At 72.5% G+C, this 53,978-nt stretch carries 57 protein-coding genes (2 of these 57 running past the window's edge); 27 read left to right on the top strand and 30 right to left on the bottom strand.

Annotation, left to right across the window (positions count from 1 at the left end; genetic code table 11):
* Window positions 1-306 carry the beginning of a response regulator gene (gene afsQ1, locus ABTZ54_RS19100; protein ID WP_205628185.1) on the bottom strand. Its footprint begins 372 nt before the window's first position, so only the first 306 of its 678 coding nucleotides appear in the window; it begins with the start codon at window positions 304-306; its stop codon lies off the left edge, out of view.
* A 170-nt stretch (window positions 307-476) separates the two neighbouring features.
* Between afsQ1 and ABTZ54_RS19095 the strand changes: the two genes are divergently transcribed.
* On the top strand, window positions 477-1,238 hold the full coding sequence (locus tag ABTZ54_RS19095; RefSeq protein WP_351664566.1) for a SigE family RNA polymerase sigma factor: 762 nt from the start codon (window positions 477-479) through the stop codon (window positions 1,236-1,238).
* Between the two features lie 145 nt (window positions 1,239-1,383).
* Here the strand turns inward: ABTZ54_RS19095 and ABTZ54_RS19090 are convergent, their stop codons facing one another.
* Window positions 1,384-2,079 carry a uridine kinase family protein gene (locus ABTZ54_RS19090; protein WP_351664564.1) on the bottom strand — a complete coding sequence of 232 codons (696 nt, stop codon included), beginning with the start codon at window positions 2,077-2,079 and terminating at the stop codon, window positions 1,384-1,386.
* 52 nt (window positions 2,080-2,131) lie between these two features.
* Between ABTZ54_RS19090 and ABTZ54_RS19085 the strand changes: the two genes are divergently transcribed.
* On the top strand, window positions 2,132-2,524 hold the full coding sequence (locus tag ABTZ54_RS19085) for a hypothetical protein (RefSeq protein WP_351664562.1): 393 nt from the start codon (window positions 2,132-2,134) through the stop codon (window positions 2,522-2,524).
* 58 nt (window positions 2,525-2,582) lie between these two features.
* Here ABTZ54_RS19085 and ABTZ54_RS19080 read toward each other — a convergent pair whose 3' ends face one another.
* The 3 genes from ABTZ54_RS19080 to deoC are packed head-to-tail and all read right to left on the bottom strand — an operon-like array spanning window position 2,583 to window position 5,867.
* Window positions 2,583-3,473, bottom strand: coding sequence for an aldehyde dehydrogenase family protein (locus tag ABTZ54_RS19080; protein WP_351664560.1), 891 nt, complete (start codon window positions 3,471-3,473; stop codon window positions 2,583-2,585).
* On the bottom strand, window positions 3,466-4,902 hold the full coding sequence (locus tag ABTZ54_RS19075; RefSeq protein ID WP_351664558.1) for an aldehyde dehydrogenase family protein: 1,437 nt from the start codon (window positions 4,900-4,902) through the stop codon (window positions 3,466-3,468). Before ABTZ54_RS19075 ends, ABTZ54_RS19080 begins: the two co-directional genes overlap by 8 nt.
* Window positions 4,903-4,907: 5 nt before the next feature.
* Complete coding sequence (gene deoC, locus ABTZ54_RS19070) at window positions 4,908-5,867, bottom strand: deoxyribose-phosphate aldolase (RefSeq protein WP_351664556.1); 960 nt, start codon at window positions 5,865-5,867, stop codon at window positions 4,908-4,910.
* Window positions 5,868-6,095: 228 nt separating this feature from the next.
* Here deoC and ABTZ54_RS19065 point away from each other — a divergent pair, with 228 nt between their 5' ends.
* The 3 genes from ABTZ54_RS19065 (at window position 6,096) to ABTZ54_RS19055 (ending at window position 7,781) form a co-directional block, all read left to right on the top strand.
* The gene (locus ABTZ54_RS19065) at window positions 6,096-6,359 is read left to right on the top strand and encodes a hypothetical protein (RefSeq protein ID WP_351664554.1); all 264 of its coding nucleotides are present in this window, start codon (window positions 6,096-6,098) and stop codon (window positions 6,357-6,359) included.
* A 98-nt stretch (window positions 6,360-6,457) separates the two neighbouring features.
* Complete coding sequence (locus tag ABTZ54_RS19060) at window positions 6,458-7,099, top strand: class F sortase (RefSeq protein WP_351664552.1); 642 nt, start codon at window positions 6,458-6,460, stop codon at window positions 7,097-7,099.
* 34 nt (window positions 7,100-7,133) lie between these two features.
* Entirely contained in the window at window positions 7,134-7,781 is a 648-nt protein-coding gene (locus tag ABTZ54_RS19055; protein WP_351664550.1) for a PH domain-containing protein, read from the top strand.
* Between the two features lie 216 nt (window positions 7,782-7,997).
* On the opposite strand, the gene ABTZ54_RS19050 is transcribed toward ABTZ54_RS19055, so the two are convergent.
* From ABTZ54_RS19050 to ABTZ54_RS19035, 4 genes are all read right to left on the bottom strand, one after another.
* Window positions 7,998-9,170, bottom strand: a complete 1,173-nt coding sequence (locus ABTZ54_RS19050) for a putative hexosyltransferase (protein ID WP_351664690.1) — start codon at window positions 9,168-9,170, stop codon at window positions 7,998-8,000.
* A 253-nt stretch (window positions 9,171-9,423) separates the two neighbouring features.
* Complete coding sequence (locus ABTZ54_RS19045; RefSeq protein ID WP_351664548.1) at window positions 9,424-11,079, bottom strand: phospho-sugar mutase; 1,656 nt, start codon at window positions 11,077-11,079, stop codon at window positions 9,424-9,426.
* A gap of 258 nt (window positions 11,080-11,337) precedes the next feature.
* Entirely contained in the window at window positions 11,338-12,141 is an 804-nt protein-coding gene (locus tag ABTZ54_RS19040; RefSeq protein WP_351664546.1) for a purine-nucleoside phosphorylase, read from the bottom strand.
* Between the two features lie 155 nt (window positions 12,142-12,296).
* A complete protein-coding gene (locus ABTZ54_RS19035) occupies window positions 12,297-12,734 on the bottom strand; it encodes a gamma-glutamylcyclotransferase family protein (protein ID WP_046908459.1) in 438 nt (145 codons plus the stop codon).
* A gap of 263 nt (window positions 12,735-12,997) precedes the next feature.
* On the opposite strand from ABTZ54_RS19035, the gene ABTZ54_RS19030 reads away from it, so the two are divergent.
* Both ABTZ54_RS19030 and ABTZ54_RS19025 read left to right on the top strand, forming a co-directional pair.
* Complete coding sequence (locus ABTZ54_RS19030) at window positions 12,998-14,437, top strand: NAD(P)H-quinone dehydrogenase (protein WP_351664544.1); 1,440 nt, start codon at window positions 12,998-13,000, stop codon at window positions 14,435-14,437.
* A gap of 213 nt (window positions 14,438-14,650) precedes the next feature.
* On the top strand, window positions 14,651-15,595 hold the full coding sequence (locus ABTZ54_RS19025; protein WP_502997277.1) for a DeoR/GlpR family DNA-binding transcription regulator: 945 nt from the start codon (window positions 14,651-14,653) through the stop codon (window positions 15,593-15,595).
* A gap of 24 nt (window positions 15,596-15,619) precedes the next feature.
* Here ABTZ54_RS19025 and ABTZ54_RS19020 read toward each other — a convergent pair whose 3' ends face one another.
* Together ABTZ54_RS19020 and ABTZ54_RS19015 are read right to left on the bottom strand one after the other, a co-directional pair.
* Window positions 15,620-16,165, bottom strand: a complete 546-nt coding sequence (locus ABTZ54_RS19020; RefSeq protein WP_351664540.1) for a TetR/AcrR family transcriptional regulator — start codon at window positions 16,163-16,165, stop codon at window positions 15,620-15,622.
* A gap of 89 nt (window positions 16,166-16,254) precedes the next feature.
* Window positions 16,255-18,009, bottom strand: coding sequence for an acetyl/propionyl/methylcrotonyl-CoA carboxylase subunit alpha (locus tag ABTZ54_RS19015; RefSeq protein WP_351664538.1), 1,755 nt, complete (start codon window positions 18,007-18,009; stop codon window positions 16,255-16,257).
* 373 nt (window positions 18,010-18,382) lie between these two features.
* Here ABTZ54_RS19015 and ABTZ54_RS19010 point away from each other — a divergent pair, with 373 nt between their 5' ends.
* On the top strand, window positions 18,383-18,808 hold the full coding sequence (locus ABTZ54_RS19010) for a hypothetical protein (RefSeq protein WP_351664536.1): 426 nt from the start codon (window positions 18,383-18,385) through the stop codon (window positions 18,806-18,808).
* Window positions 18,809-18,841: 33 nt separating this feature from the next.
* Here ABTZ54_RS19010 and ABTZ54_RS19005 read toward each other — a convergent pair whose 3' ends face one another.
* The 3 genes from ABTZ54_RS19005 to ABTZ54_RS18995 form a co-directional block, all read right to left on the bottom strand.
* The gene (locus tag ABTZ54_RS19005) at window positions 18,842-19,447 is read right to left on the bottom strand and encodes a Maf family protein (protein WP_351664534.1); all 606 of its coding nucleotides are present in this window, start codon (window positions 19,445-19,447) and stop codon (window positions 18,842-18,844) included.
* A 54-nt stretch (window positions 19,448-19,501) separates the two neighbouring features.
* Window positions 19,502-19,630, bottom strand: coding sequence for a morphogenic membrane protein MmpB (gene mmpB / locus ABTZ54_RS19000; RefSeq protein ID WP_502997276.1), 129 nt, complete (start codon window positions 19,628-19,630; stop codon window positions 19,502-19,504).
* Between the two features lie 70 nt (window positions 19,631-19,700).
* Window positions 19,701-20,372 carry a TetR/AcrR family transcriptional regulator gene (locus ABTZ54_RS18995; RefSeq protein WP_502997273.1) on the bottom strand — a complete coding sequence of 224 codons (672 nt, stop codon included), beginning with the start codon at window positions 20,370-20,372 and terminating at the stop codon, window positions 19,701-19,703.
* A 36-nt stretch (window positions 20,373-20,408) separates the two neighbouring features.
* Between ABTZ54_RS18995 and ABTZ54_RS18990 the strand changes: the two genes are divergently transcribed.
* Complete coding sequence (locus ABTZ54_RS18990; protein WP_351664530.1) at window positions 20,409-21,827, top strand: MFS transporter; 1,419 nt, start codon at window positions 20,409-20,411, stop codon at window positions 21,825-21,827.
* A gap of 108 nt (window positions 21,828-21,935) precedes the next feature.
* Here the strand turns inward: ABTZ54_RS18990 and ABTZ54_RS18985 are convergent, their stop codons facing one another.
* Together ABTZ54_RS18985 and ABTZ54_RS18980 are read right to left on the bottom strand one after the other, a co-directional pair.
* The gene (locus ABTZ54_RS18985) at window positions 21,936-22,148 is read right to left on the bottom strand and encodes an acyl-CoA carboxylase epsilon subunit (RefSeq protein ID WP_351664528.1); all 213 of its coding nucleotides are present in this window, start codon (window positions 22,146-22,148) and stop codon (window positions 21,936-21,938) included.
* A gap of 20 nt (window positions 22,149-22,168) precedes the next feature.
* On the bottom strand, window positions 22,169-23,764 hold the full coding sequence (locus ABTZ54_RS18980) for an acyl-CoA carboxylase subunit beta (RefSeq protein WP_351664526.1): 1,596 nt from the start codon (window positions 23,762-23,764) through the stop codon (window positions 22,169-22,171).
* Window positions 23,765-23,898: 134 nt separating this feature from the next.
* Between ABTZ54_RS18980 and ABTZ54_RS18975 the strand changes: the two genes are divergently transcribed.
* From ABTZ54_RS18975 to ABTZ54_RS18960, 4 genes are all read left to right on the top strand, one after another.
* Window positions 23,899-24,750: a biotin--[acetyl-CoA-carboxylase] ligase gene (locus ABTZ54_RS18975; RefSeq protein WP_351664524.1), complete on the top strand. Its 852-nt coding sequence runs from the start codon at window positions 23,899-23,901 to the stop codon at window positions 24,748-24,750.
* A 181-nt stretch (window positions 24,751-24,931) separates the two neighbouring features.
* On the top strand, window positions 24,932-26,170 hold the full coding sequence (locus ABTZ54_RS18970) for an adenylate/guanylate cyclase domain-containing protein (RefSeq protein ID WP_351664522.1): 1,239 nt from the start codon (window positions 24,932-24,934) through the stop codon (window positions 26,168-26,170).
* A 40-nt stretch (window positions 26,171-26,210) separates the two neighbouring features.
* A complete protein-coding gene (locus ABTZ54_RS18965) occupies window positions 26,211-27,023 on the top strand; it encodes an enoyl-CoA hydratase/isomerase family protein (protein ID WP_351664520.1) in 813 nt (270 codons plus the stop codon).
* 99 nt (window positions 27,024-27,122) lie between these two features.
* Window positions 27,123-28,238 (top strand): GGDEF domain-containing protein, encoded by a 1,116-nt coding sequence (locus tag ABTZ54_RS18960; protein ID WP_351664518.1) that lies wholly within the window; start codon window positions 27,123-27,125, stop codon window positions 28,236-28,238.
* Window positions 28,239-28,255: 17 nt separating this feature from the next.
* Here ABTZ54_RS18960 and ABTZ54_RS18955 read toward each other — a convergent pair whose 3' ends face one another.
* Window positions 28,256-28,807 (bottom strand): YciI family protein, encoded by a 552-nt coding sequence (locus ABTZ54_RS18955; protein WP_351664516.1) that lies wholly within the window; start codon window positions 28,805-28,807, stop codon window positions 28,256-28,258.
* A 137-nt stretch (window positions 28,808-28,944) separates the two neighbouring features.
* Between ABTZ54_RS18955 and ABTZ54_RS18950 the strand changes: the two genes are divergently transcribed.
* The 3 genes from ABTZ54_RS18950 (at window position 28,945) to ABTZ54_RS18940 (ending at window position 30,225) form a co-directional block, all read left to right on the top strand.
* The gene (locus ABTZ54_RS18950; RefSeq protein ID WP_351664514.1) at window positions 28,945-29,190 is read left to right on the top strand and encodes a hypothetical protein; all 246 of its coding nucleotides are present in this window, start codon (window positions 28,945-28,947) and stop codon (window positions 29,188-29,190) included.
* A 79-nt stretch (window positions 29,191-29,269) separates the two neighbouring features.
* Complete coding sequence (locus ABTZ54_RS18945; protein WP_351664512.1) at window positions 29,270-29,914, top strand: RNA polymerase sigma factor; 645 nt, start codon at window positions 29,270-29,272, stop codon at window positions 29,912-29,914.
* Entirely contained in the window at window positions 29,911-30,225 is a 315-nt protein-coding gene (locus tag ABTZ54_RS18940; RefSeq protein WP_351664510.1) for a hypothetical protein, read from the top strand. The genes ABTZ54_RS18945 and ABTZ54_RS18940 overlap by 4 nt, the downstream gene beginning before the upstream one ends.
* Here the strand turns inward: ABTZ54_RS18940 and ABTZ54_RS18935 are convergent.
* From ABTZ54_RS18935 to ABTZ54_RS18925, 3 genes are all read right to left on the bottom strand, one after another.
* The gene (locus tag ABTZ54_RS18935) at window positions 30,205-30,804 is read right to left on the bottom strand and encodes a hypothetical protein (protein ID WP_351664508.1); all 600 of its coding nucleotides are present in this window, start codon (window positions 30,802-30,804) and stop codon (window positions 30,205-30,207) included. The two genes, ABTZ54_RS18940 and ABTZ54_RS18935, sit on opposite strands and share 21 nt — an antisense overlap.
* Window positions 30,805-31,266: 462 nt before the next feature.
* Window positions 31,267-32,133 carry a glycosyltransferase family 2 protein gene (locus ABTZ54_RS18930; protein WP_351664506.1) on the bottom strand — a complete coding sequence of 289 codons (867 nt, stop codon included), beginning with the start codon at window positions 32,131-32,133 and terminating at the stop codon, window positions 31,267-31,269.
* Window positions 32,069-33,514, bottom strand: coding sequence for an NsdA family TPR-like regulatory protein (locus ABTZ54_RS18925; RefSeq protein WP_351664504.1), 1,446 nt, complete (start codon window positions 33,512-33,514; stop codon window positions 32,069-32,071). Before ABTZ54_RS18925 ends, ABTZ54_RS18930 begins: the two co-directional genes overlap by 65 nt.
* A gap of 364 nt (window positions 33,515-33,878) precedes the next feature.
* On the opposite strand from ABTZ54_RS18925, the gene ABTZ54_RS18920 reads away from it, so the two are divergent.
* Window positions 33,879-34,079, top strand: coding sequence for a hypothetical protein (locus tag ABTZ54_RS18920; RefSeq protein ID WP_351664502.1), 201 nt, complete (start codon window positions 33,879-33,881; stop codon window positions 34,077-34,079).
* A 358-nt stretch (window positions 34,080-34,437) separates the two neighbouring features.
* Window positions 34,438-35,979 (top strand): histidine ammonia-lyase, encoded by a 1,542-nt coding sequence (gene hutH / locus ABTZ54_RS18915; RefSeq protein ID WP_351664688.1) that lies wholly within the window; start codon window positions 34,438-34,440, stop codon window positions 35,977-35,979.
* A 73-nt stretch (window positions 35,980-36,052) separates the two neighbouring features.
* Here hutH and ABTZ54_RS18910 read toward each other — a convergent pair whose 3' ends face one another.
* Window positions 36,053-36,322: a hypothetical protein gene (locus ABTZ54_RS18910; RefSeq protein WP_351664500.1), complete on the bottom strand. Its 270-nt coding sequence runs from the start codon at window positions 36,320-36,322 to the stop codon at window positions 36,053-36,055.
* Window positions 36,323-36,431: 109 nt separating this feature from the next.
* On the opposite strand from ABTZ54_RS18910, the gene ABTZ54_RS18905 reads away from it, so the two are divergent.
* Window positions 36,432-36,809, top strand: a complete 378-nt coding sequence (locus ABTZ54_RS18905) for a hypothetical protein (protein WP_351664498.1) — start codon at window positions 36,432-36,434, stop codon at window positions 36,807-36,809.
* A gap of 189 nt (window positions 36,810-36,998) precedes the next feature.
* A complete protein-coding gene (locus ABTZ54_RS18900) occupies window positions 36,999-38,264 on the top strand; it encodes a L,D-transpeptidase (protein ID WP_351664496.1) in 1,266 nt (421 codons plus the stop codon).
* A gap of 65 nt (window positions 38,265-38,329) precedes the next feature.
* On the opposite strand, the gene ABTZ54_RS18895 is transcribed toward ABTZ54_RS18900, so the two are convergent.
* Complete coding sequence (locus tag ABTZ54_RS18895; RefSeq protein ID WP_351664494.1) at window positions 38,330-39,199, bottom strand: helix-turn-helix domain-containing protein; 870 nt, start codon at window positions 39,197-39,199, stop codon at window positions 38,330-38,332.
* A 129-nt stretch (window positions 39,200-39,328) separates the two neighbouring features.
* Between ABTZ54_RS18895 and ABTZ54_RS18890 the strand changes: the two genes are divergently transcribed.
* From ABTZ54_RS18890 to ABTZ54_RS18880, 3 genes are all read left to right on the top strand, one after another.
* Window positions 39,329-40,372 carry an NAD(P)-dependent alcohol dehydrogenase gene (locus ABTZ54_RS18890; protein WP_351664492.1) on the top strand — a complete coding sequence of 348 codons (1,044 nt, stop codon included), beginning with the start codon at window positions 39,329-39,331 and terminating at the stop codon, window positions 40,370-40,372.
* An 80-nt stretch (window positions 40,373-40,452) separates the two neighbouring features.
* Window positions 40,453-40,800 carry a DUF1330 domain-containing protein gene (locus tag ABTZ54_RS18885; RefSeq protein WP_351664490.1) on the top strand — a complete coding sequence of 116 codons (348 nt, stop codon included), beginning with the start codon at window positions 40,453-40,455 and terminating at the stop codon, window positions 40,798-40,800.
* A gap of 180 nt (window positions 40,801-40,980) precedes the next feature.
* Window positions 40,981-41,556 carry a hypothetical protein gene (locus ABTZ54_RS18880; protein ID WP_351664488.1) on the top strand — a complete coding sequence of 192 codons (576 nt, stop codon included), beginning with the start codon at window positions 40,981-40,983 and terminating at the stop codon, window positions 41,554-41,556.
* Here ABTZ54_RS18880 and msrA read toward each other — a convergent pair.
* The 3 genes from msrA to ABTZ54_RS18865 form a co-directional block, all read right to left on the bottom strand.
* A complete protein-coding gene (gene msrA / locus ABTZ54_RS18875; protein ID WP_351664486.1) occupies window positions 41,543-42,202 on the bottom strand; it encodes a peptide-methionine (S)-S-oxide reductase MsrA in 660 nt (219 codons plus the stop codon). The genes ABTZ54_RS18880 and msrA overlap by 14 nt on opposite strands.
* Before the next feature lie 116 nt (window positions 42,203-42,318).
* On the bottom strand, window positions 42,319-42,921 hold the full coding sequence (locus ABTZ54_RS18870; protein ID WP_351664484.1) for a hypothetical protein: 603 nt from the start codon (window positions 42,919-42,921) through the stop codon (window positions 42,319-42,321).
* 94 nt (window positions 42,922-43,015) lie between these two features.
* Window positions 43,016-44,122 (bottom strand): hypothetical protein, encoded by a 1,107-nt coding sequence (locus ABTZ54_RS18865; RefSeq protein WP_351664482.1) that lies wholly within the window; start codon window positions 44,120-44,122, stop codon window positions 43,016-43,018.
* A 73-nt stretch (window positions 44,123-44,195) separates the two neighbouring features.
* Between ABTZ54_RS18865 and ABTZ54_RS18860 the strand changes: the two genes are divergently transcribed.
* Window positions 44,196-45,350, top strand: a complete 1,155-nt coding sequence (locus ABTZ54_RS18860; RefSeq protein WP_351664480.1) for a cystathionine gamma-synthase — start codon at window positions 44,196-44,198, stop codon at window positions 45,348-45,350.
* 89 nt (window positions 45,351-45,439) lie between these two features.
* Here ABTZ54_RS18860 and ABTZ54_RS18855 read toward each other — a convergent pair whose 3' ends face one another.
* The 3 genes from ABTZ54_RS18855 to ABTZ54_RS18845 are packed head-to-tail and all read right to left on the bottom strand — an operon-like array spanning window position 45,440 to window position 46,753.
* Entirely contained in the window at window positions 45,440-45,691 is a 252-nt protein-coding gene (locus ABTZ54_RS18855; protein WP_351664478.1) for a hypothetical protein, read from the bottom strand.
* On the bottom strand, window positions 45,688-46,143 hold the full coding sequence (locus ABTZ54_RS18850; protein ID WP_351664474.1) for a sigma factor-like helix-turn-helix DNA-binding protein: 456 nt from the start codon (window positions 46,141-46,143) through the stop codon (window positions 45,688-45,690). The genes ABTZ54_RS18855 and ABTZ54_RS18850 overlap by 4 nt, the downstream gene beginning before the upstream one ends.
* A gap of 31 nt (window positions 46,144-46,174) precedes the next feature.
* The gene (locus ABTZ54_RS18845) at window positions 46,175-46,753 is read right to left on the bottom strand and encodes a MarR family winged helix-turn-helix transcriptional regulator (protein ID WP_351664472.1); all 579 of its coding nucleotides are present in this window, start codon (window positions 46,751-46,753) and stop codon (window positions 46,175-46,177) included.
* Between the two features lie 169 nt (window positions 46,754-46,922).
* On the opposite strand from ABTZ54_RS18845, the gene ilvA reads away from it, so the two are divergent.
* From ilvA to ABTZ54_RS18830, 3 genes are all read left to right on the top strand, one after another.
* A complete protein-coding gene (gene ilvA, locus ABTZ54_RS18840) occupies window positions 46,923-48,155 on the top strand; it encodes a threonine ammonia-lyase (RefSeq protein ID WP_351664470.1) in 1,233 nt (410 codons plus the stop codon).
* A 206-nt stretch (window positions 48,156-48,361) separates the two neighbouring features.
* Window positions 48,362-49,441, top strand: coding sequence for an ATP-binding cassette domain-containing protein (locus tag ABTZ54_RS18835; protein WP_351664468.1), 1,080 nt, complete (start codon window positions 48,362-48,364; stop codon window positions 49,439-49,441).
* A complete protein-coding gene (locus ABTZ54_RS18830) occupies window positions 49,438-50,295 on the top strand; it encodes an ABC transporter permease (RefSeq protein ID WP_502997272.1) in 858 nt (285 codons plus the stop codon). The genes ABTZ54_RS18835 and ABTZ54_RS18830 overlap by 4 nt, the downstream gene beginning before the upstream one ends.
* Window positions 50,296-50,302: 7 nt before the next feature.
* Here the strand turns inward: ABTZ54_RS18830 and ABTZ54_RS18825 are convergent, their stop codons facing one another.
* Complete coding sequence (locus ABTZ54_RS18825; protein ID WP_351664466.1) at window positions 50,303-52,627, bottom strand: serine/threonine-protein kinase; 2,325 nt, start codon at window positions 52,625-52,627, stop codon at window positions 50,303-50,305.
* A gap of 24 nt (window positions 52,628-52,651) precedes the next feature.
* On the bottom strand, window positions 52,652-53,978 hold the 3' portion of the coding sequence (locus tag ABTZ54_RS18820) for a protein kinase domain-containing protein (protein ID WP_351664464.1). The gene runs 1,121 nt beyond the window's last position; 1,327 of the gene's 2,448 nt are visible here — the last part of the coding sequence; its start codon lies off the right edge, out of view; its stop codon occupies window positions 52,652-52,654.

Here is a 53,978-nt window from a genome sequence, read left to right as displayed (position 1 = left end):
GGGCTTGACCACGTAGTCGTCGGCACCGGACTCCAGGCCCACGACCACGTCGATGTCGTCGCTGCGGGCCGTGAGCAGGATGATCGGCAGCTGGTCCGTACGCCGGATCCGGCGGCACACCTCGAAGCCGTCGATGCCGGGCAGCATCACGTCCAGCACGACCAGGTCGGGCCGCTGTTCCTTGAGCAGCTTCAGGCCGTCCTCTCCCGTCGCCGCGGTGGCCACACGGTGGCCCTGGCGTGACAGGGAGAGTTCGAGGGCCGTGCGGATGGCGTCGTCGTCCTCGATCAGCAACAGGAAAGGCACGGGCTCATTCTGTCCCATCAGGCCGTCGGAGTTCGACCGTCCGGTGGGGCCGGGGTGCGACGCCCCGCCTGTGACACGCCTGTGACAGTCGGCGGACACCCCGATGATGTCGACCGGGCAGGCTTCTCGACATCAAGGACCTACGGACTCCGAACGACGGGGGGCGCGGAATGAACGCACTGCACAGCACCACCTCAAGCGCAGTTGTCACGCGCCTCCACGACGTCAGCCGGAGCTCGGAGAAGTCCGGCGCGGTTGGGGGCACCTCCCTGCTCGAGCGAAGCCGAGAGCTCGGGGGAGGACGGGGGTGCGTTCGCAGCGTCGGGCGTCAGCACAAGGCGCCGTACATGGTCGCCGTGGCTGACGGGGCAGCGGTGTACGGGGAGGTCACGGGGGAGCGCTCCTCATGTTCGGAGGCCGAGTTCACGGCCTACGTCCAGGAGCGCCGGGCCTCCCTGTACGCCACCGCCTACCACCTGACCGGTGACCGTTTCGAGGCCGAGGACCTGCTGCAGAGCGCGCTGTTCTCGACGTACCGGGCGTGGGACCGGATCAGCGACAAGGCCGCGGTCGGCGGTTATCTGCGGCGCACCATGACCAATCTGCACATCAGCGCCTGGCGCCGGCGCAAGCTCAACGAGTACCCGACCGAGGAGCTCCCGGAGACGGTGGGCGAGACGGACGCGATGCGGGGCACCGAGCTGCGCGCGGTCCTGTGGCAGGCCCTGGCCCGGCTGCCCGAGCCCCAGCGCACGATGCTGGTGCTGCGCTACTACGAGGGCCGTACGGATCCGGAGATCGCGGAGATCCTGGACATCAGTGTCGGCACGGTGAAGTCGAGCATCTGGCGCTCGCTGCGAAGGCTGCGCGAGGACGAGGTGCTGAGCTTCGGCCGTGACGAGGAGGAGTCCTTCGGCGAGCTTGTCGCCTGAGGGCGGTACGGGGGAACGTACGGGGGACGTACGGGGGAACGTACGGGGGTACGGGGAAAACGGCGAGGGCCGGACAGGATCGGGGGATCCTGTCCGGCCCTCGGCGCGTGTGGGCGGCGATTCCGCGTGTCAGCGCGTCAGCGTGTCAGCGGGTCGCCGGCGTGCGGCGGCGGCCGGCCGCGGCGGCGGCCAGGCGGCCGAGGGCCTCGTCCTTGCCGCAGGGGTGGGCGCCCAGGGCGGTCTGGCGGGCGACGATCGTGCGCTCGGCGCGCATCAGGCGCCAGCCCCGGCGCAGCAGGAAGGGGACCGACTTGCGGCCCTCCTTCAGGTCGCGCAGCAGCCGGCGCCGGAACGTGGTCGACGGGCGGCCGCGCAGGCAGAGCGCGTCGGCGAGGACGCCGAGCTCACGGCAGCGCTCGACGATGTCGGCGGCGAAGATGCCCTCCGCGACGAACAGCGGGGTCCGCTCGATGTCGAGCGTCTCCTGGTCCACGCGCGAGCTGGTGGAGATGTCGTACACGGGCACGGCCGTCCGGCCGGTGCGGCAGAGCTCGACGATCGCGGCGACCGCCCCGTCCCCGTCCCAGGAGCGTGGGGAGTCCCAGTCGATGTCCGCGCTGCCCTCGACCAGCGGCAGCGTGGGGTCGTCGGCCTCCTTGTAGAAGTCGTCGAGGCGCAGCACCGGCAGTCCGGTGACGGCGGCGAGGGACGACTTGCCGGAGCCTGAGGGGCCCGCGAGCAGGACGACCCGGGTCGGGATCGGTTGGGAACTCACGGGACACCAGTGTGAACCATTACCCCGTAAAGGGGACCACCGAGGCGGCCCGTTGGTATCGAGCATCACACCTCCACTACTGTCCGTACCCGCCCGCTCACTCCTCGGAAGGATCTCCATGGCCCGTCACGCAGAATCCAGGACCCCCCGTCGCAGCGCCCTGCTGAAGGCCGGTCTCACCGTCACAGCGGCCGGCGCGGCCGTGTTCGGCGTGAGCGGCGCGGCGCAGGCCGCCGAGGGGGTGGCCCTGCCGCTGCCGGCCGACTCGCTGACGCAGGTGGACGGTGCCGCGGCCCTGACGGGCGTCGGCCACGGTGTCGCGCCGCTGACCCGGCTCCAGCTCGACCCGCTGGCGAAGACGGGCGTCGACCCGCTCGACAACGGCCTCGGCACCCAGATCGCCGACTTCAAGCCGGTCGGCACCAACCTGCTCACCGACCACGTCACCAAGGGCGGCGCGCTGGCCGACCTGCCGGTCGTGGGGCCGCTGACGCAGGGGCTGCTTCCGTAACCGCGTACGCGTACGCCGACGGCCCCCGGGAGATCCCGGGGGCCGTCGGTCGCACCGCCTAGTACGAGGAGCCGGACGCGCCCAGCGAACCCGTGGGGTGCCAGACCGTCTTCGTCTCCAGGAACGCGGTCATGCGGTCCGTGCCCGGGGACGCGGTGAAGTCCTCGGTACGCGGGCGCAGGACGCGCTTCAGGTTGTCCGCCGCCGCGATCTCCAGCTCGCGCGCCAGCTCGGCGCCCGCTCCGGTCAGGTCGATCGCGTTGACGTCCTGGTGGGCCGCCAGGTGCGGGCCCATCTCGGACGCCTTGCCGGAGAGCAGGTTGACCACGCCGCCCGGCAGGTCGGAGGTGGCCAGCACCTCGCCCAGGGAGAGCGCGGGGAGCGGGGCCTTCTCGCTGGTGACGACGACCGCCGTGTTGCCGGTCGCGATGACCGGGGCGATCACCGAGACCAGGCCGAGGAAGGACGACTCCTGCGGGGCGATCACGGTGACGACACCGGTCGGCTCCGGGGTCGACAGGTTGAAGTACGGGCCCGCGACCGGGTTGGCGCCGCCCACGACCTGGGCGATCTTGTCGGTCCAGCCCGCGTACCAGACCCAGCGGTCGATCGCCGCGTCGACGACGGCCGCCGCCTTCGACTTCGACAGGCCCTCGGCCTCGGCGACCTCGCGGACGAACTGGTCCCGGCGGCCCTCCAGCATCTCGGCGACGCGGTAGAGGATCTGGCCCCGGTTGTAGGCCGTCGCGCCCGCCCAGCCGCCGAAGGCCTTGCGGGCGGCGACGACCGCGTCACGGGCGTCCTTGCGGGAGGAGAGCGGCGCGTTGGCCACCCAGTTGCCCTTGGAGTCCGTCACCTCGTACACCCGGCCGCTCTCGGAGCGGGGGAACTTGCCCCCGACGTACAGCTTGTAGGTCTTGAAGACGCCAAGACGGGTCGCGTCAGACATCGAGGTAGGCCTCCAGACCATGACGGCCGCCCTCGCGGCCGAAGCCCGACTCCTTGTAGCCGCCGAAGGGCGAGGTCGGGTCGAACTTGTTGAACGTGTTGGCCCAGACGACCCCGGCGCGCAGCTTGTTGGCGACCGCGAGGATCCGCGAGCCCTTCTCCGTCCAGATGCCCGCCGACAGGCCGTACTGGCTGTTGTTGGCCTTGGCGACGGCCTCGTCGGGGGTACGGAAGGTCAGCACCGACAGGACCGGGCCGAAGATCTCGTCGCGGGCCACGGTGTGCGCCTGCGTGACGCCCGTGAAGAGCGTCGGGGCGAACCAGTAGCCGGCCGAGGGCAGTTCGCAGGGGGCCGTCCAGCGGTCGGCGCCCTCCGCGTCGCCGCGCTCCACGAGCGAGGTGATGCGGGCCAGCTGCTCGGCCGAGTTGATCGCGCCGATGTCGGTGTTCTTGTCGAGCGGGTCGCCCAGGCGCAGGGTGCTCAGACGGCGCTTGAGGGAGTCCAGCAGCTCGTCCTGGATCGACTCCTGGACCAGCAGACGGGAGCCCGCGCAGCAGACCTGGCCCTGGTTGAAGAAGATGCCGTTGACGATGCCTTCGACGGCCTGGTCGATCGGGGCGTCGTCGAAGACGATGTTCGCGCCCTTGCCGCCCAGTTCGAGCGTGACCTTCTTGTCGGTGCCCGCGATCGAACGCGCGATGGCCTTGCCGACCGCGGTCGAACCGGTGAAGGCGACCTTGTTCACGTCCGGGTGCTCGACCAGGGCCGCGCCCGTGTCCCCGTACCCGGGAAGGATGTTGACGACACCCTTGGGAAGGCCCGCCTGGCGGCAGATGTCCGCGAAGAACAGGGCGGAGAGCGGAGTGGTCTCGGCCGGCTTCAGGACGACCGTGTTGCCGGTCGCCAGGGCCGGGGCGATCTTCCACGCCAGCATGAGCAGCGGGAAGTTCCACGGGATGACCTGGCCGGCCACGCCCAGCGGGCGGGGGCTCGCGCCGTAGCCCGCGTGGTCCAGCTTGTCGGCCCAGCCCGCGTAGTAGAAGAAGTGCGCGGCGACCAGCGGGAGGTCCGCGTCGCGGGTCTCCTTGATCGGCTTGCCGTTGTCCAGGGTCTCCAGGACGGCCAGCTCGCGGCTGCGCTCCTGGATGATCCGGGCGATCCGGAAGAGGTACTTGGCGCGCTCGGAGCCGGGCAGCGCCGACCACTTCTCGAAGGCCTTCCGCGCCGCCTTCACCGCGCGGTCCACGTCCTCGGCGCCCGCCTGGGCGACCTCGGACAGGACCTCCTCGGTGGAGGGGGAGACGGTCTTGAAGACCTTGCCGTCGGCCGCGTCGACGAACTCGCCGTCGATGAACAGGCCGTAGGAGGGCGCGATGTCGACGACGGACCGGGACTCGGGCGCCGGCGCGTACTCGAATGCAGATGCCATGTTGATCAGTCCACCGTCACGTAATCGGGGCCGGAGTAGCGGCCGGTCGCCAGCTTCTGACGCTGCATCAGCAGGTCGTTGAGCAGGCTGGAGGCACCGAAGCGGAACCAGTGGTTGTCCAGCCAGTCCTCGCCGACGGTCTCGTTGACCAGGACCAGGAACTTGATGGCTTCCTTGGTGTTGCGGATGCCGCCCGCGGGCTTCACGCCGATCTGGACGCCGGTCTGGGCGCGGAAGTCGCGCACGGCCTCCAGCATCAGGAGCGTGTTGGCGGGGGTGGCGTTGACCGCGACCTTGCCGGTCGAGGTCTTGATGAAGTCCGCGCCCGCCATCATGCCGAGCCAGGAGGCGCGACGGATGTTGTCGTACGTGGAGAGCTCGCCCGTCTCGAAGATCACCTTCAGGCGCGCGCGGTCGCCGCACTCCGCCTTGATCGCGGCGATCTGCTCGTAGACCTTCAGGTAGTGGCCGGCGAGGAAGGCGCCACGGTCGATGACCATGTCGATCTCGTCGGCGCCCGCGGCGATGGCGTCGGCGGTGTCGGCCAGCTTCACCGGCAGCGCGGCGCGCCCGGCCGGGAAGGCGGTGGCGACCGAGGCGACCTTGACGCCGGAGCCCGCGACGGCGGCCTTGGCGGTGGCCACCATGTCGGGGTAGACGCAGACGGCGGCGGTCGTCGGGGTCGCGCGGTCGGTCGGATCGGGGTGGACGGCCTTGGCGGCGAGCGCCCGGACCTTGCCCGGGGTGTCCGCGCCTTCGAGCGTCGTCAGGTCGATCATCGAGATGGCCAGGTCGATGGCGTAGGCCTTGGCCGTGGTCTTGATCGAGCGGGTACCGAGGGACGCGGCGCGCGCCTCCAGGCCGACGGCGTCGACGCCGGGCAGCCCGTGGAGGAAACGGCGCAGCGTGCTGTCGGACGCGGTCACGTCGGCGAAAGCGTGTGCTGCGGTTGCAGTGGTGGGCATGGTCACCAGTCGAGCATATCTACGCGCGTAGCGGCCTGTACAGGGGGCCGCTCGGACGAGCGTGCGAAAGCGCAGGTGGGTGCGGGGGAGGGGTGGGGCGGGTGAGCTCTGTCACATGCCTGTGACATGGAGTGGACAGCTCCAGAACGGCGGGTCCATAGCGTTGCTCCCGCAGCCCGCGGGAACGACGCTCCCGCCCCCACCACCTGACCGCCCTCGGGAGCCGTCATGCGCACCGCCCTCCGCACCGCCCTCGCCACCGCCCTCCTGGCGGGCCTCGCGATCCTCCCGGTCGCCGCCTCCGGAACCGCCTTCGCGGCGGACGGCCGGACCGCCGTGGCGACCGAGGGCGGGGGCGCCGCCGGTGCCGAGCTCGGCAGCGTCGAGCGGGGCAACGACACCGCACTGCTCGCCTCCGGCGCCGGAGCCGCCGTGGTCGTCGCGGGTCTCGGCCTCACCGCGCCTCGGCGCCGGGCCGGGGCCCGGGGCTGACACCGGTCCGTACCTCCCGTACCCGTCACATCCCGCACCCGTCGGCGGGCCGCCCCTCCTCCTCGGCGGCACCCCGCACCCCTCGCCGGAGCCCGCCCATGAACCGCCGCCGTCCCCGTCCCCGTCCCCGCCCCCTCCCGCTCGCCGTGGCGAGCTGCGCCGTCGTCGCGGTCGCGGGCTGTGCCGCGCCCCAGGTGTCCCAGGGGTCGGCCGGCCCGGCGCCCCGGGTGTCCGCGACCGCCGCGCCCGCGCCCGCCGGGCAGCTCGCCGCCGAGCCCCTGCCGCGCTCGAAGCCGGTGCGGGTGCGGGTGCCCGCCGCCGGGGTCGACGCGGGGCCGCTGCTGAGCCTCGGGGTCGACGCGGACGGCACGGTCCAGGTGCCCCCGGTCGCCCAGGCCGACCGGATCGGCTGGTACGACAAGGGCGTCACGCCCGGCGAGACCGGCCCCGCCGTGCTGATCGGCCACTTCGACACCGCCGAGGGGCCCGCCGTCCTCAAGGACGTGGCGCGGATCCGCGTCGGCGACCGCGTCACCGTCACCCGCGCCGACGGCACCGACGCCGTCTTCCGGGTGCGCGAGCTGGAGCAGGTCGACAAGAAGGCCTTCCCGACCCGCAAGGTGTACGGGGACACCCGGCGGCCCGAGCTGCGGCTGATCACCTGCGGCGGCGAGCTGGTCGACGGACACCGCCCCGACAACATCGTCGTGTACGCCGATCTGCTCACCCGAGCCGCGTGAGCCGAATGGGGAGCGCTGAGGCACAATCGGCCCCATGACGACCCCCGAGCCGCCCTCCCAGCAGCCCTCCGAGCCCGCCTACGCCGATCGCGTCTTCCGGTCCGGCGCGGGCATCGCGGGCGGGGTCACCCTGCTCGTCCTCGCCGCGCTCCTCGGCGGCGACTCGCTGCTCCGGGGCGAGGGCCGGGTCCCGTGGATGTCGCTCGCCGGTCTTGTCCTCGTGATCCCGCTGATCGTCGCCTTCACGATCCGGCCCGCCGTCTTCGCCAACGAGGAGCGGCTGCGGATCCGCAACCCGTTCCGCACGATCGTGCTGCCCTGGGGCGCGGTCGCCGACATCCGGGCCGGCTACTCCAGCGAGGTCTTCGGGCAGGACGGCACCAAGTACCAGCTGTGGGCCATCCCGGTCTCCCTGCGCCAGCGCAAGCGCGCCGCCCGCAAGGCCGCCCGCGCCTCCCAGGACGACCCGCACGGCCGCTCGTCGACCACCGCCGACGTCACCGACTCCAAGGCCAGGACCGCCCCCGCCGACCAGACCGTCGCCGACCTGCGCGACATGGCCGAGCGCTGCGGCGGGCGCCCCGAGGCGCAGGGCGAGCCGCAGATCCGCTGGGCGTACGAGATCCTCGCCCCCGCGGCGGCCGGACTCGTGCTGCTCGTCGTGCTCTGGGCGACCGGCTGAGCGGCTGACGGGTTGACCGGGCAGTCGTACACCCGAACGGCCGAGGGCCGGGTGAGCACTTCACGGTGCGCACCCGGCCCTCGGCCGTTCCGGCGGGTCCGGTACGGGATCGGGGTCTCACGGCGATGCGGCCCCGAGCCTCACGGCGATGCGGCCCCGAGCCGCACGGCGATGCGGCCCCCGGCCCCACGGCGGCCCGGCCCCAGTCCCGGCGCCTCACGGCGGCCCCTGCCACACCAGCAGCATGTACCCCCCCAGCCACGCCGAGGACAGGGCCGCCCCGGCCAGCACCAGGGCGGCGGCCGGGCGGCGCGCGCGGGCCAGGGCCAGGGCCACCGGCAGGAGCAGCGGGAAGCCGGGTACCAGGAAGCGGGCGCGGGGGAAATAGACACCGCCGCTCCCCATGACGACCAGCAGCAGCACCCCCGTGAAGACCAGCAGCGGCAGCGGCTGCCGGTCCGTCAGGCACAGCAGGAACAGCCCGGCGGACACCAGGAGGACCAGCGAGACCACCACCAGGAACAGGGGCGGCTGGCGGGAGTGGAGCAGCAGCCCGCGCAGGGTCCGCAGGGTGTACGCGCCGCCGTCCCACTGGTTGGTCCACGTCCGCTGCACCGCGAAGTAGCCGTCCCAGCGGCCCAGCCGCACCCCCACCCAGGCCACGAAGCCGAGCCAGCCCAGCGGGGCCGCGAGGGCGGCCGGCAGGGCCCGGTGTTCGCCGCGCCGGGCGGCGAGCAGGGCCCCCGCCGACACCGCCGCCGCGACCGCGACGCCGGTCGGCCGGGTGAGGCCCGCTGCCACCGCGAGCCCCGCCGCCCACGCCCAGCGGCCGCTCAGGACGGCGTACAGCGCCCAGGCGGCGAGCGCCGTGAACAGCGACTCGGTGTAGCCCATCCACTGCACCACCGCGACCGGCAGCGCCCCCCACAGCACCGCCAGGAACGTGCCCGTACGGCGCCCGTGCAGCCGGTCGCCGACGGCGAAGATCCCCCAGGCGGCGACCAGCGAGCAGGCCCACGCGAGCACCAGGCCGACGGAGGCGCGCGAGCCCGGGGTGACCGCTGCGAAGGCCTTGATGAGCAGCGGGAACAGCGGGAAGAACGCCAGGTTGTCATGGTGGCCGGGGCCGCCGAGCGCGCGGTCGTAGCCGTGGTCGGCGATGCCCAGGTACCACCCCGAGTCCCAGGAGGTCGCGAGCACCGGCCACACCCCGTGGCCCTTGAGGTGCGTCCAGTGGGCCAGCACCAGGAGCCCGAGGAGGCGTACGGCCAGATAGCCGAGGAGCGCCGGGGCCGCGTGCCGCAGCGGTCCGGACAGCCGCCGGTCCGGCGCGGGGGCGGGCCCGCGTGCGGTGGGGACGGTACGGCGGGGGGTCAGCTGGGACGGCACAGGGAACACCGGGTCACTCTCGCCCCGGCCGCCCCGCGCCGGGGCGCGCCTTACGTCACCTGCCGTACCCGGTTCACCCGAAAGGGGAGCCGGGTGGCGCGGGCTCCCGTGAATCCCGGAGGGCCCGTACGGAATCGTCCGCATGGCCTCCCGTGAACGCCGCAGGGCCCGTACGGAAACGATCCCGTACGGGCTCCCGGGAACGCCCGAGGGCCCGTACGGAATCGTTTCCGTACGGGCCCTCGGGGAACGGCTACAGACCGGCGGCCTCCGCCAGGTCCTTCTTGATCGCGGCCAGCACCTCGGCGCCGGTCGCGCGGGCCGTCGCGAGACCGCTCGCGTCGGCGACCGGGACCACGACCTCCAGGTAGCACTTGATCTTCGGCTCGGTGCCGGACGGGCGGACGATCACCCGGGCCTTGTACGCGCCCTCCAGGTGGTAGCGCAGGCCGTCGGTCGGCGGCAGCGACTCCGTGCCCTTCGCCAGGTCCTCCGCCGAGACGACCGTCAGGCCCGCCAGGCGCACCGGCGGCCGCTCGCGCAGCGCCGCCATCGCGTTGGCGATGATGCTCAGGTCCTGCACGCGCACCGACAGCTGGTCCGTGGCGTGCAGCCCGTGGGCCACCGCGAGGTCGTCCAGCAGGTCGCTCAGGGTGCGGTCCTGCTCCTTGAGCACCGAGGCCAGCTCGGCGATGAGCAGCGCCGCCGTGATGCCGTCCTTGTCGCGGACGCCCTCCGGGTCGACGCAGTAGCCGAGCGCCTCCTCGTACCCGTACCGCAGGCCCTCGACGCGCGCGATCCACTTGAAGCCGGTCAGCGTCTCCTCGTACCCGACGCCCGCCGCCTCGGCGATCCGGCCGAGCAGCGAGGACGACACGATCGACTCGGCGAACACGCCCGTCGCGCCCTTGTGCACCAGGTGCGCCGCGAGCAGCGCGCCGACCTCGTCGCCGCGCAGCATCCGCCAGCCGCCCTCGACGGACGCGTCCGGCACGGCCACCGCGCAGCGGTCGGCGTCCGGGTCGTTGGCGATGACGATGTCGGGGTCCACGGCCCGGGCCGCCTCGAAGGCGAGGTCCATGGCACCCGGCTCCTCCGGGTTGGGGAACGCGACCGTCGGGAACGCCGGGTCCGGCTCCGCCTGCTCCGCGACCAGCGCGGGCGGCGGGAAGCCGTGCCGTGCGAAGGCCGCCGTCAGGACGTCCTTGCCGACGCCGTGCATGGCCGTGTAGACGGTCCGTACGGTACGGGGGGAGCCGGGGGTCAGCACGGCGTCCGTACGCGCCAGGTACGCCTCCAGGACCTCGTCGCCGAGGGTCTCCCAGCCGGCCTCCGGGCGGGGCACGTCGGCGAGCGCGCGCACCGCGGCGATCTCGGCGGCGATCTCCACGTCGGCCGGCGGCGTGATCTGGGAGCCGTCGCCCAGGTACACCTTGTAGCCGTTGTCGCGCGGCGGGTTGTGGCTCGCGGTCACCTCGACGCCCGCGACGGCGCCCAGGTGCCTTATGGCGTACGCGAGGACGGGCGTCGGCAGCGGGCGCGGCAGCACCGCGGCGCGCAGCCCGGCGCCGGTCATCACGGCGGCGGTGTCGCGGGCGAAGTCGGCGGACTTGTAGCGGGCGTCGTAGCCGACGACGACGAGGCCGCCGTCCTGGCCCTTCGCCTTGAGGTACGCGGCGAGTCCGGCGGCCGCGCGGATGACCACGGCGCGGTTCATCCGCATCGGGCCCGCGCCCAGCTCGCCGCGGAGTCCCGCGGTGCCGAACTGGAGCGTGCCGGCGAAGCGCTCGGCGAGCTCGTCGACGGCACCTCGGTCCAGGAGCGCGGCGAGCTCCTCGCGGGTCTCCGGGTCGGGGTCCTCGGCGAGCCACGCCTGGGCCCGGGCGAGGAGGTCGTCCTGCGTCGTCACGGTGGTGTGCCTTTCGGGGAGTGCGGGCGGGAGGGGCGGGGCTGTTCTTCCCCACCCCGCCCCTTCCCGTAACCAGGGGCTCCGCCCCCGGACCCCCGCGCCTCAAACGCCGGCGGGGCTGAAGATCCGGAGATCCGGGCCCCGGGTGGGGCTCTCCCCCCCCGGCTGAAGATCCGGGCGATTCCAGCCCCGCCGGCGTTTGAGGCGCGGGGTCTGGGGCGGAGCCCCGGTTCGGGAAGGGGCGGGGTGGGGAAAGGATCAGATCCGGTCCAGGACCCGCGTCAGGAGCTCGCCCATGCGGGACGCCGAGTCGCGGCCCGCCTGGAGGACCTCCTCGTGGTTCAGCGGCTCGCCCGAGAGCCCCGCGGCGAGGTTGGTGACCAGGGAGATGCCCAGGACCTCGGCGCCCGCCTCACGGGCCGCGATGGCCTCCAGGACGGTGGACATGCCGACCAGGTCGCCGCCCATGACGCGGACCATGTTGATCTCGGCCGGGGTCTCGTAGTGCGGGCCGGGGAACTGGACGTACACGCCCTCCTCCAGCGTCTCGTCGACCTCCTTGCACAGCGCGCGCAGCCGCGGCGAGTACAGGTCGGTGAGGTCGACGAAGTTGGCGCCGACGATCGGGGACGCGGCCGTCAGGTTGAGGTGGTCGCTGATCAGGACCGGCTGGCCGGGGCGCATGCCCTCGCGCAGGCCGCCGCAGCCGTTGGTCAGGACGACGGTCTTGCAGCCCGCGGCGACGGCGGTGCGCACGCCGTGGACGACGGAGGCGACGCCGCGGCCCTCGTAGTAGTGGGTGCGGCCGAGGAAGACCAGGGCGCGCTTCTCACCGATCTTGTACGAGCGGACCTTGCCGCCGTGGCCCTCGACGGCCGGCGGCGGGAAGCCGGGCAGCTCGGTGACGGGGAACTCGGCCTCGGGGGCGCCCAGCGCGTCGACGGCCGGTGCCCAGCCGGAGCCCATGACCAGGACGACGTCGTGGTTCTCGACTCCGGTCAGCTCGCGAAGGCGCGTGGCAGCGGCCTCGGCGGCCTCGTACGGGGTGGCAGTTGCGTTCACTGGCTCTCTCGCCTCGGGGAGGGGGGTCCGAGGGGAGCCCCGGACGGATTTGATACGCGCAGCAGCCTAGCCGGAGAATCCCTACGCGCGTAGATGACGTTGCGGACGGAGCTGCGATCGTTGTCTTGTCGTTTCCGACAAACAAGCCGCCCGGCTCAGCACGGGCGCTTGCGCAGCTCCATCACGTAGTCGTGCGGCGCGCCGGCCGACTCCGCCGCGTCGGCGACCTCGCCCAGGTAGCGGGCGGAGGGCAGCCCGCCCTCGTACGCGTTGAGCACGTACACCCAGGCCGGCTCCTCGCCGTCCAGGGTGTGCACCCGCACCCGCATCCGCCGGTAGATGTCGAGGCCGACGCCCTCCCAGCGGTCCAGCGAGTCCTCGTCCATGGGCGCGATGTCGTACAGGGCGACGAAGACCTGGGAGCGCGGCGCCTCCACGATCGTGGCCAGCGCACCCTCCCAGCCCATCTGCTCCCCGCCGAAGGTCAGACGCCAGCCGTTCAGCCAGCCGGTGCCGCGCAGCGGCGAGTGCGGTGCGCGGCGGGTCATGAGCCGCGCGTCGAGGTTGCCGGCGTAGGCGGCGTAGAGCGACATGGGACCGAGGGTACGGGAGGGGGCGGGGTGGATGACGAAGTCCGTGGTAGGGGGCTTGCCGCCACCGGCCCGCGGCCCCGCCCCGGGGGCGCCCGCGGGCCGCCCGGGGGCGCGGCGGCCCACAGGTGCGCCCCCGGCGCGTGGCCGCTCGGCGCGTACGGGACAATGGGGTACGCACTTGAAGCGTGCGGGACAATGGCGTACGCACTGCATCCCAGCGGGGGGACCCCCCGGCAGAACGAGAGCGCGAGGCGTAGATCCCAGTGACCCGGATCGTGATCATCGGCGGCGGACCCGGCGGCTACGAGGCGGCCCTCGTGGGCGCCCAACTCGGCGCGGAGGTGACCGTCGTCGACTGCGACGGCCTCGGCGGCGCATCCGTCCTGACCGACTGCGTCCCCTCCAAGACCCTGATCGCCACGGCGGAGGTGATGACCACCTTCGACTCCTCGTACGAGGAACTGGGCATCATCGTGGCGGACGACACCCCGCACATCGAGCAGTCGGCCCGGGTGGTCGGCGTCGATCTCGGCAAGGTCAACCGACGGGTGAAGCGCCTCGCGCTGGCCCAGTCGCACGACATCACCGCCTCCGTCACCCGGGCCGGCGCCCGGGTGCTGCGCGGCCGCGGCCGGCTCTCCGGGCGGCAGGCCATGGACGGCTCCCGCCAGGTGATCGTGACCGCCGCCGACGGCAGCGAGGAGTCGATCACCGCCGACGCGGTCCTGATCGCCACCGGCGGCCACCCGCGCGAGCTGCCCGACGCCCAGCCGGACGGCGAGCGGATCCTGAACTGGACCCAGGTCTACGACCTCAAGGAGCTCCCCGAGGAGCTCATCGTGGTCGGCTCCGGCGTCACCGGCGCCGAGTTCGCCGGCGCCTACCAGGCGCTCGGCTCCCGGGTCACCCTGGTCTCCTCCCGCGACCGCGTGCTGCCGGGCGAGGACCCCGACGCCGCCGCCGTCCTGGAGGACGTCTTCCGGCGCCGCGGCATGAACGTCATGGCCCGCTCCCGCGCGGAGTCGGCCAAGCGGGTCGGCGACCGGGTCGAGGTCACCCTCTCCGACGGCCGGGTCATCTCCGGCACCCACTGCCTGATGGCCGTCGGCGCCATCCCGAACTCGGCCGGCATGGGCCTGGAGGAGGCCGGGGTCCGGCTCAAGGACTCCGGGCACATCTGGACCGACCGGGTCTCCCGTACGTCCGCCCCGGGCGTGTACGCGGCCGGTGACGTCACCGGCGTCTTCGCGCTCGCCTCGGTCGCCGCGATGCAGGGCCGGATCGCGATGTACCACTTCCTGGGCGACGCGGTGGCCCCGCTCAACCTGAAGACGGTCTCCTCCAACGTCTTCACCGACCCGGAGATCGCCACGGTCGGCTACACCCAGGCCGACGTGGACGCGGGCAAGATCGAGGCCCGGGTCGTCAAGCTGCCGCTGCTGCGCAACCCCCGCGCGAAGATGCAGGGCATCCGGGACGGCTTCGTCAAGATCTTCTGCCGCCCCGGCACCGGCATCGTGGTCGGCGGCTGTGTCGTCGCCCCCCGCGCGAGCGAGCTGATCCACCCGATCTCGATCGCGGTCGACAACAATCTGACCGTCGAACAGATCGCAAATGCTTTCACCGTGTACCCCTCCCTGTCGGGCTCGATCGCGGAAGTGGCACGGCAGTTGCACACCCGAAAGACCGCGGGCGAGGCGTAACGGGCCGGTCCGCACCGTCCCCGCCTGCGGGAACGGTTCGCCGGGTCGGACAACCCCCGGCAACTCGGGACAACGGCGGGGTCTCCCATACCACTTGGGGACCCCGCCTGTGTGCATCTTCTGCAATTCGGCGCATAGTGCTGAAAAGCACCGGCCGATCACGTTACTGTCAGTTTCGTGTTCGCTGCAGAACGTCGCCAGTTGATCCTCGAAATGGTGCGCGCCAATGGAGCAGTGTCGCTCCGTGAGCTCGCCCGCGTCGTCCAGACCTCAGAAGTGACCGTACGGCGAGACGTGCGGGCCCTTGAGGCAGAAGGACTCCTCGACCGCCGCCACGGCGGTGCGGTGCTGCCGGGCGGATTCACGCGCGAGTCCGGCTTCCCGCAGAAATCCCATCTCGCGACCGCCGAGAAGACCGCCATCGCCGACATGGCCGCGAGCCTCGTCGACGAGGGCGAGGCCATCGTCGTCGGCGCGGGTACCACCACGCAGGAGCTCGCCCGCCGGCTCGCCCGGGTGCCCGGGCTCACCGTCGTCACCAACTCGCTGCTCGTCGCCCAGGCCCTCGCCCACGCCAACCGGGTGGAGGTCGTCATGACCGGCGGCACCCTGCGCGGCTCCAACTACGCGCTCGTGGGCAGCGGGGCCGAGCAGTCGCTCCAGGGGCTGCGGGTCTCCCGGGCCTTCCTGTCCGGCAGCGGGCTGACCGCCGAGCGCGGCCTGTCCACCTCCAACATGCTCTCCGCGAGCGTGGACCGGGCGCTGGTGCAGGCGGCGGCGGAGGTGGTGGTCCTCGCCGACCACACCAAGCTGGGCACCGACACCATGTTCCAGACGGTGCCGACCGACGTGATCACCCGCCTGGTCACCGACGAGCCCCCGGTCCACGACGAGCGGGCCGCCACCGAGCTCCAGGCCCTGGCCGACCAGGGCGTGCAGATCGCCGTGGCCGGTACGGGCCAGGCGCACGGAGGCGACCAGCACCCCCCGGGCGGTCGCCCGCGCCGTGACGTCCCGCTGCCGGGGCAGCGCGGCGGGCGGATGGCGGCCGGGCAGTTCCGGGGCGGACCCGGCGGTCCCGGCGGCCCCGGTGGTCTCGCGGGCGAGGTGCTCGCGCCCGAACGGCCGGTGCGGGTCGCGGACATGCGGCGCCGCTGAGCCGGAAGGACCCGGCCGCGCCGCTCAGCTCCTGATGCCCCGCAGCGTCAGCGCGAGCAGCCGGTCCGCCAACTCCGGGTCCTCCGGCGAGCGTTCGGCGGCCAGGGCGATGGCGTTGGTGAGCTGGATCAGGTCGCCGATCGACACGTCCGCGCGCACCACGCCCGCCTCCTGGGCGCGGGCGAGCAGCCGCAGGCCCGCCGCCCGGAGCGGCTCGCCGCACTCGGCGAGCGCCGAACTCCGCTCCCGCGACGCCGACATGAGCGCGATGGCGAGGCCGCGGTACTCACCCGCGTGGGTGATCAGGGCGCGCAGCCAGGAGACCAGCGCCGCGCGGGGATCCGGCGCGCCCGCCAGGTCGGCGGAGTGGCGCAGGAGCGCGGCCAGGGCGTCCTGGAAGACGGCGCCGAGCAGCGCCTCGCGGTGCGGGAAGTGCCGGTAGAGGGTGCCGATGCCGACCCCGGCGCGCCGCGCGATGTCCTCAAGAGAGGCGTCCGTCCCGTGGGCGGCGAACGCGGCGCGGGCCTCGGCGAGCAGCCGCTCGTGGTTCCGGCGCGCGTCGGCACGCATACGGCGTCCTCCCTGGTGTGGCGAAGGGCCCGCAGGCGGTGGACGCGTGCGGGCCCTTCGTACCGTACCCCGGTGTCCGGGGCCCGGATTCAGTCCTTGATCTCGCAGATCGCGGCGCCGGAGGTGATCGAGGCGCCGACCTCGGCGGCCAGGCCCTTGACGGTGCCGGAGCGGTGCGCGTTCAGCGGCTGCTCCATCTTCATGGCCTCCAGGACGACGATCAGGTCGCCCTCCTTGACCTCCTGGCCCTCCTCGACGGCCACCTTGACGATGGTGCCCTGCATCGGGGAGGCGAGGGTGTCGCCGGAGGCGGTCGGGCCGGACTTCTTCGCGGCGCGGCGCTTCGGCTTGGCGCCGGCGGCGAGGCCGGTGCGGGCCAGCGTCATGCCCAGCGAGGACGGCAGGGAGACCTCAAGACGCTTGCCGCCGACCTCGACGACGATCGTCTCGCGGCCGCTCTCGTCCTCGTCGGCCTCGGCGCCCGCCGGGGCGAAGGGCTTGATCTCGTTGACGAACTCGGTCTCGATCCACCGGGTGTGGATACGGAACGGGTCGGCGGTGAACGCCGGGTCGACCACGACGGCCTGGTGGAACGGGATGGCGGTGGCCATGCCCTCGACCTTGAACTCGGCGAGCGCGCGGGCGGCGCGCTGGAGCGCCTGCTCACGGGTGGCGCCGGTGATGATCAGCTTGGCGAGCAGTGAGTCCCAGGCCGGGCCGATGACCGAGCCGGACTCGACGCCCGCGTCCAGACGGACGCCGGGGCCGGTGGGCGCGGCGAAGGTGGTGACGGTGCCGGGGGCCGGGAGGAAGTTGCGGCCCGGGTCCTCGCCGTTGATGCGGAACTCGAAGGAGTGACCGCGGATCTCCGGGTCGCCGTAACCGAGCTCCTCGCCGTCGGCGATCCGGAACATCTCGCGGACCAGGTCGAGGCCGGTGACCTCTTCGGTGACCGGGTGCTCGACCTGGAGGCGGGTGTTGACCTCAAGGAAGGAGATCGTGCCGTCGACGCCGACCAGGAACTCGACGGTGCCGGCGCCGACGTAGCCGGCCTCCTTCAGGATGGCCTTGGACGCCGCGTACAGCTCGGCGTTCTGAGCCTCCGACAGGAACGGCGCCGGGGCCTCCTCGACCAGCTTCTGGTGGCGGCGCTGGAGGGAGCAGTCACGGGTGGAGACGACGACCACGTTGCCGTGGGAGTCGGCGAGGCACTGGGTCTCGACGTGCCGCGGCTTGTCCAGGTAGCGCTCGACGAAGCACTCGCCGCGGCCGAAGGCGGCGACGGCCTCGCGGACGGCGGAGTCGTAGAGCTCCGGCACCTCTTCGAGGGTGCGGGCGACCTTCAGACCGCGGCCACCGCCACCGAAGGCGGCCTTGATCGCGATCGGCAGGCCGTGCTCCTCGGCGAAGGCGACGACCTCGTCGGCGCCCGAGACCGGGTCGGGCGTGCCGGCGACCAGCGGGGCACCGGCGCGCTGTGCGATGTGCCGCGCGGCGACCTTGTCGCCGAGGTCGCGGATGGCCTGCGGCGGCGGGCCGATCCAGATGAGCCCGGCGTCGAGGACGGCCTGGGCGAACTCGGCGTTCTCGGAGAGGAAGCCGTAGCCCGGGTGGATCGCGTCGGCGCCCGAGTCCGCGGCCGCCTGGAGCACCTTGGCCATGTCCAGGTAACTGGTGGCCGGGGTGTCACCGCCCAGGGCGAACGCCTCGTCGGCCGCGCGGACGTGCAGAGCGTCCCGGTCCGGATCGGCGTAGACGGCTACGCTGGCGATCCCGGCGTCCCGGCAGGCCCGGGCGACGCGGACAGCGATTTCGCCACGGTTGGCGATGAGCACCTTGCGCACGATGGCTCCCTCCTTGAAACAAGCTGAGTTTAGGGACTGCCGACACGGCCTTTCGACCCGTCCCCAGTGGTGAGCTTGCCCACACGGAGCGTGATACGAGGCCTGCTCGGGTCGTGAAATCCCTTGTCGCACCACGGTACGCAGGGTTTCTTTACGGCACAGTAGCTCCGAGGTGTGGCGCAGGTCTCTGTTCCCACGACCAGTCGCCAAACGGGTTTCTTTGTGGGGTCCCTACGAATGGCTCAATCATTCTTTGCGCGACCGCCGTCGTTCGACTCGACGGCGCGAACCCTTGTCCAGGGTTTTACCGGCCAGTAGCCTTCGCCCTGTCGTACGTACCGGAGGTAACAGCCGTAACCAGGGGGTGGCCGAGGTGGCCCGCAGACCGATAGCGCTCGTGACGGCCGCGGTGCTCTTCCTCGAAGCACCCGGCATCGTCGCCTTCAACGCCGTCATGGCCCGCTTCGTCAAAGCCCAGTCGATGTCCCTGGACGGACTGCGTCCGGACGCGATGTACGCCGGGACCTGGGCCCTCGGCCTGGGCTCCGGCGCGCTGCTCCTGCTCTGCGGACTCGTCCCGCTGATCGCCGCGATCCGCGACCGCCGCCCCGGCCGCGCGGGCCGGGCGCTGCTGATCGGCTGCGCGGTGGTGCACGGCGTCCTGGGCGCGGTGACGGTGGGCCTCATGGGCTGGCTCGCGTTCGCCGCCATGATGCTGGTCGTCGGACTGATCGTGCTCACGCTGGTGGCGTACGGGGAGCCCAAGGCCGCCGAGGAGGGGGCGCCGGCCGCCGCCTGACGCCCCGAAGGGCCGCGTGGGCCCGTGCCGGGCTCAGACCCAGAGGTCGGTGATCGAGACGCCCAGCTTGCCGAGCAGGGTGCGCAGCAGCGGCAGGGACAGGCCGATCACGTTGCCGGGGTCGCCGTCGATGCCCTCGATGAAGGGGGCCGAGCGCCCGTCGAGGGTGAACGCGCCCGCCACGTGCAGCGGTTCGCCGCTGGCGACGTACGCGGCGATCTCGGCGTCGGTGGGCTCGCCGAAGCGGACGATCGTGGAGGCGGTGGCCGACTCGTAGCGCTTGGCCGTCGTGTCGTACACGCAGTGGCCCGTCTGGAGGATGCCGACCCGGCCGCGCATCGCCTTCCAACGCGCGACGGCCTCCTCGGCGTCGGCCGGCTTGCCGAGGGCCTGCTTGTCCAGCTCCAGGACCGAGTCGCAGCCGATCACGAGCGCGCCGGAGGCCTCGGGGCGGGCGGCGACGTGGGCGGCCTTGGCCTCGGCGAGGGCGAGGGCCAGCTCGGCCGGGGTCGGGGCGTGCGTCTTGTCCTCGTCGACGCCGCTCACGATCACCTCGGGGGCGAGCCCGGCCTGACGGAGCAGCCCGAGGCGGGCGGGGGAGGCGGAGGCGAGGACGACACGGCGGCGGTCAGCAGTCATGGGGGCAGCGTATCGAGCGCCCCCCGTGCGCGCCGCGCCTGATCGAGCGCGCCCTCAGCGCGCGCCGAGCACGAACATCAGCACCACCATGGCGAGCCCGAGCAGCACGCCCGCGCGGCGCAGCCTCTCCTGCATGTCGCGCATGTCCTTCGGTGGCTCGTCGTTCGGGTCGGACCAGAGCATGGTCACGATCCTGCGGCCCGGAGCGCCCGGGCGCCTGAGTACGGGTACTCAAGCGCCCCGCGTCAATGGACTAGTCCGCCCCCGCGAAGGCGCCGGCCGACGCCGCGGCGAGGGCCGCCGTGACCGCCCGTTCGGCGTCGGCGCCGGTCAGCTCCTCGCGGGTGACGGCGAAGCGGTAGTAGAGGGGCGCGGAGACCGCCCGCAGCAGTTCCAGGGCGTCGGTGTCCGGGGGGAGCTCGCCGCGCGCCACCGCGCGGGTCGCGACCGGGGCCCATTCCGCGAGCCGGGCGCGGTAGAAGCCGTTCAGGGCCCGCGCGCACTCCTCGTCGCAGGCCGCCGCCGCGATCACCGCGCGGAACACGGCGCCCATCCGGGGGTCGGTGAGGGTCCGGTGCACGAGCTCCGCGTTGGCCCGCAGGTCGCCCGCGAGGCTCCCGGTGTCGGCGGCGGGCAGCGACTGCTCCGCCATGTCGTGCAGCAGGTCGGCGACGAGGCCGACGGGGGAGCCCCAGCGGCGGTAGACGGTGGTCTTGCCGACGCCCGCGGTCGCCGCGATCTGGTCCATGTTCAGGGTGTGGAAGGGGGCCGCCGCGAGGGCGTCCTCGGTGGCGTCGAGGACCGCGCGGCGCACCTTCGCGGTACGGCCTCCGGGGCGCACGGTGCCGGGCACGGCCGACGGGCTCTCGCTCAAACGGGTCTCCTGTTCCATTAACGCTCTCGACTCTGCTACCGTCTCGGACATCTTAACGGAACCATCATCCCATTAAGGGGTCCGCTCATGGTTGCCCTCGATACCCCCGCGCCCGCGCCCGCACCCGTGACCCCCCTAGGGGGCGCCCGTATGGACGGGCGGATGCGGATCGTCCTGCTCGTCCTCCTCGTCTCCCAGTTCATGCTGGCCGTCGACTTCTCGATCCTGAACGTCGCCCTGCCGGTCATCGGCCAGGGGCTCGGCTTCAGCCTCGGCGGCCTCCAGTGGATCGCCACCGCCTTCGCGCTCGCCGCCGCCGGATTCACCCTGCTCTTCGGGCGCGTCGCCGACCTCGTCGGCCGCCGCCGGGTCTTCCTCGGCGGCATGGGCGTCCTCGGCGCCGCCTCCCTCGTCGGCGGGCTCGCCACCGGCCCCGAGACGCTGATGGCCGCCCGCGTTGCCCAGGGCCTCGCCACCGCCGCCGTCACCCCGGCCGGGCTCTCGCTGCTGACCTCCGCGTTCCCCGAGGGCCCGCTGCGGGCCAGGGCGCTGGGTCTCAACGGGGCACTGATGTCCGCCGGGTTCACCACCGGCGCCGTCCTCGGCGGGGTCCTGACCGACCTGCTCTCCTGGCGCTGGGCCTTCTTCATCAACGTGCCCGTCGCCCTCGCCGTCCTGCTCGTCGCCCCCGCCGTACTGAAGGAGAGCCGCCCCGCCGACCGGCCCCGGCTCGACGTGCCCGGCGCGGTCACCGTCACCGGCGGACTCCTCGCCCTCGTGTACGGGCTCACCGCCGCGGGCGAGCGCGGCTGGAGCGACCCGGCCGTCCTCGCCTCCCTAGCCGCCGCCGCCGTCCTGCTGACCGCGTTCCCGCTGGTGGAGCGGCGATCGGCGGCGCCCCTCGTCCCCGTCCGCGTACTGCGCCGCCGCACCGTCGTGTGGGGCAACCTCGCCGGGCTCGTCGCCTTCGCCACCGAGACCTCGCTGGTCTTCCTGATGACCCTGCACCTCCAGGACGTGCTGGGCTTCTCCCCGCTCGCCGCAGGACTCTCCTTCGGCGTCCTGGGCGCGGGCACGGTGCTCGGCGGAGTGTTCGCCGCCCGGTTCATCGGCCGCTTCTCCGCCCGTACCGCGCTGATCGCTGGCGGCGTGCTCCAGGCCGCCGCGACCCTCTCCCTCACCGCCCTCGGCGACGACCGGGGCATGTACGCGCTGCTGCTCGCGGGCACCTTCGCCGGAGGCGTCGGCAACATGCTCGCCATCGTCGGCTTCATGGTCACCGCCACCTCCGGCCTTCCCGACGCCGAGCAGGGCATGGCGACCGGCATCGCGACCATGACCCAGCAGGTCGGCATCACGCTCGGCACCCCGGTCATGAGCGCCGTCGTGGTCACCTCGGCGGCCCTCCCCGACGGCATCGGCCGGGCCGTCCTCGTCAACGCGGCCGTGGTGCTCGTCGGGGCGCTCGCCTCGGCGCTGTTCCTGCGGCGGGAGCCCCGCGGGTGACACGACCGCGTGACACGACCCCGTGACACGGAGAAGGCCGGACCCCGGGGAGGGGTCCGGCCTTCTCTCGTATCGGATTTCTCGTATCGGATTTCTCGTGTCCGGTGCTCAGACCGGCCAGTAGGACCGCGCCCACGAGCGCGGGCCGGGCCGGGGGCGGACGCTCCGGGCGATCCGCGCCGGGTCCGACCAGCCCTCCGGGACCCCCGGGCCGCCGCCCCGGGCGGCGGCCGCCGCCGTGGCCGCGGCCCGGGCCTGGACCACCGCCAGTGCGGCGGCCAGCTCCTCGGGGGTCGGATTGCCTCGTACGACCTTGATCATCGTCTGGTCCCTCCCAGCGCCTAGAGCGGGATGTTGCCGTGCTTCTTCGGGGGCAGGGATTCCCGCTTCGTCCGCAGCTGACGCAGGCCCTTCACGATCTGCGGGCGCGTGTCGGACGGCAGGATCACCCCGTCGATGTAGCCGCGCTCGGCCGCGATGTACGGGTTGAGCAGCGCGTCCTCGTACTCCTGGATCAGCCGCGCCCGCTCCGCCTCGGCCTCGTCCCCGGCCTCCGCGATGGCCCGGCGGTGCAGGATGTTGACCGCGCCCTGCGCGCCCATGACGGCGATCTGCGCGGTCGGCCAGGCCAGGTTGAGGTCGGCGCCCAGGTGCTTGGAGCCCATCACGTCGTACGCGCCGCCGAAGGCCTTGCGGGTGATGACGGTGATCATGGGGACGGTCGCCTCGGCGTACGCGTAGATCAGCTTCGCGCCGCGCCGGATGATGCCGCCGTACTCCTGGTCCACGCCCGGCAGGAAGCCCGGGACGTCGACGAAGGTGAGCACCGGGATGTTGAAGGCGTCGCAGGTGCGCACGAAGCGCGCGGCCTTCTCGCTCGCGTTGATGTCGAGGCAACCGGCGAACTGCATCGGCTGGTTGGCGACCACGCCGACCGGGAAGCCCTCCACCCGGCCGAAGCCGGTCAGGATGTTCGGCGCGAACAGCGCCTGGGTCTCCAGGAATTCGCCGTCGTCGAGGACGTGCTCGATCACGGTGTGCATGTCGTACGGCTGGTTCGCCGAGTCCGGGATGAGGACGTCGAGCTCGCGGTCCTCGTCCGTCGCCTCGGTCTCCGCGGTCTCCGGGAAGGCCGGCGGCTCGGAGAGGTTGTTCGAAGGCAGGTAGGACAGAAGGGACTTGACGTACTCGATCGCGTCCTTCTCGTCGCCCGCCATGTGGTGCGCGACACCGGAGGTGGTGTTGTGGGTGCGGGCGCCGCCGAGCTCCTCGAAACCGACGTCCTCGCCGGTCACCGTCTTGATGACGTCCGGGCCCGTGATGAACATGTGCGAGGTCTGGTCGACCATCACCGTGAAGTCGGTGATCGCGGGCGAGTAGACCGCGCCGCCCGCGCAGGGGCCGACGACGAGCGAGATCTGCGGGATCACGCCGGAGGCATGGGTGTTGCGGCGGAAGATCTCGCCGTACATGCCGAGCGCGCTCACGCCCTCCTGGATGCGGGCGCCGCCGGAGTCGTTGATGCCGATGACCGGGCAGCCGGTCTTCAGCGCGAAGTCCATCACCTTGATGATCTTCTGGCCGAAGACCTCGCCGAGGGCGCCGCCGAAGACGGTGAAGTCCTGCGAGAAGACGGCCACCGGGCGCCCGTCGACGGTGCCGTAGCCGGTCACGACGCCGTCGCCGTAGGGGCGGTTCTTCTCCAGGCCGAAGTTGGTCGACCGGTGCCGGGCCAGTTCGTCGAGCTCCACGAACGAACCTTCGTCGAGCAGCAGTGCGATCCGCTCGCGCGCGGTCAGCTTGCCCTTGGCGTGCTGCTTCTCGACCGCGCGTGCGGAACCGGCGTGCGTGGCCTCGCCGACCCGGCGCTGCAGGTCCGCGATCTTGCCTGCGGTCGTGTGAATGTCGATCTGGTCGTGCTCTGCCGGCTCGGACATCGGGATGCGGCTCCCTGCCTGGTCACGGGGGGTTCGTTGACTACGAATGGGCTACTGCTGGGCTACTGACCCGTAGCGTATCGGCGCGGATACGGTTCGGCAGTGCGGCGTTTGCCACACCTACGCTGGCTTGCATGACGTCCTCCCAAGGGTCAGCGGGACGCTGGTCCGACCTCGACCGGCCGCCGCTCAACGCGCCCGCCCTGCGCCACGCGCTCGTCCTCCCCGACGGTCTGTGGACCTCCCTCGACGTGGTCGAGTCCACCGGTTCCACCAACTCCGACCTCGCCGCCCGCGCCGACGAACTCCCCGAAGGGGCGGTGCTGGTCGCCGAGGAGCAGACCTCCGGACGCGGCCGCCTCGACCGCAGCTGGACCGCCCCGGCCCGCTCCGGCCTCTTCTTCTCCGTCCTGCTCAAGCCGGACGTGCCCGTGCACCGCTGGGGCTGGCTGCCGCTGCTCACCGGCGTCGCCGCCGCGACCGGCCTGTCCAAGGCCGCCGGCGCCGACCTGACCCTCAAGTGGCCCAACGACCTGCTCGTACGCGTCGCGGGGGAGGAGCGCAAGACCGGCGGCATCCTCGCGGAGCGGGCCGGCGCGGACGGCGTCGTCGTCGGCCTCGGCGTCAACGTCACCCTGCGCCCGGACGAGCTCCCCGTCCCCCTGGCGGGCTCGCTCCTCCTCGCCGACTCCGTCTCCACCGACCGCGACACCCTGCTGCGGGCCGTGCTGCGCTCGCTGGAGCAGTGGTACGGGGACTGGGTGCGGGCCGCCGGCGACCCAGCCGCCTCCGGCCTCCTGGCGGCGTACGAGGAGCGGTGCGCCACCCTCGGCCGCCGGGTCCGCGCCGATCTGCCGGGCGAGCGGATGCTGGAGGGCGACGCCGTCGGGGTCGACGGCGACGGGCGCCTCGTCGTCGCCACCGGGGGCGGCGGCACCGAGGCGGTCGCGGCCGGCGACATCGTCCACCTGCGCGCGGCCGACTGATCCGGGCACGCGCCCGCGTGGCGCGTCCGAACCGGTCGGTCACCCCCGGTGGCGGCCGGTTCGGGCGTGAGCCAGCACACACCTGTCGTATCGTGGAGCCCGATTCGTGGGGCGCGATCGTGAAGCGCCTTCCACTACAGAACGGCAGGACAGTGGGCAGGGAACGGGCAGGAGGCGGCCGGTGACCGTCGACGACGCGAGCAGCGACGACGTGGCCGAACCCTCTGCGACGGCGGGGCCTTCGGGGGCGGCCCCCAGGGCGCCCGAGGGGCCCTCCGGGAGGGGTTCCGGAGGGCCCGAGGCCGTCGATCCGCCGGAGCCCTCCGCGTACCCCACCCCCCACCACGTCGTCGACCACACGGCCGAACCGACCGACGACCCCCTCGCGATCCGCCTCGAACAGCTCATCCTTGGCGCCGACCGCCGCTACACCCCCTTCCAGGCCGCCCGCACCGCCGGCGTCTCCATGGAGCTCGCCTCCCGCTTCTGGCGGGCCATGGGGTTCGCCGACATCGGCCAGGCCAAGGCGCTCACCGAGGCCGACGTGCTCGCGCTGCGCCGCCTCGCCGGTCTCGTCGAGGCCGGGCTGCTCAGCGAGCCGATGGCCGTGCAGGTCGCCCGCTCCACCGGGCAGACCACCGCCCGGCTGGCCGAATGGCAGATCGACTCCTTCCTGGAGGGTCTGACCGAGCCGCCCGAGCCCGGCATGACCCGCACCGAGGTCACGTACCCCCTCGTCGAACTGCTCCTGCCCGAGCTGGAGGAGTTCCTGATCTACGTGTGGCGCCGCCAGCTCGCCGCCGCCACCGGCCGGGTCGTGCAGGCCGCCGACGACGAGGAGATGGTCGACCGGCGGCTCGCGGTCGGCTTCGCGGACCTGGTCGGCTTCACCCGGCTCACCCGCCGCCTGGAGGAGGAGGAGCTCGGCGAGCTCGTCGAGGCCTTCGAGACCACCTGCGCCGACCTGGTCGCCGCGCACGGCGGCCGGCTCATCAAGACCCTCGGCGACGAGGTCCTCTACGCCGCCGACGACGCCGGCACCGCCGCCGAGATCGCACTGCGCCTCATCGAGACGCTCAGCCACGACGAGACCATGCCCGCGCTGCGCGTCGGCATCGCCTTCGGCACCGTCACCACCCGGATGGGCGATGTCTTCGGCACCACGGTCAACCTGGCCAGCAGGCTCACCTCGATAGCCCCCAAGGACGCCGTCCTGGTCGACAGCGCCTTCGCGGAGGAGCTGACCAGGACCGGAGAGGCGCCCGTCTCCGAGACGGGGGCGGCCGAGGAGGCCGCCCGCGCGGAGAAGGAGGGCGAGCGCGCCCCCACGTACCGCTTCGCACTCCAGCCGATGTGGCAGCGCCCGGTCCGCGGACTCGGCGTCGTGGAGCCCTGGCTGCTGGGGCGCCGCCCCACCTAGGATCCCGGTGAACAGTCGTTAACCGGGAGGGTGTGCGGTCATGTCGGAGCAGTCGTCTGGGCAGTCGTCGGAGCAGCGTTTCGGTGAGTTCGTCGCGGTCCGGAAAGAGGGGTTCGTCGCCGAGCTGGTCCTCGACCGGCCCAAGGCGATGAACGCGGTCTCCTCCGAGATGGCCCGCTCCCTCGGCGCCGCCTGCGACGCGCTCGCCGCCGATCCCTCGGTACGGGTCACCGTGCTGACCTCCTCCAACGACCGGGCCTTCTGCGTCGGCGCCGACCTGAAGGAGCGCAACTCCTTCACCGACGCCGAGCTGGTCCGGCAGCGCCCCACCGCCCGCGCCGCGTACACCGGCGTCCTGGAGCTGCCGATGCCGACCGTCGCCGCCGTGCACGGCTTCGCCCTCGGCGGCGGCTTCGAGCTGGCGCTCGCCTGCGACGTGATCGTCGCCGACGCGACCGCCGTGGTCGGGCTGCCCGAGGTCTCCGTGGGCGTCATCCCCGGCGGCGGCGGTACGCAGCTGCTGCCGCGCCGGGTGGGCGCGGCCCGCGCCGCCGAGCTGGTCTTCACGGCCCGCCGGGTGGAGGCCGCTGAGGCGCGCGAGCTGGGCCTGGTGGACCTGCTGGAGGAGGACGCCCGTACGGCCGCCCTGGAGCTCGCCGGCCGGATCGCCGCCAACTCGCCGGTCGGCCTGCGCGCCGCCAAGAAGGCCATGCGTCTCGGCCAGGGCCTGGACCTGCGGGCGGGCCTTGAGGTCGAGGACGCGGCCTGGCGCTCGGTGGCGTTCTCGGGCGACCGGGCGGAGGGCGTGGCGGCGTTCAACGAGAAGCGGAAGCCGAACTGGCCGGGGGAGTAGCCGCCGGGTTTGTCCCGAAACCATCCTGATTTTCACCATATGTAACTTTCCGTGACGTCTCGGAGGGGAAAACGGATCAAACCTCCCTAAGCTGGAGGAATGGGTGAGGATGTGCGGCTGCGAGCCGTAGTGGCACTGGCTCAGGCGATGGCGGCGGCGCACACCCCGCGCGAGTTCTGGCGGGCTGCGGCGCTGGGCGCCTGCGAGGCGCTCGGCGGCAGCTTCGCCGCGCTCTCGGTCTGGGAGCGGGACCACGGGCGGCTGAAGGTCCTGGTGAACGCCGGGGAGCGGGCCGTGGGGGAGGAGGAGTTCCCGGACTCGGAGACGTATCCCGTGCATCAGTTCCCGGAGATCACCGAGTTCCTGCACGAGCAGTGGGCGGGCGGCGGCGAGCCCGACGCCTGGGTGGAGACCGCCGACGACCTGGTGCCGACCGGCCGGGTCGCCGGGCTGCGGCGGCGCGGGCGCGGCTGCTGCGTCGTCGCCCCGATCGTGCTGCACGGGCGGGCCTGGGGCGAGCTGTACGTGGCGCGCCGGGCCGGGGAGCTGTGCTTCGACCGGGACGACGCGGACTTCGCGACGGTGCTGGCCGCCGTGGTCGCGGCCGGGATCGCGCAGGCGGAGCGCCTGGAGGAGGTCCGCAAGCTGGCCTTCACGGACCCGCTGACGGGGCTCGCCAACCGGCGGGCGGTCGACACCCGCCTCGACGAGGCGATCGAGCGCTATCGGATCGACGGCTCGGTGGTGAGCCTCGTCGTCTGCGACCTCAATGGACTGAAACGGGTCAACGACACGCACGGCCACGCGGTCGGTGACCGCCTGCTGGAACGATTCGGCTCCGTACTGTCACGGTGCGGCGCGCGCCTCTCCGGGGCGCTCGCCGCGCGCCTGGGCGGCGACGAGTTCTGCCTGGTCTCGGTCGGCCCCACCGCCGACGAGGTGGTGGGCGTGGCCGAGGAGCTGTGCGTCCGCGCCGCCGAACTGGAGCTGGGCGAGGGTGTTGCCTGCGGGGTCGCGTCGACCGGCGACCCGATCGGCCCCCTGAAGTCGGCCCGCCGCCTCTTCCGCCTCGCCGACGCGGCCCAGTACCAGGCGAAGGCCGCCCGCTCGGTGAAGCCGGTGGTGGCAGGCCGCGACGGCACCGTCATCCGCCTCGCCGACGCACCACCGGGCGCCCGCGACCGCAGGCGGTTCAGGGACGCGCCGCCGGTGTAGGGCGTGACTCGCCTGTTCTAACGTCGCCCGCCGAACTCCCAGGCGTGCGCCTCCACGTCGGCGTACGCGGCCGTGGTCAGCACGCTCCGCGCCGCCTCCGCGCCCGGCGCGCGGAGCAGGGCCGCCGTGCCGAGCCAGGTGGTGCCGTCGTCGGAGAGCAGGGGGCCGTACGCGATGAGGTCGTCCGCCCGGTCCTCCGGCGCCTCCAGGTCGACGGGCTCGCCCTGGCCGAGGCCGAGCACCAGGAAGCGCCGCCCCTCGGTGCGGCCCCCCGGGAACTCCCACATGGTGCGCCCCAGCGCGTTGCGCCACCGGCGCACCATCACGTCACGGTAGGCGCCGGCCTGGTAGTTCGGCTCGTCGAACGCGAAGGCGCGGGCCTCGGCGGGGCCGGGCAGGTCGACGATGTGCACGCTGCCGGTGAGCGTCTCGCCGTCCTCGCCGAACGTCGGCCCCCGGGCGATCAGCTCCTTCTCGAACCGGTCCATGTACGCCCAGTGCGCCTCCAGCAGTTCCCGGCGCAGCGGCAGCGATCCGGCGCGGTCGCGATGACAGACGAGGAATTCCATGCGCCGAGCATGCCGCACGGGCTGGCGGGCGGCGGAAACTTTTCGGACGCGAGCGGCAACCTCGGGCCGGGCCGCACGTCTGGTGGGTTGAAGGCGCCCTTCAGACCGCATTTCCGACCCTTCCTCGGGAGAACCGCATGTCCAAGTACCGCCCCCGCCCCCGGATCCTCGGCGTCGTCGCCGGCGCCGCGCTGCTCCTCGGCGGCGCCTTCGCCGCCCAGGCCGTCGCGGACTCGTCCCCGAAGCCGGCCCCGGCGGCGCCGAAGGTCGTGACCGCGCCGAAGCAGACGCCCGCGCCGGCCGGCAAGCAGTCCACGCCGAAGCCCGCCCCGGCCCCGGCCCAGGCGGAGAACGCCCCGCGCGTGATCTCGCCCGGCAAGTAGCGCCCCGAGGCGAGCGGGCGGGCCCATTTCCCCCGGGCCCGCCCGCCCGTCCACCTCCCCCCCCGACGAACCGAGGCCCATGCCGTACGCCTTCTCCCTCCCCCTCCCTGTCCCCCTTACTCCGCCCTGGTGGTCCCGGCTGCTGGCGCTCCGGGTGTCCCGTGTGGCCCGGGAGGAGCGTGCGCCGGTACGGGAACGTCATCTGCGCGCCGTAGGCCCCCCGTACGGCGAGGAGCCCGCCCCCGACCTCACCGAGCTCTACCGGGCCAGGCGGCTGGACATGGTGCGGCTCGCGCTCTTCCTGGTGGACGACCTGCCGACGGCGGAGGACGTGGTCCAGGACGCGTTCGCGGCGGTGTGCCGCGCGTACGGGACCTCGCTCGACGGGCTCCGGGAACCCGGCGCGTACCTGCACACCGCCGTCGTCAACGCGTCCCGCTCCGTACTGCGCAGGCGCCGCACCGCGCGCGCGTACGTCCCGCCGCACCCGGGCTCCGGCGCGCCCGTCGACGAGGGGCTGCTGCTCGCGGAGGAGCACCGGCACGTGCTCGACGCGCTGGCGGAGCTGACGCGGCGACAGCGAGAGGTGCTGGTGCTGCGCTACTGGTCGGAGCTGACCGAGGCGCAGATCGCGCAGACGCTGGGCCTCTCGCGCGGCACGGTGAAGTCCACGGCGAGCCGCGCCCTGGACGCCCTGGAGAAGAGACTGGAGGCGGCCCGATGACACCACCGCCCGTAGAGGAACGCCTGCGCGCCGCGTTCGCCGCCCGCGCGGCCCTGGTCACCGTCCACGACCTGCGCCGCGAGGCACCACCGCAGGGGAGTCGCCGGGGAACGCGCCGGTTCCGCACGCTGGCGGCACTGGGGGCGGCGGCAGCCGTGGCGGCCGTCTGCGTCCTAGCCCTGCTTCCGAACGACGGCCCCCTGACACCGGCCCCGGTGCTGCCCGCCCGTACCCCGGCGCACACGGCCACGCCCCAGGCGCCCACACCGGCCCCGAGCACCCCGTACGTCTCACGCCCGGGGACGCCCTGACCCCTCCGACCGGCAGAACCAGCACAAGGTCTCGTCCCCCACGGGCCGGAAGAGCGTCGCCTGCATGTGGTCGCCCTCGCACTCGCGGGTCCCGGCCAGCCGGGACGGTGGAGCAGGTCTGGCCTGCGCGAGGGGCGGCACTTCGCGCAGCAGGTAGCGGACGAGGCCGCCGGGCCGCTGTACGGGGGTCCCGGCGGCGGGCAGGCCGCGCAGGAGGTGCTCGTGGATGGCGGTGGAGGTGTGCCCGGCGGCCAACCAGGCGGCGGCGAGCCGCGCCAACTCCTCGCGCATGCCGGGCGGGATGTGCCGCAGGGCGGGCGAGAGGAGCGGCAGGGCACCGACGAGCGCGCGAGCCTCTTCCGGCACCTCGGGGTCCGGGGCCGCCGGGGCGGGCGGAAGGTCGGAGGTGTTCTCTCCGTCGTCTTTTCTTGGATGACCGTCGGTGCTCCGGGGGGTCGGACCACCGACCGTCGGAATCCGGGGACTCGGTACGACCTGGGCGGATGCCGGCGATCTCCCGAGCAGCTTGGCGGCCTGCGCCTCGCTCAACGGCACGTTGGAGACAAGCTGTTGCGTCACCCACCGCCCCCCGGGCCCCTGCACCCGCCGCTCATGGACGAACCCCTCGTCCTTGAGCTGCCGCTTGGCCCGGCTGAACGCACATGCCCCGATCCGGGCACGCTCAGCACTCCGCGACAACGACTCCCGCGCCCCGTCCGGCAGCGAGAGCTGCCAGGTCAGAAGCCGCACGGCATCGGAGCAGAGCCGAGGATGCCGAATGAGGTCGTGCGAGAACTGGGTGAAGCCGCGCGAGGGCGCGATAAAGTTGCGGTACATCACGGTGGAGGTCGCAATCCACTAGTGGTGAAGGCCCTCGCAGATGGTTGGCGCCATCGCGGGGGCCGATTTATGCCAACCGTATCGTACGGAGAGTGGCCAGTCCGCCGCACTGAGTGAATATGCCAGAACCTAGGGCTTCTTGATCTCCTCCATGAGCATGCGCAGCGTCAGGCTGTGCCTTTCTGACGGAAGTGCGCCGTCTCAGATCACCGGCGGCCTGCCCAACCGCGTCATCCTCCAGACGGTGCGCCACCGCATCGGGCGTCGCGGCGGGCACGGCACGCGGACCCCCTCGAAGAATCCGGCCCACCACTCCTTGAGCCCAGTCAGCGGTGGCCTCTGCACCACTGTGTACGCCGCCCACGTCGCGAGGTACACGGGTACAAGGATCGCGGGCAGGTGGCGCTTGGCCAGCCAGACCCGGTTGCGGCCGGTGTTGCGGTAGTAGGCGGCGTGTCGGGACGCGGCGGTGCGCGGATGGCGCAGGACGATGTCGGCGCGGTAGTCGATCTCCCAGCCGGCGTCCAGCGCGCGCCACGCGAAGTCGGTCTCTTCGTGCGCGTAGAAGAACTGCGCCGGGAAGTCGCCTACTTGATCGATCACGCTCATGCGGATCGCATGGGCCCCGCCCGGGAATGTGGTGACCGGGCCGGACAGGTGCGGGTCGGCACCGCCGAGGCGCGGGATGTGCCTGCGCTGGCTGATCCCTTCCTCGTCCACGATCCGGAAGCTGACGATTCCCAGGCGGGCGTTCTCGGCGAACGCTTCCCGGACCAGGCGGAGGGTGTCGGTGCGGGGCAGCGTTCCGTCGTCGTCCAGGACCACGACCGTGTCCACGCCACCTTGCTCGCGCAGCGCCTGCACGCCCGCGTTCCTGCCGCCGGGGATGCCGAGGTTCTTCGGCAGTTCGACGCCCGAGACGCCTTCTGGGAGGCGCGGGAGCTTCACACCCTGGCCCAGCACGACGACCGTCGCGGGCTCGCCTTCCTGACGGGCCACCGACTCAAGGAGCGCCAGGAGTTCCTGGGGCCGGTCGCCCATCGTCAGCACCACTACGCCCACTTTCATGGCGTCCACTCCCTGTTGGCTCGTGCTCGGGCCGCAGCAGCTCGGCCGTCTTCTGCTCCAGGCTTCTGGCGCCTGCCACACCGCGCTTGCGGTAGACGGCCGCCCTCGAATGAATCGTTCTGATCTCCTGGCGGTTGCGGTCGGAGACGACACCGTCCATGAAGTTCAGAGAGCGGCTCCACAGGCCCACGGCCTCCTCGTGGCGGTGCTGGGCTGCCACCGATTTCCCCAGGTTGACCATGGTCAGGCCGTGCACACGCTGATAGGTGCCAGGCGTGCGGTCCGCCAACGCGGATCGGTAGTTCCGCTCGGCCGCCGCGTAGTCGTGCATCGCGGTCAGCGTCTTGCCCGTGTGCGAGGCGACCGTGGCTGTCACGGGCCCGGCGGCGGCGGCGAACGACAGTACCGGCTCCCGCACGTCCAGAACGGCGTCCTCGGCGGCCAGCAGCGCTCGCGCCGCCTTCCCGTTCTCCTTGCTGTTGCCGTACGCCCTGGCGCAGGTCACCAGCAGCAGCGCCTCTGTCCTCCGGTCGACTCTCCCGGACGCTCTGCGCAGGGCCTCCTCCGCCAGCTCCACGCACGTGTCGGGGTGACCGAGGTCGAGTGCTTGATGGGTCATGGCGCGCATCATCCACGCCGCGTGCCCGTGTGGGTCGGCCTCGCAGGCGAGCTGATAGCCGAGCAGGTAGTACCGCTGCGCGACTCCCTCACGGCCGAGGTCGTGGTGCTTCCAGCCCACCAGCGTCGCCAACTGGGCCGCTGCCCCGAACGCCTGCCTGCGGACGGCGTCCGTGGGAAAGCGTGCCGCAAGCATGGGGGTGACGGTGTCGGTGAGGTACGCGGTGACAGCGGTCAGCCCATGGCCGCCCCCCAGTCTCTCGTCCGAGCTCCTGAACGTCTCGGTGAGCATCCGGACCGTCGCGACTTCCTCGGCGCCGACGCCTCCGACGGTCTGCCCGGCCCTGAGCGTGGCAGCGACGGCTTCGTGGTCGTAGCCGAGCGGAAGAGCGACGGCAGCAGCGGCGAAGGCGGAGTTCAAGACATCCCTGCGTCGGAGCATCACGGACCTCCCGAGGTCGGCGGCGGTGGCCAGCGGATCGGCGTCCAGGGCTTCCCCACTGGCTGCGCAGCGTAGACCGATCTCGGCAACCGTCACCTTCCGCTTCATCCTTCGGGTGAGCGCCTCGGCAACGAAGAACGGTGTCCGTCCGGATGGTGTACCGCCGGCCACCCAGTACGCGACCGCCGACGGCCCCGTACTCAACCTCACCCCGGCCTCGGCCGCCACGGCGCGGATCTCCCTGGCCAGCGCGTAATACGTCACCCCGGCCTCGTGGATGACCTCCGCCAACCGGCTGTTCGGTGTCCGGTTCCCTGTCACTTCCAGCTCCTTGAAAGCGATCTTGAACGGCTTGAACGAGTTCGTGAGCGGTCAACCGTACTCACTTTCCGTGCCGGGGAGTTCACTGTTCACACGTCCTCGGAGGTTGAAAGACCCTCCGAGTGGCTCCCGAGGCAGCGGGCCGTGTCGTGTCCCGAACCGCGGCCCGCCGCTGCCCGTACGAGAGGAGAGACCACGTGACGACGACCTCCGAACCGCCCCGCAGGACCCCCGGTACCGCTGGTCGTACGCGCGCGCCGCCGGAACCCCGGCCGGGTGCGCCGAGCCGGGCCTTGCGTCTGCGGGCGGCCGACGGCTGGGAGAGGTTCATGCGCCGCGTCGAGAGCCGGACGGAGGCGGGGACGTGAACCCGGTCGATCCGGACGGATACGAGCAGCATCCGCTCCTGAACAGGAACGTCCGGGACATCGCCTCGCGCGGTGAGGGCGTCCTCGTCGCCGTGACGCACGAGCTCCACAGCCACGGAACCGTACGGCTCGCTCACATCCGGCCCAAGGGTGGGATCGAGTGGACGACGGCCGCCGACAACATCCAGCTCGTGTGACCCGGTCACGCCTCTCGCGGAGGTGACCGCCCCTCGTCGCCCTGGCCGGGGAACTGGCGGACGCGAGCCGTAGCCGCACTCCCGTCTCCAATATCCCGGACACCCGCTTCCTGGAGGCACGCCCGGACATCGTCTGTACGCATTTCCCCGAGGACCAGTACCTCGATCACCCGAGCTGTTCCGCACCGCGCGAGAGATCGAGTTCGCTGGCGCAGACTGGAACTCCAGCTCCACCGGGAAGCAGGTCCGGAGCCCCCCGGCCGGACGTCACCCCCGTAAGGGTCTGCCGCCCCCAGGGCCGGTGACCGTTCCCCTAGTGACATGTCGCTCTTCAGTCCGTAGGGTGCTGAATATGGATATGCAGACTGTCGTCCTTGGGACGTCCGGCACCACCCCGCAGGACGTCATCGACGTCGCCCGCCACGGCGCGCGCGTCGAGCTGTCGGCCGAGGCCGTCCAGGCGCTCGCCGCCGCGCGTGCCACCGTGGACGCGCTCGCCGCGAAGCCCGAGCCGGTCTACGGCGTCTCCACCGGGTTCGGCGCGCTCGCCACCCGGCACATCGGCCACGAGCTGCGCGCCCAGCTCCAGCGCAACATCGTGCGGTCGCACGCCGCCGGCATGGGGCCGCACGTCGAGCGCGAGGTCGTGCGCGCGCTGATGTTCCTGCGGCTCAAGACCGTCGCCTCCGGCCATACCGGCGTCCGCCCCGAGGTCGCGCAGACCATGGCCGACGTGCTCAACGCGGGGATCACCCCCGTCGTGCACGAGTACGGCTCCCTCGGCTGCTCCGGCGACCTCGCGCCGCTCTCCCACTGCGCGCTCGCGCTGATGGGGGAAGGGGACGCCGAGGGGCCCGACGGTGTCGTCAAGCCCGCCGGCGAGCTGCTCGCCGCCGCCGGGATCCAGCCCGTCGAGCTCAAGGAGAAGGAGGGCCTCGCCCTCCTCAACGGCACCGACGGCATGCTCGGCATGCTGATCATGGCCCTCGCCGACCTCGACACCCTCTACAAGTCGGCCGACATCACCGCGGCCCTCTCCCTGGAGGCACTGCTCGGCACCGAGAAGGTGCTGGAGCCCGAGCTGCACGCCATCCGCCCGCACCCCGGCCAGGCCGCCTCCGCCGCCAACATGCTCGCCGTCCTCAAGGGCTCCGAGCTCACCGGCCACTTCCAGAGCGGCGAGGCCCCCCGCGTCCAGGACGCCTACTCCGTGCGCTGCGCCCCGCAGGTCGCGGGCGCCGGCCGCGACACCATGGCGCACGCCCTGCTCGTCGCCGAGCGCGAGCTCGCCGCCGCCGTCGACAACCCGGTGGTCCTGGGCAACGGCGAGGTCCGCTCCAACGGCAACTTCCACGGCGCCCCCGTCGCGTACGTCCTGGACTTCCTCGCCATCGCCGCCGCCGACCTCGGCTCCATCGCCGAGCGCCGCACCGACCGGCTCCTCGACAAGAACCGCTCGCACGGCCTGCCGGCCTTCCTCGCCGACGACGCCGGCGTCGACTCCGGCCTGATGATCGCCCAGTACACCCAGGCCGCCCTGGTCAGCGAGATGAAGCGGCTCGCCGTCCCGGCCTCCGCCGACTCCATCCCCTCCTCCGCCATGCAGGAGGACCACGTCTCCATGGGCTGGTCCGCCGCCCGCAAGCTGCGCACCGCCATCGGCAACCTCAACCGGATCATCGCCGTCGAGCTGTACGCCGCCACCCGCGGCATCGAGCTCCGCCACGGCCTGACCCCGGCCCCCGCCTCCGCCGCCGCCATCCAGGCGCTGCGCGCCGCCGGTGTCGCCGGTCCCGGCCCGGACCGCTTCCTCGCGCCCGACCTGGCCGCCGCCGACGCCTTCGTACGGGACGGAGCGCTCGTCGCCGCCGTCGAGCCGGTCACCGGACCGCTCGCGTAAGCCCAAGAAGAGCATGAGCTAGGGCCGCTCCCGGGAGAACCGGGGGCGGCCCTTGCTCGTACGCCGAGAGGCCTCAGCAGGCCCGGCCGCCCCGGCGCATCGCCAGGGTCACGAAGCCCGCCCCCACGCCCAGGAACGCCGTCCCGCCGAGCAGGTACGGGGTGGTGTCGAAGCCGCCGGTCTCCGCCAGCCGTGGGTCCTGTTCCTCGTCGGAGACGGAGGACGGCGCGAGGTCCACCGGAAGCCGCTCGTCCGTGGCGTTCGCCGACGGGACGAACCACAGGGCGCAGAGAAGTGTCCCCGCGGCGGTGGCGGTGAGCAGCGGGCGTCGGGCGACGGACACGGTGTGGTGATCCCCCTTGCGGAAACCGCGAATTGGCAGGTGAGCCGATGCTAATGAACACACCGGGTCGTGGGAAAGCCGAGGGCTTCCCGCGCTCTACGCTCCGGCCATGAGCACTTCCGAGACATCACGCTATGTACGGCTTCGGGTCGACCTGGTCCTGGAGATCGACGCACCGCCCGCGCTCGCCGAGGCCGCCGTCGGCCGGATCGACGCCGACGAGTTCATGCCCGAGGAGGAGCGGACGCACGCCCGCGCCGCCGTCGCGGAGGACAGCGCCGAGGCCCTCGCGTACCTCGTCGAGCCCTTCGACCTGGTCGGAACGGTCCCCGGCGTCGAGATGGTGCAGGCCTCCTGGAGCAGCGAGGAGATCGAATACGACCCCGACGCTATGGAGTGGGACCTCGACGACGAAGATAGTGGGCGGGAAGAAGACGACAGCACAGACGGCACAGACACCGCAGGCGTCGCCGACGGCCGCAGCTGACCCCCGCGCCCCGCTTCACAGGGCCTCGGGACGGCGGCGTCCCGGGGCCCTGTGCCGTATCGGCGCGGGTCCGGGAACCGGACGGTGCCTCCGGTGCGTGTCGGACAGTGGTGTTGCCCACAAACCCCCCGGTGCGGAACCGGAGGGGCGTGATGGGTGTTTCAGTAGGAAGTCAGGTAGTCGGCGACGATGGAGAAGCGTGTGATGACGGACGGCAAGCGCCGTAAGAGCCTGGCGGCCGCTGCCGCGGTGCTCGGCGGCGTGCTGGTGCTCACGGCGTGCAACGACGGCGGCAAGGGCGGCAGCGCCGCCGACGCCTCGCAGAACGCGCAGGCCCAGGTCGACGAGGCAGCCGCGCAGAAGACCTCCAAGGCGCAGATCACCATCTCGCCGAAGAACGGCTCCCAGAACGCGTCGATCAACAACGACGCCAAGGTCACCGTCGCCGACGGCAAGCTGACCGACGTCACGATGGTCTCCGCCGAGGGCGCCAAGGTCGAGGGCCAGATAGCGGCCGACGGCCTCAGCTGGAAGCCGACGGGGGCGCTCAAGCGCGCCACCGTCTACAAGATCGCGGCGACCGCACAGGACACCGCGGGCCTCGAGGCCCACGAGAACTCCTCGTTCACCACGGTCTCGCAGGCCAACAGCTTCATCGGCAACTTCACGCCGGAGGACGGCTCCGTCGTCGGCGTCGGCATGCCGGTCTCGATCAACTTCAACAAGGCGATCACCGACAAGAAGGCCGTCCAGGGCGGCATCACCGTCTCCTCCAGCTCCGGCCAGGAGGTCGTCGGTCACTGGTTCAACTCGCAGCGGCTCGACTTCCGCCCCGAGAAGTACTGGACCGAGAACTCCACCGTCACCCTGAAGCTGGACCTCGACGGCGTCGAGGGCGCGAACGGCGTCTTCGGCGTCCAGCAGAAGACGGTCACCTTCAAGATCGGGCGCAACCAGGTCTCCACGGTCGACGTGGCCACGAAGACGATGACCGTCAAGCAGGACGGCCAGACGATCAAGACGATCCCGATCTCCGCCGGCTCCCCGGAGAACACCACCTACAACGGTGAGATGGTGATCTCCGAGAAGTTCAAGGAGACCCGGATGAACGGCGCCACCGTCGGCTTCACCGACTCCGACGGCAAGGGCGAGTACGACATCAAGGACGTGCCGCACGCCATGCGCCTGTCCACGTCGGGCACCTTCATCCACGGCAACTACTGGGGCTCGCGCTCCATCTTCGGCTCCGTGAACACCAGCCACGGCTGCGTGGGCCTCGCCGACGTCAAGGGCGCCGGCGACCCCAACCAGCAGGCCGCCTGGTTCTACGACAAGTCGCTCGTCGGCGACGTCGTCATCGTCAAGAACTCCAAGGACAAGACGATCGCTCCCGACAACGGCCTCAACGGCTGGAACATGAGCTGGTCGGCGTGGAAGGCCGGCTCCGCCGCCTGACCCGTACGACGCGCACAGCGTGACCAAGCGGCCCCTTCCGACCATCGGAGGGGGCCGCTTCGTCGTCACGTCCGTACGTCGGCCGCCGGCTCGTCCACGCCCCACTGCGCCAGCAGCCGCAGCGCGTCCGCCGACGGCGTCCCCGGCTCCGCGTGGTACGTCACCAGCGTCAGGTCCGGGTCGTCGCCCGAGACCTTCATCGACTCGTACGCCAAGGTCATCTCGCCCACCAGCGGATGCCGCATCCGCTTCGTCCCGTGCCCCTTGTCGGTCACCGTGTGCGCCGCCCACAGCGAGCCGAACTTCTCGCTCCTGACCGACAGTTCGCCGACCAGCGCCAGCAGCTCCTGGTCGTCCGGGTGCAGCCCCGCGTACAGCCGGAGCACGCTCACGATCTCGACGGCCTTGCACTCCCAGTCGATGTACAGATCACGCGCGTTGGGGTCCAGGAAGACCAGCCGGGCCATGTTGCGCTCGTGCGGCTCCCAGGCCGCGAAGTCGCCCATCAGCGCCCGCGCCATACGGTTCCAGGCCAGGATGTCCGTGCGCCGCCCCACCACGAAGGCCGGGACGCTCTCCATGGAGTCGAGCAGCTGCGTGACACCCACGCGCACCTTCTGCGGGCGGGCGACCGCCGCCTTCTGCCGCTTCTTCACCGTCGGCTTCGCCAGATGCGTCAGATGCGCCCGCTCGGTGTCGTTCAGCCGCAGGGCCCGCGCGATCGAGTCCAGCACCTCCATGGACACGTTGCGGCCGTTGCCCTGCTCAAGGCGGGTGTAGTACGCCACCGACACCCCGGCCAGCTGCGCCAGCTCCTCCCGGCGCAGCCCCGGCACCCGCCGGTGCCGCCCGAACTCGGGCAGCCCCACGTCCTGCGGCTTCAGCCGGGCCCGGCGGGAGCGGAGGAATTCGCTGAGTTCGGCACTGAGGTCCATGCGTCCCCAGTATTCCCGGTCGGGCCGACAGAGGGGCCGGTGTGCCTGACCCTGCCAGTGGTAGGCACGCGGGACGTAGGCAGAGCAGTGGTCTGGGCACCGTCGGTGGTCTCCGGCAGGCTCTCCCCCATGACCACGAACGTTTCCGCTTACGCAGCGCCCGCCGCCAACGCCCCGCTGGAGCGCACCACCGTGCCGCGCCGGGCCGTCGGTGAGCACGACGTCCTCATCGAGATCAAGTACGCCGGCATCTGCCACTCCGACATCCACCAGGCCCGCAACGGCTGGGGCGAGGGCATCTTCCCCATGGTGCCGGGCCACGAGATCGCCGGAATCGTCACCGAGGTCGGCCCCGGCGTCACGAAGCACCGGGTCGGCGACCGCGTCGGCGTCGGCTGCTTCGTCGACTCCTGCCGTACCTGCGAGTACTGCGAGCGCGGCCTGGAGCAGTACTGCGTGACCGGCGGCACCGGCACGTACAACGCCCTCGACAAGAGCGGCGAGCCCACCTACGGCGGCTACTCCAGCCACATCGTCGTCGACGAGAACTACACCCTGCGCATCCCCGAGGGCATCGAGCTCGACGCCGCCGCGCCGCTGCTGTGCGCCGGCATCACCCTGTACTCGCCGCTCGTCCACTGGCAGGCGGGCCCCGGCAAGAAGGTCGCGATCGTCGGCCTCGGCGGCCTCGGCCACATGGGCGTCAAGATCGCCCACGCGCTCGGCGCCGAGGTGACGGTGCTCAGCCAGTCCCTGAAGAAGCAGGAGGACGGGCGGAAGCTGGGCGCCGACCACTTCTACGCCACCAGCGACCCGGAGACCTTCACGAAGCTGGCCGGCACCTTCGACCTGGTGATCTCCACGGTCTCCGCGCCGCTGGACTTCGACGCGTACCTGAGCCTGGTCAAGACCGACGGCGCGCTGGTCAACGTCGGCGCCCCCGAGGAGCCGGTCCAGGTCAGCCTCTTCTCCCTCATCGGCGGCCGCAGGACGCTGGCCGGCTCGATGATCGGCGGCATCGCCGAGACCCAGGAGATGCTGGACTTCTGCGCCGCGCACGGCCTCGGCTCGGAGATCGAGGTGATAGCCGCCGAGCAGATCAACGAGGCGTACGAGCGGGTCATCGCCTCCGACGTGCGCTACCGCTTCGTGATCGACGCGTCGACGATCTGACCAGGTCCGGGATGGTGCGTGCCGGGGCATGACGTCCGGGGTAATCGACCCCGTACGGCATGCCCCGGCACGCTGTCCCCATGACCGCATACGCCATCGGAAACCTGCACCCGAAGCCCCTCCTCGACGAGGAGGTCCTCGTCTACATGGAGCGCATCCAGGACACCCTGGACCCCTTCGGCGGGCGCTTCCTCGTCCACGGCGCGCCCGAGCGCGAGGTCCGCGAGGGCGCGTGGCCCGGCGCCCTCGTGATCATCGGCTTCCCGACGTACGAGGACGCCCGCGAGTGGTACGACTCCGAGGCCTACCAGGCCCTGATCCCGCTCCGCGCCCGGCACATGAGCGGCGACGTGCTGCTGATCGACGGCCTGCCGGAGGGGTACGTGGCGGCGGCCACCGCGAGGAAGCTGCGGGCGGCGTCAGCCTGAGGCCCGCCGCCGTCCCCCACGTACTCCTCCCGCTCTTGGACGAGACGGCCCGCCCGGGTGTGACACGGCGGCAGCCGAAGGAGCCGAAGACTGCCCGTGCCCGGCAGCGACGCGGGGGCGTGGGGCGTTCTAGGGTCGGCGGGCAAGGGGCGGGGTACGGCACGAGCCGAGGAGTGGGGGATGTCAGGGGGAAACGGGGGCGGCGGCGCGTTGTTCGAGCTCGTCTGGGGGCTCGGGGCGACGGGATTCGGCTGGGTCGTCGCCACGGACTTCCGTGGCGCGGCGGTGCGCCTCCACCAGCTGCAGTCGCAGCGGGCCACGGGTTTCAGCACCCTGTGGGGCGTCGGCTTCCTGCGGTGCCTGGCCGGGGTGTTCGGGGTGATCGGGCCCATCACCCTCGTCATGGCCGTGCTCCAGCTGACCGAGGGGAACGCGGTGACGCGCGACACGCTGCGGCTGCCCGTGCCGTTCCTCGTGGTCCTGGCCCTCTTCGCGGCCTTCATGCTCTGGGCGATGTGGCGCCGTAACGGCTTCCTCCGGCGCGGGTGGGACATGGGCACCCCTGTCCCACGGGCCGCCGCCGTCGTGCAGACGGCGGCGATCGGCGGCTTCCTCGCCGGGATCGGCCTCGGCCACGAGGTCACCATGCTGGGCAGCTGGCTCATCGGCGCCGGCGCGGGCCTGTTCCTGCTGGTGGCAGGCCCCGCCGATCGTCAGGACGCCCCCGACGCCCAGGACCGCCCTACTCCGCCTTAGCGACCCCGATCGGGCACGACACCCCGGTCCCGCCGATCCCGCAATAACCCGCGGGGTTCTTGTCCAGGTACTGCTGGTGGTACCCCTCCGCCGGGTAGAAGGGGCGGCCCTCCGCCGGGAGGAGTTCGGTGCTGATCGTGCCGTAGCCGGAGCCGGTCAGGACCTGCTGGTAGGCCTCGCGGGACGCCTCGGCCGTGGCGGCCTGCTCGGGGGAGTGGGTGTAGACGGCCGAGCGGTACTGGGTGCCGACGTCGTTGCCCTGGCGGAAGCCCTGGGTCGGGTCGTGGGACTCCCAGAACAGCTTCAGGAGCCGCTCGTACGAGACCTTCGACGGGTCGAAGACCACCCGGACGACCTCGGTGTGACCGGTGAGGCCCGAGCAGACCTCCTCGTACACCGGGTTCGGCGTCGGACCGCCCTGGTAGCCGACGAGCGTCGTGTACACGCCCTCGGTCTGCCAGAACTTGCGCTCGGCCCCCCAGAAGCAGCCCAGGCCGAAGTCCGCGACCTCCAGGCCCTCCGGGTAGGGGCCGAGGAGCGGGGTGCCGAGGACGGTGTGCCGCTCCGGGACCGCGAACTCGGGCTCCGGACGGCCGCGCAGGGCCTGGTCGGCGGTGGGGAGGACGGGGGTGCGGGACAGGAACATGCGGCATCTCTCCTCGACGGGGGCCTCCTCGACGGGGGCTCTCGGCACAACGCCGTGGGCCCCCGGCGGATTCCCGGAGGACTCCGCCGGGGGCCCACGGCGCGCGCCGTCCCGGGTCAGTTCCAGATGCGCACGCTGCTGGCCCGGTCGTTGAAGTCGCGGACCAGCCGGTTGCCCTTCGCGTCGACGTTGTAGTTGCTGCCGCCGAAGTCGATGTGGTCGTACAGCCGGGTCTGGCAGTAGCGGCCGTAGTTCAGCACCTGGATCGAGGTGATCTTGTCGTTGATCTCGGCGCCCACCCACGGGAAGTCGTACGTCTTGCCGTCGCAGTTGCCCTCGTACTGGCCCTGGGTGACCGGGATGACGAACGTGAGGCTGTAGCCCTGGAAGTCGGCGTGCTCGTACGCCATGACGACCGGCGCGTTCACCGTCGCCGCGGCGACCGAGGCGGACCGTGCCGTGGTCGTCGCCGTCCGGTCCAGGAACGCCGAGAGCTGCTTGCCGGTGCCCTGGGCGGGCGCGTCCGTCACCCGGCCGCCGGTGGCGAAGCGGGTCGCCGCGGTGAAGGTCGAGAAGCAGACCGGCGCCGCGCCGCCGGGGGTGGCCACGCAGTGCTGCGGGGCCGGGGCGGCCGTGGCGGGGGCGGGCGCGGCGACGGCGACGAGGGCGGCGGTGGCGAAGGCGGCGAAGGCGGAGGACAGGGCGTGCTGGGCGCGCATCGGGTTACTCCGATCGGTGACGGGGTGAGGACGGAGCGTCCTCACCCGGTCCAACGGGGCCCATGGCACCTGGAGTTCACCAGCGCTCCCCCCGCTACCGCGCCAGCGTCGCCGGGCTCCCGCCGTTCGACTCGTAACCGGCCACCGCCAGGTTCCGGTACACCGTGTACTCCAGCGCCGGGTCCCCGCTCAGCGTCCACGGCAGCGCGCCCACGTAGCCGTCCACGCGCACCAGCAGGCGCATCGCCTCCTCCCAGCGCTCCGCGCGGACCAGGAAGTGCACGAGCAGATGGCGTACGTGCGCCAGCATCGGGTCGTCGGGGCGGGCCGAGTGGACCGCGTACAGCGCGCCCTCCATCGCCTTCGACACCACCGCCGTGCGGTAGTAGTCCGAGACGATCACCAGGTCCGGCTGGTGCTCGAAGACGGCGAACAGGGGCAGCGCGGCGAGCAGCGAGCCGTGCGGGGCGCGCGCCGCGGCCGTGGTCGCGAAGTGGTCCGCCTCCTCGCGCGAGCCGTGCCACTTCTCGCACCAGTAGTGCAGCGCCGCCAGATGCGCCCCCATGTGCTGCGGCGCCCGGTCGATGATCTTCGCCCACACCTGGTCGAACTGCTCGTGGGTGTCGCCGAGTCCGCGCGCGACGGCCAGCTCCGAGATGTACGGCACGGGGTCGCCCGGCGCGAGCAGCGCCGCCTGGCCGCACGCCGCGCGCGCCTCCTCCAGGATGATCCGGAAGTCGTCGGTGCCCGCCGACGAGGAGCGCCACGCCTGCTGCACCAGGAACTCCGCGTACACCTGCGCGCAGCCCGGGTCCTTGGGCGCCTCGGCCCGCCAGGACCGCAGCCACGCCCCGCCGACGCCCGGCCGCTCGGCCAGTTCGAGGGAGGCGGCGCCCGCGAAGGCCTGGACCCGCTGCCAGCGCGTCTCGCCCTCCTTCGCGGTGCCCTTCAGGAGCTGCGAGGCGGCCCGCCAGTCCTGCGTCGCCTGCACGACGTCCAGCACGTCCAGGAGGTCACGGTCGGGTCCGGGCAGCCGTACGTCCTGCTGTTCCTGCCGGAGGAAGCCGTACGCCTCCGGGTCCGCCGCGTCGGGGGCGCCGGGCGCCACCTGCCGGATGCCGCCGCCGCGCCGGCGCAGCACGTAGGGGCCCAGGACGCCGAAGAGCAGCCCGAGCGCGATCAGGAACCACAGAATCTCCATGCGTCCCATTGTCCAGGACACCCGGTGAGACATACGGCGGCGGCGGACCCGTCCCGGCACTACGCTCCTGACCATGAGCGACCAGCACTCCCACCAGAGCTTCGAGACCCGCGCCATCCACGCGGGCAACACCGCCGACCCGCTGACCGGCGCGGTCGTCCCGCCCATCTACCAGGTGTCCACCTACAAGCAGGACGGCGTGGGCGGGCTTCGCGGCGGCTACGAGTACAGCCGCAGCGCCAACCCGACCCGTACCGCCCTGGAGGAGAACCTCGCGGCGCTGGAGGGCGGCCGGCGCGGCCTCGCCTTCGCGTCCGGGCTCGCCGCCGAGGACTGCCTGCTGCGCACCCTCCTCGTCCCGGGCGACCACGTGGTCATCCCCAACGACGCTTACGGCGGCACCTTCCGCCTCTTCGCGAAGGTCGTCCAGCGCTGGGGCGTCGACTTCTCCGTCGCGGACACCTCCGACCTGGAGTCCGTGCGTGGCGCGATCAACGAGCGTACGAAGCTGATCTGGGTCGAGACCCCCTCGAACCCGCTGCTCGGCATCACCGACATCGAGGCCGTCGCGGGCATCGCCCGCCAGGCCGGCGTGAAGCTGGTCGTCGACAACACCTTCGCCTCGCCCTACCTCCAGCAGCCGCTGGCGCTCGGCGCGGACGTCGTCGTGCACTCCCTCACCAAGTACATGGGCGGCCACTCCGACGTCGTCGGCGGCGCCCTGGTGACGGCCGACGCGGAGCTCGGCGAGGAGCTGGCGTACCACCAGAACGCGATGGGCGCGGTGGCCGGCCCGTTCGACTCCTGGATCGTGCTGCGCGGCATCAAGACGCTCGCCGTCCGCATGGACCGGCACAGCGAGAACGCCACCAAGATCGTCGAGATGCTGACCCAGCACCCGAAGGTCACCCAGGTCCTCTACCCGGGCCTGCCGGAGCACCCGGGCCACGAGATCGCCGCCAAGCAGATGCGCAACTTCGGCGGCATGATCTCCTTCCGCGTCGAGGGCGGCGAGGAGGCGGCGGTCGAGGTCTGCAACCGCGCCAAGCTGTTCACCCTGGGCGAGTCCCTCGGCGGCGTCGAGTCGCTGATCGAGCACCCGGGCCGGATGACCCACGCGAGCGTCGCGGGCTCCGCCCTTGAGGTCCCGGCGGACCTGGTGCGCCTGTCCGTCGGCATCGAGAACGTCGACGACCTGCTGGCCGACCTGCGCGAGGCGCTGGGCTAGACGCCACGCCGTGCCGGACCGCGTCCCCCGGGGCGCGGTCCGGTCCCACCGGCCTTCGAAGCGCGTTCCGGTCCCGCCAGACTCCGGTCTCAGAAGCCTTCGAGCGGCGGTGTCGTCCCGGCCGGCGGGACCTCCCACGGCCGGACCATCGAGGCCCAGACGACGAAGGCGAAGACGGCCAGGGTCAGCAGCGTCCACCAGAACCGCCGCATCGCCCGGTCCCGGTGCAGCAGCCGTACGCCCCGGGCCGTGGCCCGCGCGGCGAGGTCGCCCGGCACATGCGGGTGCGAGCCCTCCAGCATCCGCCGGACCTCTTCCTCCTTGTGCTCGTGCCGGTTCACGAGGCCGCCCGCAGCGCCGTGACGGAGCGGGCGCAGACGGCCCGTACCCGGTCCTCGGGCAGTCCGAGCAGGGCCGCGGTCTGCTCCTCGGCCACCCCCTCGTACAGCCGGAGCACGACGATCAGGCGTTCCTGCGGGGTGAGCGCGGAGAGCACCCCGCCCAGGCCGCGGTGGTGCCGCCAGGCGGTGCGGGCGAAGCGGGTGGCGAGATCGGCGCGGGTGACGTCGTACGGGTCCTCGCCCCGCAGCCGTTCCCACCGGGCGTAGGTGTGGGCGAGGGCGGCCGTCAGCAGGGCCTGGGCGCGCGGGTTGCGGTGGGCCGGTTCGGTGGTGAGCAGGGTCGCGGTGTGCAGCAGCCGGCCCGCCGCCCCGGCGACGAAAGCGTCGAACTCCCGGGCGCGGTAGGCGTTTTCGCCGCTGAGGCCGTCCTGGCCGGTTCTCCGCTCACGCACCTCCTCATATGAGGCCAGCGCGCGCCCGGGGTCAAGACTCCGGCAGGGACTCCGACGTGGAGACGGGCGTGGAGACCGGCGTGGACTCCGCCTGGGTGGCGGGCTCCTGGGCGGCGGCCTCCTGGACGACCGGCAGCCCCGACTGCCGTGCGGAGAGCGCCGAGTTGAAGCGCGTGAGCAGGGTGCAGAAGGAATCCCGTTCGTCGGGCGTCCAGCCGTCGGTGACCTCGGCCATCAGCTGCCGGCGGGAGATCCGCACCTCCTCCAGGCGGGCCTGCCCGCGCGGGGAGAGCTGGAGCACGACCGCGCGCCCGTCCTCGGGGTGCGAGGTGCGCTTGACCAGGCCGGTGTCGACGAGCGGGGCGACCTGGCGGGTGACCGTGGAGGAGTCGATGCCCATGCCGGCGGCGAGCGCCTTGACGCCCATGGGTCCCTCCTGGTCGAGCCGGTTGAGCAGCAGGTACGCGGCCCGGTCCATGGAGTTGCGGAGCTGCCCGGTACCGCCGAGCCGGGTCTGTTCGGCCCGCCGCGCGAAGACGGCCACCTGGTGCTGGAGGGCGTCGAGGAGACCGGGGTCAAGCTCAGTCGTCATGTCCTGAGATGTGGGCATGGCTGTGGGGGCTCTCTCGTGCGGTGGTCGGTTGGTGGGGGACAGAGTACGCGGACCGGCCCGGGTCCGTACCGGCGCTGCGCGATCCGGATACGAACGGGCTCGGGGCCGGGTGGGACGCCGGTTCCCCGGGCGGCCACGGACCGCCTGAACTGCGAGACTTGCTGTCATGAGCTTCCGTACGCCAGACCCCTTTCACCCCGTGATCCTCGACGACGTGCGGGGGGCGCAGAAGATGCTCGCCGGGGTGGCCCGGACGACCGCGCTGGAGAGCAGCCGGTACCTGTCCGCGCTGGTCGGGGCGCCGGTGCACCTGAAGTGCGAGAACCTCCAGCGGACCGGCTCCTTCAAGCTGCGCGGCGCGTACGTGCGGATCGCGGGGCTGCGGCCCGAGCAGCGGGCGGCCGGGGTGGTCGCCGCCTCGGCGGGCAACCACGCGCAGGGAGTGGCGCTGGCCTCGAAGCTGCTCGGGGTGCACGCCACGGTCTTCATGCCGGTCGGCGCCCCGCTGCCGAAGGTCGCGGCGACCCGTGACTACGGGGCGGACGTGCGGCTGCACGGGCATGTCGTGGACGAGACGCTGGCGGCGGCCGAGGAGTACGCGCGGGAGACCGGCGCGATCTTCATCCACCCCTTCGACCACCCCGACATCATCGCCGGTCAGGGCACGGTCGGCCTGGAGATCCTGGAGCAGTGCCCCGAGGTCCGGACGATCCTGGTGGGGGTGGGCGGCGGCGGTCTGGTGGCGGGGATCGGCCTCGCGGTGAAGTCGCTGCGGCCCGATGTGCGGGTCATCGGCGTGCAGGCGGCGGGTGCCGCGGCCTATCCGCCCTCGCTGGCGGCCGGGCACCCGGTGTCGGTCGAGTCGCCGGTGACGATCGCGGACGGCATCCGGGTGGGGCGCCCCGGCGACGTACCGTTCGCGCTCGTCCAGGAGTACGTGGACGAGGTCCGCACCGTCTCGGAGGACGACCTCGCCTCGGCCCTGCTGCTCTGCCTGGAGCGGGCGAAGCTGGTGGTGGAGCCGGCCGGGGCGAGCCCGGTGGCGGCGCTGCTGGCCGACCCGGGCGCGTTCGGGCGGGGCCCGGTGGTGGCGGTGCTGTCCGGCGGGAACGTGGACCCGCTCCTGATGCAGCGGGTGCTGCGGCACGGCATGGCGGCCGGCGGCCGGTATCTGAGCCTGCGACTGAAGGTGACCGACCGGCCGGGCGCGCTGGCGACGCTGCTCGCGGTGCTGACCGTGGTGGACGCCAACGTCCTGGACGTCGGCCACGTACGCACCGATCCGCGCCTCGGACTCACGGAGGTGGAGGTCGAACTGCACCTGGAGACGAAGGGCCCGGAGCACTGCGCGGAGGTGGAGGCGGCGCTGCGGGAGGCGGGGTACACGGTGCTGAGGTGAGAAGCGGCGGGTCGGGCGGGACGCGTAAACGGGTTGTGTATCGCGATGTATCGCGTTAGCTTGTGGTCCGGGTCACATATTCGCTGGGCGCTGCCTGTCCGGTCTCTCTAGACTTGTACGGAAACACCCGAATGGCACACGAATAACGCCCGAATCTGGCCTCGATCGACAACCGAATCCCGCCAAGACTCGCTGGGAGAACCCACATGCCAGGCGCGATCCACGCCGAAGGTCTGGTGAAGACCTTCGGTGACGTACGAGCCCTCGACGGGGTGGACCTGGACGTGCCCGAGGGCACCGTCCTGGGCCTCCTCGGCCCCAACGGCGCGGGGAAGACGACCGCGGTCCGCGTGCTCACCACCCTGCTCCAGCCCGACAGCGGCCGAGCCGTCGTCGCCGGCATCGACGTGCTCAAGCACCCCAACGAGGTCCGGCGCAACATAGGCCTCTCCGGCCAGTTCGCCGCCGTCGACGAGTATCTGACGGGCCGGGAGAATCTCCAGATGGTCGGCCAGCTCTACCAGTTGAGCGGCAGGGCCGCCAAGGCCAGGGCCGGCGAGCTCCTGGAGCGGTTCAACCTTGCCGACGCCGCCGACCGCCCCGCCAAGACGTACTCCGGCGGCATGCGCCGCCGCCTCGACCTGGCCGCCGCGCTCGTGGTCTCCCCGCCGGTCATGTTCATGGACGAGCCCACCACGGGCCTCGACCCGCGCAACCGGCAGGCCCTGTGGGAGGTCATCCAGGAGCTGGTCGCCGGGGGCACCACCCTCCTCCTCACCACGCAGTATCTGGAGGAGGCCGACCACCTGGCCCACGACATCTGCGTCATCGACCACGGCAAGGTCATCGCCCGGGGCACCTCCGACCAGCTCAAGGCCCAGACCGGCGGCGAGCGCGTCGAAGTCGTCGTCCACACCCCCGGGATGATCCCGCCCGCCCGCGAGGTCCTCGCCCGCTACGGCCTGGCCGGCATCAGCCACGGCGACATCTCCGTGGAGAACCACACCCGCAAGCTCACCGTCCCGGTCGCCGGCGGCGCGAAGCTGCTCGCCGAGGTCATCCGCGACCTGGACGCGGTCGGCGTCGAGATCGACGACATCGGCCTGCGCCGCCCCACCCTCGACGACGTCTTCCTCTCCCTCACCGGCCACACGGCGGAGCGGGACGAAGACGAGAACGGCGAGAACGGGGGGAGCAGGGGCCCCGGCGGCCCCGGCAAGGGCGGCAAGAAGACCAGAGGCGGCGACGGCGACCAGCGCGCCAAGGTGACGGAGGCGGCCAAGTGACCACCCTGACCGACGCCACGGCCCGCGCCAAGCCGCGCGGCGGCGTCTCCCAGTCGATCCACGACTCGCTCGTCGTCACCAAGCGCAATCTGATCCGGATGATGCGCATCCCGGAGATGATCATCTTCGGTCTGATCCAGCCCGTGATGTTCGTGGTCCTGTTCACGTACGTCTTCGGCGGCTCGATGCAGATCGGCAGCACCACCGACCCGGACGTCTACAAGAACTTCCTGATGGCCGGCATCTTCGCCCAGACGGTCACCTTCGCCACGGCCGGCGCGGGCGCGGGCATCGCCGACGACATGCACAAGGGCCTCATCGACCGCTTCCGTTCGCTGCCCATGGCCCGGGGCGCGGTCCTCACCGGCCGCACCCTCGCCGACCTCGTACAGACGGCGCTGACGCTCACCGTCCTCGCGCTCGTCGCCCTGCTGGTCGGCTGGCGCCCCGGCTCCGACGCACCGACCAACTTCGCCAAGATCATGGCCGGCTTCGGCCTGCTCCTCCTCCTCGGCTACGCCTTCACCTGGATCGGCGCCCTGATCGGCCTGTCCGTGCGCACCCCGGAGGCGGCGACGTCCGGCGGCCTGATCTGGCTCTTCCCGGTCACCTTCATCTCCAACGCCTTCGTGGACACCAGCAAGATGCCCGGCTGGCTCCAGACCGTCGCGGAATGGAACCCGTTCAGCGCCACCGTCCAGGCCTGCCGCAAGCTGTTCGGCAACCCAGGCCTGTCCCCGTCCGACGCCTGGCCCATGCAGAACCCGGTGTGGGCGTCACTGATCTACTCGATCCTCATCGTCGTCGTCTTCCGGACGCTGTCGGTGCGGAAGTACCGGTCGGCGACGGCGTGAGGGGCGTTCAGGGGAGGTAGACGGAGATCACCAGGCCGTCGGAGAAGGGGACGAACACGGCTCCTCCGGCGGCCAGCGCCGTGCCGGGGGTCAGGGTGCTCGCCTTGACGCCGGCGGGCAGGTTGGCAGCCGAGACCTCGATGTCCTCCGGGCGCGCCGGAGGACCGGAGACCGGGATCGAGGTCACCTCGTTCTGGCCGGTGGCCACCACGCGGTCGCCGGCGAAGAGAACCTGGTCCGGATCGGCGCGGAAGGCCATGGCCGTCGCGAGCCACCGTTCTCGGCCGCTCTCCAGGTCGTAGGCGACCATCTCCTCGCCGGCCGTCACCGCCACGGTCCCGTCGGCGTTCACCGCCGGGCTGCCCGTGATCCACCGGCCCGCGCCCAGGGTGCGCTTCCGCTTCAGGGTCCGTGCGTCGAGCACGGGCATCCCGGTGTCCCGCGCGGCGGGGCAGAGCACGGTGTCGCGGTGCACCACGATCTCCCCGCACTCGATCCCGGGCGCCGCACGGGCCGACTCCTTCCCGGTCCCGGCATCGAGCGCCACCGGCGTCGCGACGTCGATCGGGACGTACACCCGGCTCCCGCTCGCCACCGGCTGCTCCGGAATGCCGTCGAGCGCGCTCCGCCACAGTTCCTTGCCGGAGCCCTTTCCGTCGAGCCGGACCGCCGTCACGAGCCCCGTGCCCTTGCCCTGCCGGTCGAGGTACGCGGAGTAGAGGACGCCATCGTGCAGATCGGACCCCTTCACCGCCCAGTCGCTCCCGGGCGCCGGGATCTCCCCCCGTCGGCGCCCGTCCTCGATTCCGTACGCCGTGACCCCGACCGGGCCCGCGACGTACGCGGTGTCGCCGACCACGGCCGGATGTCCCGCCGACGACAGCAGCCCCGGATGGCCGGGCGCCTCCCGCCCCGGCACCGACCACAGCCGGGTGCCGTCCGCCGCTCGCAGGGCCACGGCCGAGCCACCGGGCCCGACGCAGAGCAGCACTTTCGGAGCGAGGGAGCACGCGTTCGTGCCCGGGTCCGTCTTCGCGGTCCACGGCGACCAGCCCGCCGGCCGGGACGCGCGGTCCGTGCCCACCGTTCCGTAGTCACCGGTGTGCCCTTCGCCCCCGTACGGCAGCACGACCCGGCTCAGCGTGCGGGGCGCGGCCGGTCCGGACACGCTCGTGGACGGTGCGGCGCTCCCTGACGGTCCCGGCCCGTCCGTGCCGTCCTGCCCGCCGTTCCGGCCGAGGAACACGACCCCTGCCGTACCCACCACGGCCACCGCCACCACGGCCGCCGCCATCGCCGCCCAGGGCCGCCGCCGAGGCGCGGGCGCCGTCGGCTCCACCGGCCGGTACCCCACCGCCGTGGGGGAGTACGGCACCACAGGCCCGAGCGTCGGCAGATCCGCCACGCCCGCCCCCGACGCGGCCTCCTCGCCGACCCGCCGCGCCGCCTCCCCGTGCTCGGCGAGCTGCGCCAGCACCCCGCCCGGCCACGGGAACGCCTCCGGCACCTCCGCCCCGCCCAGCAGCCCCGCCAGCTCCGCCGCCGAAGGCCGCTCCGCCGGATCGAGCCGCAGACACCGCTCCACGACGGGCCGCAACTCCTCGGGAATAGAGTCGAGTTCGGCCTCGGCCCGGCTGATCCGATAGATCACCGCCGCCATCTCGTCGTCGTGGAACGGCCCCCGCCCGCTCGCCGCGAACGCGAGCACCGCGCCCAGGCAGAACACGTCCGACGCGGGCACCACCGCCCGGCTGCCGATCAGATGCTCCGGCGACATGAAGCCGGGCGAGCCAACCACCAGCCCCGTCGAGGTCAGCGCCGTCGCCTCGAAGGCCTGCGCGATGCCGAAGTCGATCAGCTTCGGCCCGCCCGCGCCCAGCAGCACGTTCGCCGGCTTCAGGTCCCGGTGCAGCACCTGCGCGCCGTGCACCGCGTCCAACGCCCGCGCCAGCGTGGCCCCGAGCGCCCGCACCGCCGCCACCGGCAGCGCCCCGGACCGTACGACCGCCTCCGCGAGTGAGGGACCCGGCACGTACTCGGTCGCCAGCCACGGCGCCGCCGCGTCGGCGTCCGCGTCCACGAGCCGCGCCGCGTACGGGCTGTCCACCGCCCGCGCCGCCGTGATCTCGCGCCGGAACCGGCTCCGGAAGTCCCCGTCGACCTCCAGGTCCGCCCGTACGGTCTTCACGGCCACCATCCGGTACGGATCGGCCGTCGGCTGGTCCGCCCGGCACGCCAGATGGACCTCGCCCATGCCGCCCGCGCCGAGCCGGGCGAGCAGCCGGTAGGGGCCGACGAGCCGCGGGGGCCCGGCGGGGAGTGCTTCGAGCACGGGAACGCGCCTTTCCGGTGGGTCTCAGCGGGGGAGTTCGACGGAGGCGACGACGCCCTGGTCGTAGACGAGGTAGGCGAGGCCGCCGACCGGGATCGCCTCGGGGGCGCGCAGCATCTTCGCGTAGGTGATGCCGATGTCCAGGTCGAACGGGTTCCCCTTGACCCGCGCCCCGGGTGCCCCCGGCACCGGCGTGACCTTGAGCCCGGCGGGCTTGCCGTCCTTGCCGAGCCGCACGGTGTAGAGCGAGGAGTAGTCGGCGTAGACGACCTGGTCGCCCGCGAGCAGCGGCGCCGACCAGGCCTGGGACAGCCCGGCGGGCGCCGCCTTCGCCGCGTAGACGCCCAACTCCTTGCCGTCGCGCGGGTCGAAGAGCTTCAGGCCGCCCTTCTCGCGATCGGCCCCGGCCGCCACCCGCTCGGTGACGAACGCCGGTGTCACCCCGGCGGGGGGTACCGGCAGCGACTTCCGGGAGGCGAGTGTCGCGGCGTCGAGGAGGTGGGCGCTTTCCTTCGCTCCGTTGTAGGAGACGTCGACGCAGTACGCGTCCGCCCCGAGCACCCTGATCTCCTCGCAGGTGCGCGCGTCGTTGTCGACCTGCCCGCGGACGGCACCGGTCTTCGCGTCGTACGCGATGATCCCGCCGTCGCTGAGCACGTACACGAGGCCCTTGGCGTAAGCGACGGGACCGAAGTTCCGGAACTCGGACTTGGAGAGGACGATGTTGTTGAGCACCTTCGTCCACAGCCTGCGGCCGTCGGCGAGTGAGTAGGCGAACAGGCCGACGTGCTCTGCGGCGTCCTGGCCCTCCGTGCTCCTCGCGGCGACGAAGACCACGCCGTCGGCGACCAGCGGGCGGCTGCGCTCGCCCTGCTCCGCCTGAGCCGCCGCCTCCCACTTCACCGCGCCCGTGCGCGCGTCCCGGACCTGCACCACTCCGCCGAACGCCAGCACGACCAGGCCGTCGTGGACGACGGGACGGGTCGCCTCCTGGGCGATGAAGATGCCGCCGGTGGGGCTCACATAGCTGTCCTGCGGGGCTTTCTCGTTGTGCGGATCCGCCTCCCACAACCTCTTCCCGTCCGCCGGATCCAGCGCCTCGTACCGCCCGTCCGTCGTCCGGCACACCAGCACCCGCTCGTTCCCGGAGCACCCGAAGGCCGGGGCCGTCAGCTTCGCCCGCCACGGCTTCCAGCCGGCCGGCCGCTGGGTGAGGTTCTGCGGGACCACCCCGGAGGCGTCGGCGAGCCCCTGGTCGTCGACGCCGGGGACGCGTGGCCCGGCGGCGGGCGCCTTGGGCCCGGCCGTGACCGGCTTCTTCGGCGGGGTCGGCTGCGGCCACAGGAGGTAC

The organism is Streptomyces sp. NPDC094032, from assembly GCF_040303965.1.
In the GTDB taxonomy this organism is placed as follows: Bacteria; Actinomycetota; Actinomycetes; order Streptomycetales; family Streptomycetaceae; genus Streptomyces.
Note: the sequence above shows the minus strand (reverse complement) of the source record. Positions and strands in the feature narration are given on the sequence as shown.

Bases quoted from the DNA above. Each gene is read 5' to 3' on its own strand.
- ABTZ54_RS18945 (WP_351664512.1), top strand. From the start codon at position 29,270: ATGCCGTACGCCTTCTCCCTCCCCCTCCCTGTCCCCCTTACTCCGCCC.
- ABTZ54_RS19060 (WP_351664552.1), top strand. From the start codon at position 6,458: ATGAACCGCCGCCGTCCCCGTCCCCGTCCCCGCCCCCTCCCGCTCGCC.
- ABTZ54_RS18995 (WP_502997273.1), bottom strand. From the start codon at position 20,372: ATGTCCGAGACGGTAGCAGAGTCGAGAGCGTTAATGGAACAGGAGACC.
- ABTZ54_RS18845 (WP_351664472.1), bottom strand. From the start codon at position 46,753: ATGCCCACATCTCAGGACATGACGACTGAGCTTGACCCCGGTCTCCTC.
- deoC (WP_351664556.1), bottom strand. From the start codon at position 5,867: ATGCCCACCACTGCAACCGCAGCACACGCTTTCGCCGACGTGACCGCG.
- ABTZ54_RS18965 (WP_351664520.1), top strand. From the start codon at position 26,211: ATGTCGGAGCAGTCGTCTGGGCAGTCGTCGGAGCAGCGTTTCGGTGAG.
- ABTZ54_RS19090 (WP_351664564.1), bottom strand. From the start codon at position 2,079: ATGCTCGATACCAACGGGCCGCCTCGGTGGTCCCCTTTACGGGGTAAT.
- ABTZ54_RS18950 (WP_351664514.1), top strand. From the start codon at position 28,945: ATGTCCAAGTACCGCCCCCGCCCCCGGATCCTCGGCGTCGTCGCCGGC.
- ABTZ54_RS18990 (WP_351664530.1), top strand. From the start codon at position 20,409: ATGGTTGCCCTCGATACCCCCGCGCCCGCGCCCGCACCCGTGACCCCC.
- ABTZ54_RS18895 (WP_351664494.1), bottom strand. From the start codon at position 39,199: ATGGACCTCAGTGCCGAACTCAGCGAATTCCTCCGCTCCCGCCGGGCC.
- ABTZ54_RS19080 (WP_351664560.1), bottom strand. From the start codon at position 3,473: ATGTCTGACGCGACCCGTCTTGGCGTCTTCAAGACCTACAAGCTGTAC.
- ABTZ54_RS19035 (WP_046908459.1), bottom strand. From the start codon at position 12,734: ATGTCGCTCTACGCCGCCTACGCCGGCAACCTCGACGCGCGGCTCATG.
- ABTZ54_RS19065 (WP_351664554.1), top strand. From the start codon at position 6,096: ATGCGCACCGCCCTCCGCACCGCCCTCGCCACCGCCCTCCTGGCGGGC.
- ABTZ54_RS18975 (WP_351664524.1), top strand. From the start codon at position 23,899: ATGACGTCCTCCCAAGGGTCAGCGGGACGCTGGTCCGACCTCGACCGG.
- ABTZ54_RS19095 (WP_351664566.1), top strand. From the start codon at position 477: ATGAACGCACTGCACAGCACCACCTCAAGCGCAGTTGTCACGCGCCTC.
- ABTZ54_RS18900 (WP_351664496.1), top strand. From the start codon at position 36,999: ATGGAGAAGCGTGTGATGACGGACGGCAAGCGCCGTAAGAGCCTGGCG.
- ABTZ54_RS18930 (WP_351664506.1), bottom strand. From the start codon at position 32,133: ATGAAAGTGGGCGTAGTGGTGCTGACGATGGGCGACCGGCCCCAGGAA.
- ABTZ54_RS18885 (WP_351664490.1), top strand. From the start codon at position 40,453: ATGACCGCATACGCCATCGGAAACCTGCACCCGAAGCCCCTCCTCGAC.
- ABTZ54_RS18980 (WP_351664526.1), bottom strand. From the start codon at position 23,764: ATGTCCGAGCCGGCAGAGCACGACCAGATCGACATTCACACGACCGCA.
- ABTZ54_RS19025 (WP_502997277.1), top strand. From the start codon at position 14,651: ATGGTGCGCGCCAATGGAGCAGTGTCGCTCCGTGAGCTCGCCCGCGTC.
- ABTZ54_RS18960 (WP_351664518.1), top strand. From the start codon at position 27,123: ATGGGTGAGGATGTGCGGCTGCGAGCCGTAGTGGCACTGGCTCAGGCG.
- ABTZ54_RS18860 (WP_351664480.1), top strand. From the start codon at position 44,196: ATGAGCGACCAGCACTCCCACCAGAGCTTCGAGACCCGCGCCATCCAC.
- hutH (WP_351664688.1), top strand. From the start codon at position 34,438: ATGCAGACTGTCGTCCTTGGGACGTCCGGCACCACCCCGCAGGACGTC.
- ABTZ54_RS18905 (WP_351664498.1), top strand. From the start codon at position 36,432: ATGAGCACTTCCGAGACATCACGCTATGTACGGCTTCGGGTCGACCTG.
- ABTZ54_RS19055 (WP_351664550.1), top strand. From the start codon at position 7,134: ATGACGACCCCCGAGCCGCCCTCCCAGCAGCCCTCCGAGCCCGCCTAC.
- ABTZ54_RS18955 (WP_351664516.1), bottom strand. From the start codon at position 28,807: ATGGAATTCCTCGTCTGTCATCGCGACCGCGCCGGATCGCTGCCGCTG.
- ABTZ54_RS18880 (WP_351664488.1), top strand. From the start codon at position 40,981: ATGTCAGGGGGAAACGGGGGCGGCGGCGCGTTGTTCGAGCTCGTCTGG.
- ABTZ54_RS18890 (WP_351664492.1), top strand. From the start codon at position 39,329: ATGACCACGAACGTTTCCGCTTACGCAGCGCCCGCCGCCAACGCCCCG.
- ABTZ54_RS19085 (WP_351664562.1), top strand. From the start codon at position 2,132: ATGGCCCGTCACGCAGAATCCAGGACCCCCCGTCGCAGCGCCCTGCTG.
- ABTZ54_RS18865 (WP_351664482.1), bottom strand. From the start codon at position 44,122: ATGGAGATTCTGTGGTTCCTGATCGCGCTCGGGCTGCTCTTCGGCGTC.
- ABTZ54_RS19075 (WP_351664558.1), bottom strand. From the start codon at position 4,902: ATGGCATCTGCATTCGAGTACGCGCCGGCGCCCGAGTCCCGGTCCGTC.
- msrA (WP_351664486.1), bottom strand. From the start codon at position 42,202: ATGTTCCTGTCCCGCACCCCCGTCCTCCCCACCGCCGACCAGGCCCTG.
- mmpB (WP_502997276.1), bottom strand. From the start codon at position 19,630: ATGCTCTGGTCCGACCCGAACGACGAGCCACCGAAGGACATGCGCGAC.
- ABTZ54_RS18985 (WP_351664528.1), bottom strand. From the start codon at position 22,148: ATGATCAAGGTCGTACGAGGCAATCCGACCCCCGAGGAGCTGGCCGCC.
- ilvA (WP_351664470.1), top strand. From the start codon at position 46,923: ATGAGCTTCCGTACGCCAGACCCCTTTCACCCCGTGATCCTCGACGAC.
- ABTZ54_RS18940 (WP_351664510.1), top strand. From the start codon at position 29,911: ATGACACCACCGCCCGTAGAGGAACGCCTGCGCGCCGCGTTCGCCGCC.
- ABTZ54_RS19020 (WP_351664540.1), bottom strand. From the start codon at position 16,165: ATGCGTGCCGACGCGCGCCGGAACCACGAGCGGCTGCTCGCCGAGGCC.
- ABTZ54_RS18835 (WP_351664468.1), top strand. From the start codon at position 48,362: ATGCCAGGCGCGATCCACGCCGAAGGTCTGGTGAAGACCTTCGGTGAC.
- ABTZ54_RS19005 (WP_351664534.1), bottom strand. From the start codon at position 19,447: ATGACTGCTGACCGCCGCCGTGTCGTCCTCGCCTCCGCCTCCCCCGCC.
- ABTZ54_RS18870 (WP_351664484.1), bottom strand. From the start codon at position 42,921: ATGCGCGCCCAGCACGCCCTGTCCTCCGCCTTCGCCGCCTTCGCCACC.